At 59.4% G+C, this 54405-nt stretch carries 64 protein-coding genes and 1 pseudogene (2 of these 65 running past the window's edge); 22 read left to right on the forward strand and 43 right to left on the reverse strand.

The window, feature by feature from the left end; all coding sequences use genetic code 11:
• The 30 genes and pseudogenes from DYL61_RS00280 to DYL61_RS00420 form a co-directional block, all read right to left on the reverse strand.
• Positions 1–125, reverse strand: the beginning of a protein-coding gene (locus DYL61_RS00280; protein WP_135306726.1) for a phage tail protein. It extends 721 nt beyond the left edge of the window; 125 of the gene's 846 nt are visible here — the first part of the coding sequence; it begins with the start codon at positions 123–125; its stop codon lies off the left edge, out of view.
• Positions 126–134: 9 nt separating this feature from the next.
• The gene (locus DYL61_RS00285) at positions 135–2651 is read right to left on the reverse strand and encodes a phage tail tape measure protein (RefSeq protein ID WP_135306727.1); all 2517 of its coding nucleotides are present in this window, start codon (positions 2649–2651) and stop codon (positions 135–137) included.
• A 140-nt stretch (positions 2652–2791) separates the two neighbouring features.
• A complete protein-coding gene (locus DYL61_RS31790; RefSeq protein WP_238704511.1) occupies positions 2792–3097 on the reverse strand; it encodes a phage tail assembly protein in 306 nt (101 codons plus the stop codon).
• Positions 3098–3121: 24 nt separating this feature from the next.
• Positions 3122–3397, reverse strand: a pseudogene (locus DYL61_RS31795) (phage tail assembly protein); the annotation flags it as partial.
• Positions 3398–3411: 14 nt separating this feature from the next.
• The gene (locus DYL61_RS00295; protein ID WP_099587378.1) at positions 3412–3915 is read right to left on the reverse strand and encodes a phage major tail tube protein; all 504 of its coding nucleotides are present in this window, start codon (positions 3913–3915) and stop codon (positions 3412–3414) included.
• Between the two features lie 12 nt (positions 3916–3927).
• Positions 3928–5103, reverse strand: a complete 1176-nt coding sequence (locus DYL61_RS00300) for a phage tail sheath subtilisin-like domain-containing protein (RefSeq protein WP_135306729.1) — start codon at positions 5101–5103, stop codon at positions 3928–3930.
• A gap of 98 nt (positions 5104–5201) precedes the next feature.
• Complete coding sequence (locus DYL61_RS31480; RefSeq protein ID WP_238704507.1) at positions 5202–5897, reverse strand: tail fiber assembly protein; 696 nt, start codon at positions 5895–5897, stop codon at positions 5202–5204.
• 3 nt (positions 5898–5900) lie between these two features.
• Complete coding sequence (locus tag DYL61_RS00310; RefSeq protein WP_135306730.1) at positions 5901–7886, reverse strand: phage tail protein; 1986 nt, start codon at positions 7884–7886, stop codon at positions 5901–5903.
• Positions 7883–8488, reverse strand: coding sequence for a phage tail protein I (locus tag DYL61_RS00315; RefSeq protein ID WP_099587381.1), 606 nt, complete (start codon positions 8486–8488; stop codon positions 7883–7885). The genes DYL61_RS00310 and DYL61_RS00315 overlap by 4 nt, the downstream gene beginning before the upstream one ends.
• On the reverse strand, positions 8485–9372 hold the full coding sequence (locus DYL61_RS00320; protein ID WP_135306731.1) for a baseplate assembly protein: 888 nt from the start codon (positions 9370–9372) through the stop codon (positions 8485–8487). Before DYL61_RS00320 ends, DYL61_RS00315 begins: the two co-directional genes overlap by 4 nt.
• Positions 9369–9695 (reverse strand): GPW/gp25 family protein, encoded by a 327-nt coding sequence (locus tag DYL61_RS00325; protein WP_135306732.1) that lies wholly within the window; start codon positions 9693–9695, stop codon positions 9369–9371. The genes DYL61_RS00320 and DYL61_RS00325 overlap by 4 nt, the downstream gene beginning before the upstream one ends.
• Positions 9696–9700: 5 nt before the next feature.
• A complete protein-coding gene (locus tag DYL61_RS00330; protein ID WP_135306733.1) occupies positions 9701–9898 on the reverse strand; it encodes a hypothetical protein in 198 nt (65 codons plus the stop codon).
• Between the two features lie 46 nt (positions 9899–9944).
• Entirely contained in the window at positions 9945–10520 is a 576-nt protein-coding gene (locus DYL61_RS00335) for a phage baseplate assembly protein V (protein ID WP_135306734.1), read from the reverse strand.
• Positions 10520–11035, reverse strand: coding sequence for a hypothetical protein (locus tag DYL61_RS00340; RefSeq protein WP_135306735.1), 516 nt, complete (start codon positions 11033–11035; stop codon positions 10520–10522). The genes DYL61_RS00335 and DYL61_RS00340 overlap by 1 nt, the downstream gene beginning before the upstream one ends.
• Positions 11028–11684: a hypothetical protein gene (locus tag DYL61_RS00345; protein WP_135306736.1), complete on the reverse strand. Its 657-nt coding sequence runs from the start codon at positions 11682–11684 to the stop codon at positions 11028–11030. The genes DYL61_RS00340 and DYL61_RS00345 overlap by 8 nt, the downstream gene beginning before the upstream one ends.
• On the reverse strand, positions 11681–12001 hold the full coding sequence (locus DYL61_RS00350; protein ID WP_135306737.1) for a head-tail joining protein: 321 nt from the start codon (positions 11999–12001) through the stop codon (positions 11681–11683). The genes DYL61_RS00345 and DYL61_RS00350 overlap by 4 nt, the downstream gene beginning before the upstream one ends.
• A 2-nt stretch (positions 12002–12003) precedes the next feature.
• Positions 12004–12999: a major capsid protein gene (locus DYL61_RS00355; RefSeq protein ID WP_135306738.1), complete on the reverse strand. Its 996-nt coding sequence runs from the start codon at positions 12997–12999 to the stop codon at positions 12004–12006.
• Between the two features lie 64 nt (positions 13000–13063).
• The gene (locus tag DYL61_RS00360; protein WP_135306739.1) at positions 13064–13402 is read right to left on the reverse strand and encodes a head decoration protein; all 339 of its coding nucleotides are present in this window, start codon (positions 13400–13402) and stop codon (positions 13064–13066) included.
• Positions 13399–14529, reverse strand: coding sequence for a head maturation protease, ClpP-related (locus DYL61_RS00365; protein ID WP_135306740.1), 1131 nt, complete (start codon positions 14527–14529; stop codon positions 13399–13401). The genes DYL61_RS00360 and DYL61_RS00365 overlap by 4 nt, the downstream gene beginning before the upstream one ends.
• Positions 14526–16007, reverse strand: a complete 1482-nt coding sequence (locus tag DYL61_RS00370) for a phage portal protein (protein WP_135306741.1) — start codon at positions 16005–16007, stop codon at positions 14526–14528. Before DYL61_RS00370 ends, DYL61_RS00365 begins: the two co-directional genes overlap by 4 nt.
• Positions 16007–16213, reverse strand: a complete 207-nt coding sequence (locus DYL61_RS00375; protein ID WP_034106735.1) for a phage head-tail joining protein — start codon at positions 16211–16213, stop codon at positions 16007–16009. The genes DYL61_RS00370 and DYL61_RS00375 overlap by 1 nt, the downstream gene beginning before the upstream one ends.
• A gap of 1 nt (position 16214) precedes the next feature.
• Positions 16215–18239, reverse strand: coding sequence for a phage terminase large subunit family protein (locus DYL61_RS00380; protein ID WP_099587393.1), 2025 nt, complete (start codon positions 18237–18239; stop codon positions 16215–16217).
• Between the two features lie 3 nt (positions 18240–18242).
• Positions 18243–18836: a terminase small subunit gene (locus DYL61_RS00385; RefSeq protein WP_135306742.1), complete on the reverse strand. Its 594-nt coding sequence runs from the start codon at positions 18834–18836 to the stop codon at positions 18243–18245.
• Positions 18837–18908: 72 nt separating this feature from the next.
• On the reverse strand, positions 18909–19373 hold the full coding sequence (locus DYL61_RS00390) for a hypothetical protein (RefSeq protein ID WP_135306743.1): 465 nt from the start codon (positions 19371–19373) through the stop codon (positions 18909–18911).
• A 128-nt stretch (positions 19374–19501) separates the two neighbouring features.
• Positions 19502–19846 carry a phage holin family protein gene (locus DYL61_RS00395; protein WP_069673282.1) on the reverse strand — a complete coding sequence of 115 codons (345 nt, stop codon included), beginning with the start codon at positions 19844–19846 and terminating at the stop codon, positions 19502–19504.
• Between the two features lie 526 nt (positions 19847–20372).
• Positions 20373–20738: a PA0613 family protein gene (locus tag DYL61_RS00400; RefSeq protein ID WP_065929216.1), complete on the reverse strand. Its 366-nt coding sequence runs from the start codon at positions 20736–20738 to the stop codon at positions 20373–20375.
• Entirely contained in the window at positions 20731–22947 is a 2217-nt protein-coding gene (locus tag DYL61_RS00405; protein ID WP_135306744.1) for a VapE domain-containing protein, read from the reverse strand. The genes DYL61_RS00400 and DYL61_RS00405 overlap by 8 nt, the downstream gene beginning before the upstream one ends.
• On the reverse strand, positions 22937–23164 hold the full coding sequence (locus DYL61_RS00410; protein WP_034106748.1) for a TraR/DksA family transcriptional regulator: 228 nt from the start codon (positions 23162–23164) through the stop codon (positions 22937–22939). Before DYL61_RS00410 ends, DYL61_RS00405 begins: the two co-directional genes overlap by 11 nt.
• Entirely contained in the window at positions 23157–23675 is a 519-nt protein-coding gene (locus DYL61_RS00415) for a phage regulatory CII family protein (protein ID WP_167497920.1), read from the reverse strand. Before DYL61_RS00415 ends, DYL61_RS00410 begins: the two co-directional genes overlap by 8 nt.
• 329 nt (positions 23676–24004) lie before the next feature.
• The gene (locus DYL61_RS00420; protein ID WP_135306746.1) at positions 24005–24265 is read right to left on the reverse strand and encodes a hypothetical protein; all 261 of its coding nucleotides are present in this window, start codon (positions 24263–24265) and stop codon (positions 24005–24007) included.
• A 78-nt stretch (positions 24266–24343) separates the two neighbouring features.
• Here DYL61_RS00420 and DYL61_RS00425 point away from each other — a divergent pair, with 78 nt between their 5' ends.
• Positions 24344–25069, forward strand: coding sequence for a LexA family protein (locus DYL61_RS00425; RefSeq protein ID WP_135306747.1), 726 nt, complete (start codon positions 24344–24346; stop codon positions 25067–25069).
• A gap of 11 nt (positions 25070–25080) precedes the next feature.
• Here DYL61_RS00425 and DYL61_RS00430 read toward each other — a convergent pair whose 3' ends face one another.
• Positions 25081–26088 carry a hypothetical protein gene (locus DYL61_RS00430; protein ID WP_135306748.1) on the reverse strand — a complete coding sequence of 336 codons (1008 nt, stop codon included), beginning with the start codon at positions 26086–26088 and terminating at the stop codon, positions 25081–25083.
• A 345-nt stretch (positions 26089–26433) separates the two neighbouring features.
• Between DYL61_RS00430 and DYL61_RS00435 the strand changes: the two genes are divergently transcribed.
• From DYL61_RS00435 to DYL61_RS00485, 11 genes are all read left to right on the forward strand, one after another.
• Positions 26434–27015, forward strand: coding sequence for a hypothetical protein (locus DYL61_RS00435; RefSeq protein WP_135306749.1), 582 nt, complete (start codon positions 26434–26436; stop codon positions 27013–27015).
• Positions 27016–27024: 9 nt separating this feature from the next.
• Entirely contained in the window at positions 27025–27309 is a 285-nt protein-coding gene (locus DYL61_RS00440) for a phage antirepressor KilAC domain-containing protein (RefSeq protein ID WP_135306750.1), read from the forward strand.
• A 140-nt stretch (positions 27310–27449) separates the two neighbouring features.
• On the forward strand, positions 27450–27821 hold the full coding sequence (locus tag DYL61_RS00445) for a hypothetical protein (RefSeq protein ID WP_135306751.1): 372 nt from the start codon (positions 27450–27452) through the stop codon (positions 27819–27821).
• Positions 27818–28144 carry a pyocin activator PrtN family protein gene (locus DYL61_RS00450; protein ID WP_135306752.1) on the forward strand — a complete coding sequence of 109 codons (327 nt, stop codon included), beginning with the start codon at positions 27818–27820 and terminating at the stop codon, positions 28142–28144. The genes DYL61_RS00445 and DYL61_RS00450 overlap by 4 nt, the downstream gene beginning before the upstream one ends.
• Before the next feature lie 47 nt (positions 28145–28191).
• Positions 28192–28593 carry a hypothetical protein gene (locus DYL61_RS00455; RefSeq protein WP_135306753.1) on the forward strand — a complete coding sequence of 134 codons (402 nt, stop codon included), beginning with the start codon at positions 28192–28194 and terminating at the stop codon, positions 28591–28593.
• Positions 28590–28811: a hypothetical protein gene (locus DYL61_RS00460; RefSeq protein ID WP_135306754.1), complete on the forward strand. Its 222-nt coding sequence runs from the start codon at positions 28590–28592 to the stop codon at positions 28809–28811. The genes DYL61_RS00455 and DYL61_RS00460 overlap by 4 nt, the downstream gene beginning before the upstream one ends.
• Positions 28808–29350 (forward strand): phosphohydrolase, encoded by a 543-nt coding sequence (locus DYL61_RS00465; protein WP_135306755.1) that lies wholly within the window; start codon positions 28808–28810, stop codon positions 29348–29350. Before DYL61_RS00460 ends, DYL61_RS00465 begins: the two co-directional genes overlap by 4 nt.
• Complete coding sequence (locus tag DYL61_RS31485) at positions 29347–30066, forward strand: hypothetical protein (protein ID WP_238704508.1); 720 nt, start codon at positions 29347–29349, stop codon at positions 30064–30066. The genes DYL61_RS00465 and DYL61_RS31485 overlap by 4 nt, the downstream gene beginning before the upstream one ends.
• A complete protein-coding gene (locus DYL61_RS00475) occupies positions 30063–32054 on the forward strand; it encodes a DNA cytosine methyltransferase (protein WP_135306756.1) in 1992 nt (663 codons plus the stop codon). The genes DYL61_RS31485 and DYL61_RS00475 overlap by 4 nt, the downstream gene beginning before the upstream one ends.
• Positions 32051–32533 carry a class I SAM-dependent methyltransferase gene (locus DYL61_RS00480; RefSeq protein ID WP_135306757.1) on the forward strand — a complete coding sequence of 161 codons (483 nt, stop codon included), beginning with the start codon at positions 32051–32053 and terminating at the stop codon, positions 32531–32533. The genes DYL61_RS00475 and DYL61_RS00480 overlap by 4 nt, the downstream gene beginning before the upstream one ends.
• 52 nt (positions 32534–32585) lie before the next feature.
• Positions 32586–32855, forward strand: coding sequence for a pyocin activator PrtN family protein (locus DYL61_RS00485; RefSeq protein ID WP_135306758.1), 270 nt, complete (start codon positions 32586–32588; stop codon positions 32853–32855).
• A 46-nt stretch (positions 32856–32901) separates the two neighbouring features.
• Here the strand turns inward: DYL61_RS00485 and DYL61_RS31800 are convergent, their stop codons facing one another.
• Positions 32902–33213, reverse strand: coding sequence for a DUF3892 domain-containing protein (locus DYL61_RS31800; RefSeq protein WP_135306759.1), 312 nt, complete (start codon positions 33211–33213; stop codon positions 32902–32904).
• Positions 33214–33254: 41 nt separating this feature from the next.
• Complete coding sequence (locus DYL61_RS00495; RefSeq protein ID WP_135306760.1) at positions 33255–34397, reverse strand: site-specific integrase; 1143 nt, start codon at positions 34395–34397, stop codon at positions 33255–33257.
• Positions 34398–34499: 102 nt separating this feature from the next.
• On the opposite strand from DYL61_RS00495, the gene dusA reads away from it, so the two are divergent.
• Positions 34500–35519, forward strand: a complete 1020-nt coding sequence (dusA, locus tag DYL61_RS00500) for a tRNA dihydrouridine(20/20a) synthase DusA (protein WP_135306761.1) — start codon at positions 34500–34502, stop codon at positions 35517–35519.
• A gap of 255 nt (positions 35520–35774) precedes the next feature.
• A complete protein-coding gene (tal, locus tag DYL61_RS00505) occupies positions 35775–36701 on the forward strand; it encodes a transaldolase (RefSeq protein WP_135306762.1) in 927 nt (308 codons plus the stop codon).
• A 135-nt stretch (positions 36702–36836) separates the two neighbouring features.
• On the opposite strand, the gene rssC is transcribed toward tal, so the two are convergent.
• The 3 genes from rssC to DYL61_RS00525 all read right to left on the reverse strand — a co-directional run bounded on the left by rssC (position 36837) and on the right by DYL61_RS00525 (position 39478).
• On the reverse strand, positions 36837–37319 hold the full coding sequence (rssC, locus tag DYL61_RS00510; protein WP_003172602.1) for an anti-sigma factor antagonist RssC: 483 nt from the start codon (positions 37317–37319) through the stop codon (positions 36837–36839).
• Positions 37319–38500 carry a two-component system response regulator RssB gene (gene rssB, locus DYL61_RS00515; protein ID WP_105696701.1) on the reverse strand — a complete coding sequence of 394 codons (1182 nt, stop codon included), beginning with the start codon at positions 38498–38500 and terminating at the stop codon, positions 37319–37321. Before rssB ends, rssC begins: the two co-directional genes overlap by 1 nt.
• A gap of 339 nt (positions 38501–38839) precedes the next feature.
• Positions 38840–39478 (reverse strand): MlaA family lipoprotein, encoded by a 639-nt coding sequence (locus DYL61_RS00525; protein WP_374956532.1) that lies wholly within the window; start codon positions 39476–39478, stop codon positions 38840–38842.
• A 224-nt stretch (positions 39479–39702) separates the two neighbouring features.
• Here DYL61_RS00525 and DYL61_RS00530 point away from each other — a divergent pair, with 224 nt between their 5' ends.
• Positions 39703–40311, forward strand: coding sequence for an HAD superfamily inactivated hydrolase PcrP (locus DYL61_RS00530; RefSeq protein WP_135306763.1), 609 nt, complete (start codon positions 39703–39705; stop codon positions 40309–40311).
• A gap of 110 nt (positions 40312–40421) precedes the next feature.
• Complete coding sequence (locus DYL61_RS00535; protein ID WP_135306764.1) at positions 40422–40688, forward strand: DUF4404 family protein; 267 nt, start codon at positions 40422–40424, stop codon at positions 40686–40688.
• A 139-nt stretch (positions 40689–40827) separates the two neighbouring features.
• On the opposite strand, the gene queF is transcribed toward DYL61_RS00535, so the two are convergent.
• Complete coding sequence (queF, locus tag DYL61_RS00540; RefSeq protein ID WP_135306765.1) at positions 40828–41658, reverse strand: NADPH-dependent 7-cyano-7-deazaguanine reductase QueF; 831 nt, start codon at positions 41656–41658, stop codon at positions 40828–40830.
• A gap of 61 nt (positions 41659–41719) precedes the next feature.
• Complete coding sequence (copI, locus tag DYL61_RS00545) at positions 41720–42232, reverse strand: copper-resistant cuproprotein CopI (RefSeq protein WP_135306766.1); 513 nt, start codon at positions 42230–42232, stop codon at positions 41720–41722.
• Positions 42233–42388: 156 nt separating this feature from the next.
• Between copI and DYL61_RS00550 the strand changes: the two genes are divergently transcribed.
• Complete coding sequence (locus DYL61_RS00550) at positions 42389–43069, forward strand: heavy metal response regulator transcription factor (RefSeq protein WP_135306767.1); 681 nt, start codon at positions 42389–42391, stop codon at positions 43067–43069.
• Positions 43066–44412: a heavy metal sensor histidine kinase gene (locus DYL61_RS00555; protein WP_135306768.1), complete on the forward strand. Its 1347-nt coding sequence runs from the start codon at positions 43066–43068 to the stop codon at positions 44410–44412. The genes DYL61_RS00550 and DYL61_RS00555 overlap by 4 nt, the downstream gene beginning before the upstream one ends.
• 106 nt (positions 44413–44518) lie before the next feature.
• On the opposite strand, the gene DYL61_RS00560 is transcribed toward DYL61_RS00555, so the two are convergent.
• The 3 genes from DYL61_RS00560 to DYL61_RS00570 are packed head-to-tail and all read right to left on the reverse strand — an operon-like array spanning position 44519 to position 47763.
• Positions 44519–45763 carry a lipoprotein-releasing ABC transporter permease subunit gene (locus DYL61_RS00560; protein ID WP_105696710.1) on the reverse strand — a complete coding sequence of 415 codons (1245 nt, stop codon included), beginning with the start codon at positions 45761–45763 and terminating at the stop codon, positions 44519–44521.
• A 58-nt stretch (positions 45764–45821) separates the two neighbouring features.
• Positions 45822–46505, reverse strand: coding sequence for a lipoprotein-releasing ABC transporter ATP-binding protein LolD (gene lolD, locus DYL61_RS00565; protein ID WP_003218941.1), 684 nt, complete (start codon positions 46503–46505; stop codon positions 45822–45824).
• Between the two features lie 7 nt (positions 46506–46512).
• Complete coding sequence (locus DYL61_RS00570) at positions 46513–47763, reverse strand: lipoprotein-releasing ABC transporter permease subunit (RefSeq protein ID WP_105696711.1); 1251 nt, start codon at positions 47761–47763, stop codon at positions 46513–46515.
• Between the two features lie 94 nt (positions 47764–47857).
• Here DYL61_RS00570 and DYL61_RS00575 point away from each other — a divergent pair, with 94 nt between their 5' ends.
• Both DYL61_RS00575 and DYL61_RS00580 read left to right on the forward strand, forming a co-directional pair.
• Entirely contained in the window at positions 47858–48442 is a 585-nt protein-coding gene (locus DYL61_RS00575; protein ID WP_135306769.1) for a PilZ domain-containing protein, read from the forward strand.
• Between the two features lie 47 nt (positions 48443–48489).
• On the forward strand, positions 48490–49212 hold the full coding sequence (locus DYL61_RS00580) for a glycerophosphodiester phosphodiesterase (RefSeq protein WP_105696713.1): 723 nt from the start codon (positions 48490–48492) through the stop codon (positions 49210–49212).
• A 42-nt stretch (positions 49213–49254) separates the two neighbouring features.
• Here DYL61_RS00580 and sthA read toward each other — a convergent pair whose 3' ends face one another.
• Positions 49255–50649, reverse strand: a complete 1395-nt coding sequence (sthA, locus tag DYL61_RS00585; protein ID WP_135306770.1) for a Si-specific NAD(P)(+) transhydrogenase — start codon at positions 50647–50649, stop codon at positions 49255–49257.
• Between the two features lie 234 nt (positions 50650–50883).
• On the opposite strand from sthA, the gene DYL61_RS00590 reads away from it, so the two are divergent.
• Positions 50884–51405 carry a chalcone isomerase family protein gene (locus DYL61_RS00590; RefSeq protein ID WP_135306771.1) on the forward strand — a complete coding sequence of 174 codons (522 nt, stop codon included), beginning with the start codon at positions 50884–50886 and terminating at the stop codon, positions 51403–51405.
• Positions 51406–51596: 191 nt separating this feature from the next.
• On the opposite strand, the gene DYL61_RS00595 is transcribed toward DYL61_RS00590, so the two are convergent.
• Entirely contained in the window at positions 51597–53060 is a 1464-nt protein-coding gene (locus DYL61_RS00595; protein WP_105696716.1) for a glyceraldehyde-3-phosphate dehydrogenase, read from the reverse strand.
• Between the two features lie 340 nt (positions 53061–53400).
• Between DYL61_RS00595 and mfd the strand changes: the two genes are divergently transcribed.
• A protein-coding gene (mfd, locus tag DYL61_RS00600; protein WP_135306772.1) for a transcription-repair coupling factor crosses the window boundary here: on the forward strand, positions 53401–54405 show its 5' portion. 2445 nt of this gene lie beyond the right edge of the window; 1005 of the gene's 3450 nt are visible here — the first part of the coding sequence; it begins with the start codon at positions 53401–53403; its stop codon lies beyond the right edge, outside the window.

Below are 54405 nucleotides of genomic sequence, written 5' to 3' on the forward strand. Positions count from 1 at the left end.
GCCCCGCTGATTTCCCCAATAGCGCCGTTCACCGGGCCGATCATATCGTCGATGCTGTGGCGGCCCGCCTCCCCGGCCTGGACCAGGGATTTGAAGCCCGATTGCAGTTGCTCCATGTAAGCCATGACAACTCCTTAAACGTGGGGGGCATCGAACAGGTTGCGCCGCCCCTGCTCCCGGCTGAACTCCTCGAACATCTGACGCAGGTGCGGCATCATCTCCTGCGCGAGCTGCCGTGGATCCTTGACGTCGCCGTGCACGGTCACCGGCATGGTTGGAGAAAACGTCCACTGTTGATCAATCCGAGGGGGTTCCGGTTTCGCGGCGAGTCCAGCAGCCAGCACGGCCGGAGCCGTAGTTGCTGTGGGAGCCGCCGCCAACGAACGCGAGACATCCCCCAAGGCGGGCCCCGGTGCTGCCGGCGCTTTAAGCATCAACGGGCCGGACGATAGCGACGGCGCCATCTGCGCCAGACGTGGCATAACTGCCGCACCTGGCGCTGGCAACCGCAACGGCGAAGGCTGAGCCAGACGCTCTACAGGTGTGTCCGGCCCGCCAAAAGCGGCTTTACCCACCGCCCCGCCCAACTCGCCGCCGCCCCAACTGCCGAGGAAGCCGCCGATCAATCCGCCAACGACGGTGCCGATCACCGGCACCACCGAACCAATCGCGGCGCCCGCTGCAGCACCGGCCAATGTTCCGGCCAAGGTGCCAGCGGCATTACCGTAGCCCTCGGCCTTTTCATCGCGGGTCTCGGCGTTTTGATAGGTATCAGCAGCGATCAAACCCGCCTCGATCAGTGCCATAGGCGCGCCAACCTTGGCGAACCCGAGCCCCTTACCCATCATGGCCTTGGGCGCGAACCGGCTGGCCGTTGCGCCAATCGGCGCCGAAGGTGCAGCGGTACTGACGGGAGCGCCTCGGCCACCGCGACCACGTTTGCCCTTGCCGCGACGCCGCTTTCCATCACCTACATCGACCCCGCCACCGCTGCTGGAAGGGTTCGTGACAAACACTCGTTGGATCACGTTTGGATTGCCCATCAGCGAGCCGCGAGCAACATTCATCAAGCCTTTGCCGATCTTGATCGCATTGATCGCAGCGCCCAGGCCAACAACACCAGCAGCCAGCACGGCCGCCCCGCTGACCACTGTCGGAAACCGACCTGCCAACTCGCCAAGCCCATAGGCCACTTTCGCCAGCCCGTCTGCCGCCACATCCGTCAGCGGCCGTAATGCATCACCGATGCGGGTCATCGAGGATTCAATGCCGGCTGTCGCCGTTGCCCACTTCCGGTTGGACGTCTCCCGCGCCTTCGCCGCGTCCGATTCGATCTTGGCCTTGCCGTCCGTTTTCTTGATGGTCGACATGTCCGTCTTGATCTTTTCGCCGTATTTGATCTGCGCGAGCAGGCCCGCACTGGCGCTCTGATCGCTGACAATGGTTGCCAGACCAGCCGCTTCGGTGAGCGCGATCATGGCCTGCGCTTCCTCTTGGCTGCCATCGACTGAGCTTTTGATTTTCTCCTTGAGGGCCTCGATTTTCTTGGCCTTGGCCGGATCCTGCTTTTTGATCAACTGCTCACTGAGCATGATGAACGCGTCGACAGGATTCGCCGCCTTGCCACTTTTCGTCGCCGCGTTGATCGAGCCGGCCAAGTCATAACCTTCTTTGGCAAACCGTTCCTGGCTGGTGCTGCTGATCACTGCGTTGAGCAGGTTGTTCATGTTAGTGGCTGCAGCCGCCGCGTCCTGGGTTTGCGAATACTGCGACTGCAGACTGGCACCCAGAAAGCGCACAGCCTCCGGGCCTTCCATACCCAAGCGCCTGATGTTGCCAAGCATGGCGGGCAAGTACTTTGCCATTTCCTTGGGGCCGAACGCGCCGATGTCTCCGGCCGCTGCTACCTGGCCCAGCATCGCCGCCATGTCGCCCTGCTTGACCCCGGCTTCCTTGAAGGAGTTGATCAGGGTCGCGATGGTTTCGGGCTCCACGCCCTGGCCGTCGATCAGGTCCGCGATCTGCCCGGCATAGGAGGTGGCCACGTCCCAGTCCACGCCCTTTTCGATCAAGGCACCAACCGACTTCGCGAGCAGTTGCTGGCTCATACCTTTCTCTGCCGCGACCTTGCTGATGCTCGCCGCCAGCTTGGCCTCATCGCCGGTACCGGCGGTGTGCGCCCACAAGGACATCTGGCGAATCTGCGCCTGATAATCGCCAGAAATCTTGGTCGGGATCGCCAACGACCCTGTCAGCACAGCGGCCTGGCCCAGAGAATTCTTCATCCCCTCCTTGCCCTGCTGGATCTGCGTATGGCCCAGCGCCTTGAGTTCGGCGCCCCGCGCTACTTTGCCGAGGGCCTGGTATTCCCTACGCAACTTGCCGACCTCAATGCCCTGTTCCTTCAGGGTTTTGAGATTGCCCTCCAGCTTTTTCAGCAGGTCACCGGCGGAGGCTGAGCCGGTGTCGTGGGCTTTTTTCCATTCGTCCCGCAGGCGGATCGTGTCGCCGATGGTGCTCTGCAGCACACGGGCCTTGGTGCCGGTTTCGCCGAGTTTCTTGATGCGGCCTTCAACGTCCTTGAAGGCGGCGCCGACCGTGGAGCTGACGACGCCGCCGATGACAAGGCCGAGCGCCAGGTTGTTTGCCATGAGAACACTCCAGGCAGGGATGCGGGGCTCAGTCCATGAGCCACCAGATCATCGTGGAAAAGGGCATGGTCTCGATTTCATTGGCGGCAAAGGAATATTGCGTCGCCAAGCGTTTCGCGACCTGCTTCTGCAGTTCGGCGTTAAACCCCGTCGTCCTGCACCAGGCGAAAGTAGGCGGCTTGCAGCCGCTGGTAGTCCGTCAGCTTGAGCCCCTCCAGATCCTTGGTGTCGGACTCAGACAGGTTGGCCAGGAGGAGTGTCTCGCGCTGATCGTCGTCACCATTGGACGCCGAGGTCGCAGCACGCACGTCACGTACAGTCGGTGCGCGCAACATCAGTCGGTCGTGCTTGATGTCTTTGATGTCATAGGGTCTGGACAGCGTGACGATGGCGCCGTCCGGGCCGACGACCAACCAAGTCGGGATCTGGTCGTTTTTCTCGGGCATCCCGGCATCCAGCAGCAATTGCGAATATGCCGTCTGCACCCGTGCGTAGTCCGTCATTTTGAGCCCATCGATGTCCTTGGTACCGACGTCGGTAAGCGAGGCGAACAAGGTCACCTCACGCAACACGACGTCAGCGCCACCGATTGCGTCAGAGGCACGCACCTCGCGCAACGTCGGAGCGCGCAGGGTCAACTGGTCGACCGTGACGCCATTAACGTCACTTGGACGAGTCAGGTTGATCGTCGCGCAGTCAGTGGCAATGGCGAGCCAGGAAGGCAGCTCTTTGAGTTTTCTTTTCATGCGAAATATTTCCCTTACATGCCCAGGTCGCGGCGGACGCTGGCGAGTTGATCCACACCATTGATGACCCGCACGCAGTTGATAGGATCGATTTCGTACATCAGGCGGCCAGCGACTTCGAGCTTGTAATAGCTGACAGCAACGGAGTACTTGAACTCCCCGGCCTCACCTGCTTTCCAGTCGCCCGGATCAATCTCTTTGAGCATGCCGCGCAGGGTGGCGACCACTGCCGTGGTCGCGCCTTTCTGGCCTTTGAAGGAACCCCGGAACACCGCGTTGAACGCAGTCTGATCGGCCAAGCCGTAAAACTTCATGATCTCGGGGCGCGCACCTTTGCCGGCAAAACTGGACTCCAGTTTTTCCATTCCCTGATCCATCTCCACCGGGGCATCCATACCGCCAGCTCGATGTTCCTCGGTTTTCAAGGTGAGCTTGGGGAGCGTCAGACTGGTGATCTCCCCGTTGAAGCTGAGGCCATCGATATGGGCGTTCATGTTGTAGAGCGTTTGCGGAACCATCTGGGGTTCTCCTTATGCGTTGGTGTCGAGGACTTCGGTCAGCCACTGGTTGGTGACCTCGACCCGGAAGTTGGGGTTTTCTGCCGGCGGCACGTCGGTGAAGCGGATGTTCCAATACACCTTGCCCTGTTCCAGCTGGCTGGCTGTGTTCAGCTCCGGGTCCGCGAACACCTCGAAGTTGATCACTGCGCCCTGATTTTTCAGGTCGCGCATAAAGGCCTGCAGACCGTTCGTGACGTCGCTGACGTAGGTCTTGGTAATCGAGCGGTCCACCGCCCATTTATGGCCGTAAAGGATCGCGTCCATAACGATGTCCATGGTCCGCACGCGAGTGACAAACGCCCACTTCGGATCGCTGGAGCAGGTGCGGTTGCCCCAAAGGCGGAACCCGTCATCACGGATGATGGTGGTGATCTGCGCGTTGTTGAGCAGGTTGGCCCGGCAGGTTTCGTCGCCGTCCAGGAACTCGATAGGACGGCCGGTGCCGGTGAGGCCGACAAACTCTTTGTTCGACGGCGACGCCCAGAAGCCGTATTCCGAATCGGTCCAGGCGAAGAGCCCGGCGACCCAGGCTGAACCTGGTGCATCGACGGTGGCACTGAATGCGGTGTCCCAGTACTGCACGCCGGGGTCGACCAGGAACACACGCTTGCTGCCGAAGTTTTCGCGGTACTCCATGACGGCTTCGTCGGTGGTGTTGGGACCGTCGATGATTGCCATGGCGCGCAGCTTTTCGCTCAGCGCCACCAGCGCCGTGGCGACGGGCAAGGTCGCGGTGTGCTTGGGTGCGGCCAGCAAGCGGGGCTGCGCGTTGAAACGGCTCTTGCCGTCGAGCAGCGCCTTCATGCCGGTGCGAGTACCGTTCGCCAGGACGCCACCGATGATGGCCGAGGTCTGCGCGGCCGCGTCTGCCAGTTTCTCCACACCACAGGCGACAATCACCGCCTTGGAACGAACGTAAATAGCCTGCACCGCCTTGGTGATTGCCGCGTCTGCGCCCCAGGCGGCGATGGCTTCGCTTTCGCGGGTGATCAGCATCAGCTGATTGGGCAACGCACTGGCACCAGGGCCAGGGGTGAATGTGTCGCAAAGGCCAATGATCGACGACGACGGCACGGCGATAGGCCGCGTGCCGGTATCGACGTTGGTCACGGTGACGCCGTGAAAAAAACCACCTGCAGTACTCATGGTTGAACTCCAGAAACGAGAAAGCCCCGCATAAGCGAGGCCGTGGGTTGGCAGTGATGCGCGTAACGGAAAAGAAAAGGCCCCGTCAGTGCGGGACGTTATTGGATCAACTGAGCCAGCCATGCAGGCTGTTCAGGCCTGTACTCAATTGCCGGGAAGTACTCCGACTCAGGCCAGTCGCGCAGATCCTGCCGGTAGCCCTGCAACTGCTTGTACTGCTCTGCCGTGAGGGCCGTAGGCCGCTCGGCCTCCACCTCATCACGGTGCCGCGAGATCAACGGATCTGTGAGCAGCAACACGCGGTCGCGGATTGCACGCTCGCGGTTTTTCTGTTCTTCCAGCGTAGGGCCAGGCGCTGGAACAGTGCTTGGCCGTCCGTTTTCGCCAGGCGCAAGCACTGAGCCACCCAGCGAAAGCACTCGGTAAATCTCGTCGTGCTCATCCTGCGTTACGTCGATAAGCTCGGACGCTGGTGGAAGCAAGCACGTAGGGTTAGGCACGGTAATGAGCGGAGGTGAAGCTCCCTCATCTGGAACCATAATCATTGGATGCGCTGCCTCAGGATCAGGAATCAAAATGGTTTTATATTCCGCTTGAGCAACCGTTTCCTCACCCTCTCCCTCAAGCTCAACCCAGGCCGGGTTGGGCACTGAAATACTTGGGCGAATCCACTCCGGGTCAGGAACAGCCACGGTAGGCCGCACCCACTCGGGGTCAGCCACCTGAATAGCCCGAGTATTGTGGAATACCTCATTGAAGAACGTATTATCTTTTGCGCTATAGAAAATTTTCATTTATTAGAATCCCCTGGCCTCTACCATTAAAACTAGTCCTGTTTGCACTACAGAGGCCCACTCCTCAACTCTCACAGTACACCCAGTTGCTGTAATCGCAGACACCGAAACACCCAGCGCCGACGCAGTACTAGCCGCTAGCTTTAGACTTGGCCTTACATTTAAACACTGGCCAGGAAACTGAAACGGCCATGTAACTGGAACTAAAGTAGTTCCAGGGGTATCGCCAACAACAACCTCAGCCCATTGAATAATCTCGCCGGTATCGGCGTTCTTACTCCAGCCGTTAGCAGCGAGCAGGGCCGTATCCTTGGGCTTTAACGGCTGGAGCATTACAAGCTCACCGGTTGTATCTTTTCGCATGTAAGGCAGGTTTTTATCACCACTCGCCAACCCCAATGCTGTTATCGAGTCGCGGAGCGGGTACTGCGATGTCCAAGCTTTCACGAATTCTGTATTAGCAATTCGCTTGCTATTATCGCCCGCGTCCTGAGTTGGAACAGTAGCCACCCCTGATACAGCCAACGAAGGAACAGTTAACAGGCCCTCATAGGAGTAAGTCATTGTAGGGCCGGTGGCGCTGTTGTCGGCGTTAACAGTTCTCCAGGTAAAACCGCCAGTTCCTGAGCTTCGGTTGCACACAGAATTGAAAGCGTTAGTGAACTGCCCGTCAGCTCCGTATGAAACGTATGCGCCTGGATTGTTAATAGGCAAGGAGTTAGTAGTAATGCGCAGGCTGAAAAAACTAGGCGAGTAAGCCCCACCACTAACAGGCATTTTAGTTGCAGGGTCGAAGTTTCCGTCGTGATAAACAGTTCGATGTACAAATGACCCATCGGCAAGCACACGCCGGAAGCCAAAAATATCACCGCCACCCCCTACATGCCCGAAAATATCGAACGCGGCGAGAGATTCGCCGGGGTACTTCATATGCAAAAACAAGCCACCACTTGAGCTAGGCGGGCTATCGGTGGTCCCACTCGCATATACGCCAATCTGGTGCCTGGCAATGTCCGCGATTTTCCCAACAACACCAGTTTGAGGCGTTGAAAGGATAGCGTCAGTAATACCGGCACCCGCAAGCGTCGTGGGGTTCGTGCCTGCAATAACGCGACCGAGCTTATCCACGGTCAAGCTGCGGTAGGTGCCAGCGACAACCCCCGTGCGCCCGGCAACCACTTCAAAAGTCAGTGCAGTGGTGCCAAGTACAATCGGCGCATCTGTCACGAGCTGCCAAACGCTATCACCGTTGGTAGTACCTTTCTCAACGGTGACGAACAGGCCCGGTGTGACCTCGGCACCGGCGTCAGCATCTTGAGCGCGCTTCCAGGCACCGGCTGCCGGCACAACGTAGATACCGTTGTTTTTTGCCTGAGTCTGGTCTTTCACCAGTACGCGGTCATCTGCGGCAAGCGCGACGCCGTCGACAGTCTGTAGGCCACTCAAGACGATGTTCGCCGTGGTGGCCACGAGCACCGAATGCTTGAAGTCCTGCTTGTTGAGCGCCTCAGCAATCGACAGGTCAACATATTCGCGGGTCGCCAGCACAATCGAAGGATCAATCTTCAGAACAATGTTACTGATGCTGGAAACAATGAAGTTCATCCGCACGATTTGCGTACGACCTGAGCCCTGGTCCAAAGCTGATTTATAGCTTGGCGCACAGTTGGCAACAGCAACCAAGTCACCGTCCGAATCGTACAACCCGATCTCCCGGACCCACCAACCACCCACGTCCGCCGGGATCACCTGCTCAGCAATGATCACCGCCGCGTTAACCGGATCAACGCGCAGTTGATTCAGCGGTGCACGTCGCTGCTCGTTGATCAGCTTGGTCTGTGTTGCGCTGGGCATAGGATCAGTGCCATTGGCATCCCCTACCCCGAGCTGGGTCAGGTTCCAGGGAATCCCCAAGGCATTGGCATTTGCCAACTTTGCGGCCCCCACGTTGGTGAGGATCGCCATAAATTGCGAGTTGCGATCAATCATGGGTAAACGTCCAGAGTGTCTATGCTGTGTTCGCGCCCGACCACGCCGATGTAGCCGGTGACATCGATGTCACGCTGCACGGGTGGGTAGACGTCGATTACGTCGCCTTCGTAGAGGGCGACACCGATGTGTATGGCGCCTTGGGTTTCGAGGCTGATCGCCAGTCCGGTCAAGGGGCGGCTGACGGGCTTGGCGTCGTCGATCAGGCGCTCCAGCTCCAGGTACATCTCTTCGGTGATTCCGGTTTCCAGAACACCAACCTTCAAGGCGAAGGTGCCGGGAATACCTTTGGGCGTGGTCTGCCACCACTCCATCACCTCGATCAGGTAACCGAGCGGCTCGACCACCCGACGCAGGGCGCCAATGGTTCCTTTGTGCGCGTGCACGTAAAACGCAGAACGGATGGCCGAGCGCTTGACGGCTTCGGACCATTTGTTGTCCCAGCGGTCGACCGACCAAGTCCAGGCCAGCCATGGCAGCAGAGGCGCCGGGCAGGTGTCCGGGTTGTACAGGGTGCGCAGTGGGATGGCGGTTTTCTCGGCCAACGCGGCCTCGATAGCGCGCTCCAACTGCGTACTGTTCAGCGGCAACAAACTGGTCATGATGTGCCACCAAGAACGACGCTGTAGCCTGTGCAATACGCCGCCTGGGATTTGCTGGGCTTGAGGTCTTTCCAGTTCTTCAGTTCTACCCGACCGACGCCGCTGATGTGCAACTGGGCGTTGACGCCAGATTGAGCAACTTCCAATGCCAGGCGTTTGCGCGGGTTTATCCAGGCAGCAAGCCGCCGGGTCGCCTCGGCCAGGATGGCGTCGTTTTCCGGTCCAGCGCCCTGCATGTGCAGCACGGCATCCACTCGGTAATTCAGGATCTCGGCGCTCTGCACAATGAGGCGGTCACCCACCGGCCGGACGTCATCGTCGCTGAGCTTGGTATGCACCGCGTCAAGCAATAGCTGATCAGCCATACCGCTACCGCTAAGGCTTAGCACGGTCACTACCACGACAGCGGGTGATGGGCTTTCTGCCGTGGCATCGGCGACCAGCGCCGAAGCGTTGCGTGCATGGAAGATGTAGCTGTTACGGGGGCCTGCTGTAGTCAGTCCTTCGTAAACCAGTTGGATACGCTCGCGCAGAGCATCGTCAGACTCTTTAACTTCTTCGACCGGCGGAACCGCCAACAGGTTGGCCGGCTGTATCACCAGCCGTTGAAGTTTCACGTTGGCCGCGAGCTGATCCAGATCTTCCTTTTCGGCGTACGCCAGCATCAGCGCCTTGGCCGCGTCGTTGACCCGTGCGCGATTTTGCATCTTGCCGTAGGCGCCCAGTTCGACGAGCTTGACCACCGGGTCGCTTTCCAGCGCGGCGGACCAGTTATCGCCCATGTACTCGCGAAAAGCAGCGAGGCCTTCTTCGTACAGCGCTTCGTAGTCCAGCGACTCCAGCACCTGCGGCGCCGGCAACGCTGATAAATCCACCGTGCTCATGCCGACACCTCCAGCAGTAGGCTTTCGCCCAAGTACTCGCCCGTTAACTTGAAGTCGATGCGGCCGCTGACGACGGCAACGACCTGCACCTGTTCCAGCTTGAGCCGCGGCTCCCAGCGTCCCAGCGAGCGAGCCACTTCGGCCTGCACCGCACTCTTCCAACCGGCGTTAACCGGCAGGTCGACAAAGCGCCGGATCTGGCTGCCGTACTCAGGTCGCATCCGCCGACTGCCCACGGGCGTGCTGAGAATGTCCCCTACGGACTGCCGGAGATGGTCGAGACCGGACAGCGGTTTGCCGGTGTGGCGATCCATTCCGATCATCGGAGTTACTCCTGCAGCAGTTCCAGATCCGGGCGCGCCTGCAGCTGGGCGAATTGCTCATCGCTGCTCGCTGTCACTCGCCCCTTGGCAACCGCTGCCGTACTGCCATCGGCGAAGACCAAGGTGCGCGAGGTGTAGAGCGTGTCGCGGAAAACTCGGCCAGGCCGTGCATCGTCCTGGCTGTCGGGTTTGTTCTTACTCATCAACGGATGCTCCTAAAACGAAAAACCCGCACAGGGCGGGTTGAAATCAGTGTTTGTGGTTCGGCGTGTTGCCGCCAACGTCGATGACCTGGCCGTCGCTATTGATGTTGCCGGTCGCGTGCAACGGCCCCTTGATCTGGGTTGCACCGTCGATAGTGACAGCGCCCACCAGGTTGATCGCGCCTGACACCAACCGCGTGCTGTCTGGCGTCATCTCCCACACAGACCCGCCGACCTTGACCGTCACGGTGCCGGCTGGCAGGTCGATGGTGTAGCTGTGGGCCTGCCAGTCGTAGACCAGGGAACCGCCATCGTCGAAACGCCACACCTCGACGTGGTCGCGGTTGTCCGGCTGGGCACCTGCATTGCCGTACAAGCCGGGGATGAACGTACCCATCGCCGGCTCACCGCTTGGGCTGATCAACACGCCCTGCTCTTTCAGGCTCGGCACCCGCCAGTGGCGCGCCTTGCCTGCCGCCTGGCTGTGCCAGCGCACCCAGGCGCTGGTCCAGTCGCCCGACTGCACGCGCACCATGGCGGTGGTCAGATCGACCGCCACCACCACGCAGGGCATCACCGTCGAGGCGATCATCCGGTCATGCTGGGCACTGGCGTAGCTCATTACAGATCCTCCGGTTTGATCTGCCCAACGCCCGGCCCAAGGTCGATGACCAAGGTGCCCGGCGGCTCATCCGGCCACGGCCATTCCTCGGCGCCCAGGTAAACCGTCTGGTCCCACTCCACCAGCCAAACGAAATAGCCGTCCAGCTCGGGCTTGGTCCAGTCCTGGGTGGAGCGCACGAACTCGGCGCAGTCGACTTCCAACCCCCAGCTCTGCCCCCTTAGAAGCACCGCCAGTTGAGAGGCCAATTGCACCGCCTGCCGTTGAGGATCCGCACTGATCGAATCGACGATGATCCGCGCCTCGAACTTGCAGGTGAGCGCGGTTTCACCCGTGCCGAGATCCTGCGCGGGCTCCATCTCGGCCATCTCCAGCAGCACCACGGGTGTGGGGAGGCTGGTGTCTGCCGACAAGTCCGGCCAGAACGAAACGCCCTGAAGGCCCGGCAACTGATCCTGCAGGTGCTGCTCGATGGCCTCATACAAACGGTCAAGGCTGAAAGGTCGATCAGACACGGGCGGTCCCCTTGAGGTACTTCTGCAGTTCAAAGTTGAGTTCTTGCTTGAGGATTTCCAGCAAGCGCTCATCGGCCTGTTTCACCCAGTTGTCGAAGTGCGGCCGCACCTGGTCCAGCGAGACCTTGGCTTTCGCCAGCGGGAAGCGGTTGTCGCTCTCCGCGATAAAGCCCGAGCTGCGCCGGCCCTGAGTGCTGTCGGGATAGTCCGAGGCGTTGAAGTGCTTGCTCGACGTGCGGATCCAGATGTCAGGACTGCTGCCATACACTTGCTTGAAGAACGCGCCCTGGTAACGCCGCCCCGCCACCGAGACGCCAGCGCGAGTTTGCCGAGCCTTACCGATCCGGCTGGCCTCGATGGCGTTGACCCCGAACCACAACTTGCCGCGCATCGCCCCGCCACTGACCGGGTAGGCCCGCAGACGTTGCCGAACGGCGCCGATGGCGATGCGTTCCTGCTTGCCCACGGCGCGAGCGATGTGGGTACGCAGCCAGCCCAGCGTCTTGTTGATCGCACGACGCTGTGCCGCTGCAGCAGCCTTGGGCACCAACTGGCCGAACTCGCGCAAGGCCTGGGAATGCACTGCTGACGGCTGAATGTTGAGCATCCCGCTGTCGCGAGTCTGATGCACGTAGCTGCCGACACTCATGGGCGCTTCCTCAAAATCAGGGCCACCAGGCCATCGCCACCGGGCTCCAGCTGCAGCAGATCGTAGTCGCCCCCACCGTCTAGCGTGGGCAGATCAATGGTGACCCGCAGACCCTTGCTCAGACCGTCCGAGTCTTTCACGCGAACCTCAAAACGAGGCTCGCGCAATCCGGTGTGGACCTTGCCGAACTGCGGCGCTTTCCAGGGTGCCGCGAACATACCCAGCACCGGCTCAGCGCGGCCTTCGATCTGGGCACTGTCGCCCAGGGTGTCGAACACCACATCGTCGATGTCGTCGATCAGATCGCGGAAGGCCACGGTCAGAGTTCCAGCAGGATCTGCGCCCGAGGCCGCGTGCACAGGTGCAGCGGGTTGGACTGGGCTTCACCGGCCACGCCCTTGCCGAACTGCAGTGGCTCGATCTTGCTGTAGTACGGGATGCCCTGGGTGTTGACCGTTTCCATGTAGTCGGCCGGCGCGAAGCACGAGATGTACAGATCCGGCACGCCCTCGGGGATCAGCAGGGCCTTGTCGTCGTGGACGAACGCCACACCCGCCACTTTGCCGCGATAACGCTCCCAAACGATCCCGCCGTACTCGAAGCTTTCACGGGCATCGCCTCGCAGGGACGCGGCCTGCATGGTGTTGAGGTAGGTCTCTTTGACCGACTTATGCACGATGAGCTTGTTCCAGAAGTTCTTGCCGCACATCGCACGCGAGCCGCTGCTGGTGACACTGCCGAGGGCTTCCTCTTGCATGTCCAAGGCTTCGCCGCATTTGACCCGCAGCTCGGTGTCGGGGCTGTTCAAGCCCATCTGAAGCTTCAGGCGATTCACACCGAAGGATTTATAAATGTCCAACAGGACCGTCTTGCCATCGGCGTCCAGGACCTGGCCATTCAACGCGCCCATGCGCTGGAACTCGTGGGTCGCGTCCAACTGCCGGCGCGCTTTCGCCAGACGCTTGTTGACCACATCCTGAACGGCCTGCAACTCGGTGCGCGTGCCGAAGGCGCGAATGCCTTGGATTTCGTCGGCCTTGATGGTGAAGCGTTCCGGCAAGTGGACGGTGTTGAACGGAATCAACTGACGCTTGGTCGCGCCGACCACCAGGCCCGAGGTGCCACGCTCACCCGCCGGCACCAGAGCCAGGGTGTCACCGTCCTTCTCGATCTGCACGGTCAGGGTGCTGATGCCCTCTTCGCGAAACAGGCCCAGGCTACTGATGCGGCCCGGCAGATATTCCTGGTCATTGATTGCAGCGGTCAACGACGAGACGCTGAATGCATCGTCTTCAAAAATGGCGATATCGGCCATGGGGGTACTCTCCAGAAACGAAAAATCCCGCACATGGCGGGATGAATAAAACAGGGTGAACGTCTTAGCGGACGATCACGAAGTGGGTGCCCAGCGCTTTTTCAGCAGCGGGATCGAGGCCGGTAAGATGCGCTTCGCTGACCTCAGCCAAGCGCACGATGGCACGACCGCGACGCGGCACATCCGACTCGCCCAGCGGCCCGTAGAGGATCGCGATGGCGTTTTCGGTGCCGTCTTCGGCAGTTGGCTGGTACGGCGCAAACTCTCCGGTGAGCGTGACCAAGCCCAAGATCTGGCCCGGTTCCAGCGCGACACCGGCAGCGACGTTGATCGCTTCGCGGGAAATATTGCCAGCGCCCTCAGACAGCAGGAACTCACCTGCGTGCATCGATTCAGTTTTCATGCTCTTGCTCCTTTCGAGTTACCGTTTTGTGCCGCCTGACGGGTGGCCCAGATTGATTGGCTGTCGACCTGCTTGGCCTTGACCGTGAGTGCCGGGTCGTTATCCAGCGGCAAGGCGTTGTTGATTTCAAAGCCACCACCGCTGCTGACCAGCTTGTCAAAAAGACGCGCACGGACTGCGGCTTCGTCAAGGCCGGCAGCGATGAACTCGCCGGTCAGCTCAGGCAGGCGCGCCGCGACACACAGGCCGTGCAAGGCTTTGGCCTTGGTCAGCGCAGCCTGGACCACGGTTTCGCTTTCAAGCTTGGTCGCGGCGAGTATCGGATCCACCAGGTTGCTGATACCCGCCGCTGCACATCCTTGTGTGACCATCAGCGCCAGCTTGGCCGCGTCCAGCACTGGGGCCGTATCAGGCTCAGGCGGTTCTACTTCCGGCTCTTCGTCCAATTGAGCGAGCAGCTCAGGCGGGGCATGCTGGAAACGCTGTAGCACGCTGCCCTGGCCGAGACAGGCGCTGACCTTGAGGCCGTCGCCCACTTCATCGGCCAGGCCCAGCGCCACCGCTTCATTGGCCGTGAGCCAGGTTTCAGCGTTGACCATGCGCCGCAGCTCGGCGTCGTCAATGTCCGGTGCCTTGGCTTTGTAGGCCGCGATAATCGCTTCCAGAGTCTGGTCCAGCACGTCGGCCACACGGCGGAAGTCTTCAGCATCACCACTGGTGAAGGTGTAGGGGTTGTGGATCATCAGCATGGCGTTTGCCGCGATCACCACACGGTGAGCGCCGCACACCGCGACACTGGCCGCGCTCGCCGCTAGGGCGTCAATGCGGCCGGTGCAGCGCTCGCCCAAGCGCGACAGCGCGTTGTGGATCGCCAGACCGTCGAACAGGTCACCGCCGATGCTGTTGAACGCAACGATCACCGGCGACACGCCGTCATCCATGGCACGCAGATCCTGCACGAACTGATTGGCGGTGACGCCCCAGGCGCCGATCTCGCCGTAGACGAAGATCTCGATGTTGCGCTGCTCGGCTTCGCCGCTGGCCTGGAGCGTGTACCAGCTTTTGTCGGCGACCTTGACCTGCTTGCCCGCCTTGTCATAAACGCGGGGCTTGGTTTTTTTGCTCATGGTTGTTCCTTTTCATCAAACGTCTCGATGGCATCAAGCGTCGTGTAGTTGAGGCCGAGGTCCGTGGACCTGGCGAGGTCGGCAGCGTTTTCCGCGTCGATGGTTTCGGCGTCGTAGCCGTTGCGCAGACACATTTCACTGCGCGAACCAAAGCCCGCCTGCACTTCCATACGCCGCGCCTGCACGTCCTGTACCGGCTGGATGTAGGCCCAGCCTTGCGGCACCCAGCGTGTGCGCAGGTATTCGCGGCGCCGTTGCGCGTAATCCGCCAGCACCAGCGCGCCGGACAACACCGCCATGTCCATCCACGCGGCGCGCACCGGGCGACACAGCTGATGCACGTACACGCCGAATTGCAGTTGCTCCAAGCGGCGACGGAACTCGTTGAGCACCACCCGCAGCGCCCGGTCGTTGACCTCGCGCATGTCGCCAGTGAGGATCTCGTAAGGCGTGCCCGAACCTGCCGCCGCAGCCATCAGTTGCTGCCGCATGAAGTCCGGGTAGTTGTTGCCGGCGTCGGGTGGTTTGGAGAACTCCACCTCTTCACCTGGCGCCAGCTCCTGCATGGTGCCGGGTTCCAGGGCGACCATCGGCGTGAAGCCGTCGCGGTCGGTGGTCAGCAACTGCCCGGTGACAGGATCGCGTGGTTGCTGACCACTGTCAGGGGCTGGCCGCTTAATGAAGCCGGCGAACAGGTTCGCCACCTCCTGGCGGAACAGCACCGCGTCGTCGTAGTTGTCCAGGCTGCGCAGGCGTTTCAGCACAGGTGCCAGACGCGGTACACCGCGCAACTGGCCTGGCTCCATTGGTTCGAAGATGTGCAGCACCTGCGCCGCTGGCACCCGCACCAACTGGTTGTAACCAGCGTTCAAGGACGACGAGTCGCGTGGGTGCGACAAGTACATCCAATACGCCACACGCTTGCCGGCCGGGTTGAACTCGATCCCGGCGCGGATCACGTTGCCGTTTTTGGCCGTTTCGAATTTGTCGTGAGGGACAAACTCAGGGGCCAGCGCCTGCAGCTGCAGCGGTACCGCCAAACCTTCACTGGGGCTGCGCGGTCGCAACCGCACAAAGCACTCTCCGGCCGTTTCCACGGTGCGCGCCACCAGGGCCTGCATGCCGTAGAAGTCGGTCAGCTCATCGGCGTCCGCTTCATCCACCCAGTCATCCCAAAGCTGCTGCTGGAGTTTGCGCAGATCTGCGTCTTCCGTGGTCGGCCTGGGCGTGATGCCCGTGCCGATCAGGTTGCTGACGCGCTTGTCGATGACGTTGAACGCATACGGGTCATTGCGCACCGCCGCCCGCGAACGTGCGCGCAGGTTGCGCAGCGCCGGGGTGTTGATGCTGTTGATGCCGTTTTCGCTAGCCTCCCAACTGGCCGAACGTCGGCCCTCACCGGCGCCTTCGTAACTGGCCTTGATGTTCGACGGCAGCAAGAATCCATTACGGGTGAGCGTCGGATAATGTCGAGCCATTAGATGCCCTTGCCTCCGTGGGTAAGCCGGATCACGCGAGAGCGCGGGCCGGCGGCTTGGCTCAGCGACGTGCGGATCTCGTCACGGGCCTTGAGCAGTTCGTCGATAGAGCGGTACTCCACCGTGCGGTCGCTGTAGCGCACGGTCTTTTCACCGCGTGCAATGGCGCGCTCGATGACTTCGAGGTGCTTCGGGGTAAACGACATATCAGCGTCTCTTCAGGTAACCGCTGGTGGAGCTGCGGCGTTGTGGGGGTGCAGCGGGGCGCGGTTGGGCGACAGGTGCAACTGGTGGCGGTGCAGGTAGCGCCTGACGCGCTGCAACCGGTGCCGGTGTTTCTTCAGCGTCGACGCGCTCGCCTTGCACGGGTTTGACGCCCAACACATCGTCGAACAAACCAGACTGCGCCAGGGCCTGTCGCACCCGCTCCCAGTCGTGTTCCTGGTAGCGGTTGATGCCGAGGTAATGCGCCATCGCCAGGCAGTACACCAGCAGGTCGAGCGCCTCGTTGCGCTCGGCCTTGCCCTTGACCCACTCGATACGCTTGTAGCCTTTGACGTACCGAGCGACCTTGCGCTCGGCCACGCACTGGTCGAAGAACTCGTCCGGCAGGTCGTTGGCAAAGTGCAGCGAGCCAGGGCCGTCCTCGAAGGCGTAGCGGTTGTAGATCCAGTCCTTCGCGGTGTCGGTACCGACAAACCACAGCTCGGCGCCGCCGCGTTCGGTCTGGCCCTTCCAGGTCACGTCAACCATGGACGGCCGCTGAGCAATCACTGGCTTGCCAGGCTTGCTCGCGCCCTTGATGGCGAAGATGTTGCGCCAGCGCCGTACCCGGCAGAACTGATAAACCTCATCGGTGTGATGACCGCCGGAGTCGACCCCCGTCGCCAGGATCGCCAAGCCGACTCCGCAAGGATGCCGGTAGCGAGCCTTGAGCTTCTCGTCCAACACCGCCCAGGTGCGCTCGTCGGCAGGATCGCCCCAGATCACCTGGTGGTCGACCACCCAGCGTTCCATGCCGACGCCGAAGCCCATCACCATCAGCTCCAGGCGGTTGGCCTGGACATCGACGGCGCCGGTCAGCATCAGCACGCCCACCGGCATGCTGCCGAGGGTGTAGGTCTCCAACCGTGCCCTGTCGACCAGCACCTTGGCCTTCGTCTGCTCTTGCGCGCTGTCCCAGACCTTGGCGAGACGGGTGTTGTAGAACACCTGCATCAGGCCCATGTCGCCCTTGGCCTGGGCCGTCTTGGCGTCTTCGAACTCCTCGGCCAGCGAGGGCCAGTCCTTCCAGCCAATCGGCGAGTACAGCGCGTTGAGGTGGAAGCCCACCGTCTTGCCATCGCCGCTGCCATGGGCACGCCATTCGCCACGGGCGAGCATGTCGGTCTTGTGGTGCTCCTCGATCAGGACGTCACAATCTGGCGCGGCGCACTGGTAGTGAACCGTTTTGTAGTCCTTGCTGTAGAGCAGCCCCTCCCATTCCAGCACCTGCATGTGCCCGCATGAAGGGCACGGCACATAGTAGTAACGTTGGTCGCTGGATTCGAACAGGTCCGCGATTCGCGAGGCGCCCTTGATCGTCGGCGAGCTGGAGAAGTAGATCTTGGCGTTGCGGCCGAAGTTGGTCGCCCGCGTTTCCGCCAGCACGATGGGGTCACCTTCCTGGCCGACATCGTTTTCCCAACGGTCGACCTCATCGCCGTAGATGTAACGCGCCGACAGCTCCGACAAGTTGGCCGCAGAGCCCGCCGTGGTGACGTACAGGGCGCCACCCTCGAACTCCTTGGTGTCCATGGTGTTGCGGGCATCCCGTGAGCGGCTGGCCGCTACGCGCTTCGCCAGTTCCGGGGTGGCCTTGATCGTCTTGCTGATCCGCCCGGAGACCCGCTTGGACAGACTCAGACTGGGCAACAGCGCCAGGATGTTGGACGGCGCCATGTGGATCAGGCCGCCCATCCAGTTCAAGGCGATCTGCGTTTTCATCAGCTGCGAAGCCACCATGGTGACTACGCGCCGGCACGGGTGTGCGGGTGACAGGCAGCGCATCGGCTCGCGGGCATATGGCGTACGCTCGGTGCGGTACTGGCCCGGTTCCGGCGCGCCAGTGTCTCGCGGGATGCGCATGTACTCATCGGCCCACTCGTCGATCCAGAGGTCTGGGTCAGGACGCAGCCCACGGAAATACGCCTCACGGTACGCACGGTCACCGTCAGGAATTTCAGTGGTCATAGGTCAGCTCGTCGTCATCGCTCGTTCAAGGTCGGAGGAGGACATGCGCTCAGCCTCTTCCAGTGATTTACGGAGTGTCGCCGTCAGGTGTTTTTCGATGTCCCAAGGGTCGGTCATCGCGGCCAGCTTGTGGGACAGCTGGGGCAGCAGGCCGAACAACTGGTCACGCAGATGGCGCCCGGCGTTGTAGGCCCCAAGCTCAACGGCATCCCTGGCAACCAGCGAGCCCTGCGCCTTGTGTAGTTCGATCTCGGCCAGTTGCGCCAGGTTGTGTTCGCGCATGGCGCGAGCCTTTTGGAAGTCGTGGCCCTTGGCGGTAAGAGGCTGCTGCGGCGCAGCCGTGTTAGTCGGCTCGACCAGGGGGGACAGTTGGCTGTAAACGTCACGCTGAATCCGGTCCTGCTGGTGTCGAGCAGCGACGGCGGCCTTGCTGGGGTCGGCGGTTTCGAGGATCAGCGCTTCGGTTGCCAGCACGTCGACCTTTTTGCCGTCCGGCGACAGCACCAGGCGATTGTTGCCTTTGAGCCAGGTGATGTAACTCGGCGTCCTGCCGATGCGAACCGCGAAAGCGCTTTTAGACAGATAGAGGGGCAGCATATCTAGATTTCCCTGGCTGAACGGAGGAGTACTGCCAGACACTCCTCCTCCTATTCGATTTGGGAGTCGGAACTACATGGTGAAATGGGCTTCCATGTACGTCAGCAATGTCGAGGTGGTCAGTTGGCTTTCGGGAAGCACCTCGTGCTTGACGTCATCATTCCCATCTTTCTTGTTTGCCACTGCGATGGCGAACTCACCGGGCTTACTATCCGCAGTCATTACGATGATCCGATTGTTCGTATGCGCGCAGTCGAGCACGGCAGAATAGCCGCCTTGGATATTCAAAGGCCCGCCGGATACACGGGCACCGTCATAAAGCTCTGTAAAAACGCTAACAGACTCAGCTACAGCCATCATCATTTGTTGACCAATTGCCATGTGCTCTCCGAGTGTTTGATGAAAAACACATAGAAGCACATTCCTAGCGACAATGAATAGCGAAAAGCCACCACCGAAATTCAATGGAAAAGGACGGTTTTTCAATCCGGTTATTTCAATTTCAGTGGATTGAATTTCAGTAAGCTGGCAGCCCATTCGCTAACGCTTTCCCGCGGGTTTCATGCCCCGTGCCCCTAGAATGCCGCCAGGGTCCCCGGCGACTTTTCGGCTCGCCATTTTGATGCACGTCGCTACAGGCCACGTATTTCGTGGCCTCTAGAGCATCAAGCCTGCCCGCTGCCCGAGGGCGGCACATCGCACACGCCCAACCGTTTGGCAGCCCAGCGTTCGTACAACCCGATGGCGACATCCGCGCCGGCCATCGCGGTGAGGCAGCCAATGCTCCCCGCCGCCAGTACCGACATGCCCGATGCGTGCAGCAACATCATGGTGGAAAGTCCGCAGACCACGCAGGCCCCGGATCGAAGGAGCAAGCGGCGAACCAATGACCAGCCGCTTACCCCCGCCTTGTCAGCCCGCCATGCCTCGCCGGAAATCCCGCCGACCAGGGACAGCAGGATCACCATCCAGACCGGCATCTCAATAAGCGCTTGCTGCTCGTTCGTCATCGCCCTACTCCATAAACGCAAAAACCCGGCGCAATGGCCGGGTTCAGTGTGGTGGTGAGTCCCGCTGCTTGCGGTCGCACCTATCGAAGATGGGTACTTTTTACAGGTGGATTCCGGTGGCAGCAAGCGAGTTTTAATGCCATGGCGCAATACGGGTGCAATACAGGTATGACGCGGGTACAACGCAGGGACAACGCATTCAATCGGCTATCGCTTCTTGTGCCCTGTCTTACCTGTCCCACTATTCTGGATCGAAGTGGGACAGCTACAGGCGCCTAAATACGGGGCTCTGCCCTACTGTCCTACCTTTTTACTTTTCTCTTGTGTATAGAGAGAAAGCTAAAAGCACGCGTGCGCGCCACGGGCGCGACTACGTGCCCGCTATGCTCATGTGTGCGTGGGGCGGGTGAAGGTTGGACAGTAGGACAGGTCAACAACGGCGCAGCCTGCACCTGTCCAACTGCACTAAACGGCAGTCGGACAAGGCCGGACAGTAGGACAAGGGCACACGGAGTGACGCCGAGGGTCATGCAGCCTTCCCCATCAGCATGCCGGCAATGTGCAGGTGTGCTTCATGCAGTCGCTGGTAGTAGGTATCCCGACTGCACCCGCAGTGGGTGTACTTCTGCGACAGGAAGCTCTCGTGGTTGCAATAGTGCTCACGCACGACGACCGACAGCTGCGGCGGCAAGTGCTTGTTGACGATCAGCTCAATGTCGGCCGACTCGTCCAGCAGCACCCGACTCCCCCGCGTGCCGCGTATCAACTCCCCTTTGCACTCCATCAGCATGGCGATCATGTTGCCGCCACTCGGTCCACCCGCGCCGTCCGGCACAGGCGAATGCAGATCCTGCGCCCAGAGCTTGAGCATTTCGTCGATTCGCTTAATCAAAGCAAGGCTCCTCGATCACCGACTGCTGCAACGCAGATGCACGCCCCCAACCCGCAGGCTTTTCGTAGGCCCAGGGCCGCACCCCGCTTTTTGCCAAAGCCGGCATGCGTCGCTTACGCCAACCCAGCCGGTGCATGATCGCCCCGACTCGCATCTGCTCGGGCTTGCCCCAGTGACCGAAGTCCAGCTTTAGCGCCTGCGTCAGGATCTCGTTGCCGGTGGCGGTTTCGCCGATCTGCGACTCTTCCATCCAGGTGAGGATTGGCCCTTCCCATTCATCCACCACAAAGCGCTCGTCTTGCGCTTCGGCGAACATCCAGGATTCATCCTTGGTCACCCACCAGATGTCGCCAGCCTCAAAGCAGAACAATGCCTCTGCCCACAGCTGGTCGCGGATCTCCCGCAGTTGCTCCAGATCGACCTTGTTGCAGAACACCGGCCAGTAGCGGCGGTTGCCCGTGGCGTCTTTGAGGTATTCCTCTTGGTTGGTGGTGCCCACGAAAACACACTGGCGTGGCACGTCGTTTGTTCTGCGGCCGTAGCTCTCGCGGTAGGTGTCGGTGGACGCGGAGAAAAACTGCTTGGCCTTGGTGCTCTCGGCCTTGTTGAAGCTGTCCAGCTCCCCCAGCTCGACGATCCACTTGCCGCGAATCGCCTGGAAGCTGTCCTTGTCGCCGAGGGCAAAAGGCGTGTCCATGAACCACTCGCCACCGAGGACGCCCATGGCCGTGGACTTACCGGCGCCCTGCCCGCCTTCGAGGATCATCACCGAGTCGGCCTTGCAGCCTGGGCGCATCACCCGCGCAACAGCCGAGATTAGCCAGCGCTTGCCGACCTTGGCCGAGTACTCGCTGGCCTGTACGCCCAGCACGTCGGTGAGCCAGGTTTCAATGCGGGGCACACGGTCCCATTCCAGCTTCTCCAAGTACTCGCGCACCGGGTGGAAGGCATGGTCGTGGGCAACCACGCTGACCGCCTCGATCACATGGGAGGCCTTGACCCGCAGGTTGTATTGCTGCGCGAGCCACTTCATCACGCGCATGTCGTCGATGTCTGCCCAGTCGCCAGCACCGCCGCCGAACGGCGCAGACCGTAGCTTGACGATCTTGGAGCTGAACACGCTGTATCCGACAACACCGGCCCAGCGCTCGTCATTGCCCAGGATCAGCTCGACGTTTTGCATGTGCGCGATCAGGGAGCCGTTTTCGGTGCGGGCCAGTTGGTCTTTCCAGCCGCCCGCTGCAGGAGGCTTGACCACCGCCAGCACCTGGCGGCGGACGGCCTCTAATCCCTCTGCGACGTGCAGGTCGTTGAAGTCGGTCCACTTGATCTCGCGCTCGCCGGAGAACACCGGGGCAACCACCTGGCCGCCGACGATCAACGCGGCGTTGGCGGCTTTCTCTTCACCGGGGTTCCAGGGTTCGCCGTTGGGGCGCTTGGTTTTCCAGTCGTCGTCGCGGCAGATAATCAGCGGGCAACCGGGAAAGCGCTCGCGCATGGCCTTGGAGACCGGCAGCAGGTTGCCCGCGTCGAAGGCGATGGCGACGGTAAGCGATGTCGCCATGTGCAGGCTTGCACCCGTGGCGTAACCCTCACACACCAGTACCGGCTCGCCGGGTTCAGGGTGTGGGCCGATCAGGTGGAAGGCACCTTCCTTGGACATGCCGTAGGGCCAGTAAGCCTTGTCGCGCCCGGTGTCCTCTTGCTTGGTCGGGAAAATCACCTGCAAGCCGACGATCTGGTCGCGCACGTTGCACATAGGCACTAAAAATGCGCCGGTACGGGGCGCATAGCGGACTTTGAAGCCGACGATCTGCTTTCGATCCAGGTAGGCGCTCTTGCCCTTTTCGGGCATGCGCTTGAACAGACCAGCAGCACGGTTGGCCGCTCGGCGAGCAGCGTTGGCCGCAACCTCAGCGGCCTTGCGCTTGGCGTCCTCCTGCCGAGCGCGCATGACTTCGCGTTCTTCGGGGCTCATGCGCCCGGCCTTGACCTTGATCTTTTGGGTGTCACCAGAGCGCCAGTCACCGAAGCTGCCGAAGATCAGCGTCTCGTTTTTCTCGGTGCGGTGTTCGTGGACGACGTACCAGCCGTTTTTTTCTTTGCCTTTGTCCTGAGTGGTTTTGCAGCGAGTTAGCTTGCCGAACAACAAGGGCTGATCGGGCTCAAGGCCGTAATCGGCGAACTGATTCAGTACCTCATCGAGCATGGCGGGCCTTCCTGGCTTCGTCGATGGATTGGCAAATCACACATTGGGTGCAGCCAGGAATGGCAAGGCGGCGCTCCAATGGGATTGGCGTCTCGCACCCTTCGCAGAACATGAATGAGTGCGGAGCAATGGCAGGTTTATTGGCATTACGTGCAGCAAGTGCCTGATCCAGGCGCTCTTGCACCAGGTCGTTGGCAAAGTCAGCAATATCAGCCACGTTCCACCCCGCGAGTCGTCTGGTTGACGTAACGGGCGCGGTTGTACATACCCAACAATCCCTGAATGCCGCGAAACACCAACTGGCGGATCTCGGCCAACTCGCCGTCGTCGACCTTGCCGTCGCCAATGTGCTTGGCCCAGGTCTCAGATAAATCCGCGACTTGCCGGAAGAACTGCGCGATACCCGTGGTGAGGGTTTCGGGCATGTCATTGGTGTACGCCTCGGCCAACTCCTGCCAGATCGTGTCGCCGACAAGGCCGTGTACCGCATCGAGAATGCGGCGGTCCTTGGTCAGTTCGAGGATCTCGCCAAACTCTTGGATGTTGACGGTGTGCGACGGGTGCGTGGGGGACAACTTGTGCTGCAGCGTAGTGGCATTTCTACCAGTGGTGGCTGCGATTGCAGCGGCACCGCCGGGATAGTCCCGTGCAGCGTGGTACAGGGCTAATTCGAGCGTCAGTACTTCCCTTTGCGCTCGATCAACACAGCTTAAAACTACTCGGCTCATGGCATTAATCCTACTAAGTTGCCAGTGCCCCGCGACATGCAGTGGTGTTACATTTGCCGCGTGGCTTGAAAGGGCCCAAACGCCGGCCAGATCTTAGGGATCGAAACCGGCACCGTGCCGAGGCGAACAATCCGTTGCTCACCTCTGGCGCAACAGCTGCCTAATCTGTGGTGGAAAAGGCAGCAACCCAAGACATCCGTGTCTTGGCAGCGCGATCAAGGGAGGTGGTTTGCATGTGGTGTGCCCTCCTACCTTTGTCGCGACCCGACAGCACTGTGGTGGTGTGTGCCGGGAGGAACTGGGCGGCCCTTGGGTCGCCTTTTTTCTATCTATATTGCAGCTTTCTGCGGGGCCGATGCATGGAGCAACCAGGCAGCGTCAAACGCGTTGCCCTTCTGCTCTGCAGCGGTCGCCAAAAGTTTTGCGTAGTGGGTTTCACCGGTGTAATCGGTGCGGGGAAGGCTGGCAGCCAAGCGCCATTTATTGAGCGCCTGATAACTCCTTTCACACACCTTGGCGGCGGCACCAATGCCGCCTACTGCTTCAAATGCGAACGCGATGGCGTTCGGAAAATCTGCGGGGTCCAACATGGCAACCTCCATTTATCAACTCGCGGTTGATATTAACATCAACTGACTATTGCGCAACCCCTGTGAGAGTATCAACTCATGGTTGATAAGAACGAGCTACGGGCAGCTTTCACGGCGCGCCTTCACGAAGCACTCGACGATGCCGGTGTACGCACCCGGGGACGTGGGGTGGATATTCATAAGCATTTGAAGAGCGTTGGGGTGGTCAAGAGTCCGCAAGCTGTCAGCAAGTGGCTTAATGGAGATGCCATCGCCGAAGCTGACAGTATGGTTGCCATTTGCGTGTGGCTCAAAGTCAGGCGCGAATGGTTAGAATATGGTGTCCCGCCTAAAGAGGTGCTTGGAGACAGCAACGTTCGTCAACTTACTAACGGAGGCGACAACAATGTTCTGGAAATTACAAAACGATTTGGCAAAGTCCCACTAATCTCGTGGGTACAGGCAGGAGCATGGTGCGAGGCAAATTGTGAGCAACAGGATGGTGAGTCATGGCTATCTTGCCCGGTCCCCATCAGTGACAGTGGCTATGCTCTTCGAGTTCTTGGAGACTCGATGACGAATCCAGGCCCAGGTCGCAGCTATCCCACCGGATGTATTATTTTTGTCGATCCGGAGGCGGAAGCAAATACTGGAGACAGAGTAATTGCAAGAGTGCCGAGAACTAACGAGGCGACATTCAAAGTCTTGGTAGAAGATGCAGGGAGGCAATTTTTGAAGCCTATCAATCCGCAATATCCAATCATTGACATTACGGAGGAGACTCATATATGCGGAAAAGTTGTTGGATCATTTATCCCAGAATAGGCTCAATCCAATTACTCAGCCTTAGACTCAAGAAATGCGGCAGTGAAAACCGAAACATCATCAGCACTCATGCTACTTAGTTCTCTTGTCTGCCTTTCGGTTAAAGAAACACCCTCTTCAAGAATTAACACAAAATGAATAACTGCTTCTTTATTCGTAATCTCTTTATACAATGCCCGAATACGATCCAACTGGGATGAAACTAGCTTCACCCAAGAAATGAAATTTCTCGGAGATCTCAAATATTTGATTTCGAATATTGTGTGCCGAATCATGCGGGTAGAAATTAGCCCATCGAGTTCTACTTGCAATCCGCTTTTTGATACAAGTCGGACACCGCGCTCAATTGCGGATCTATATGACACTTCCAATCTGTCGAACGCTTTGTTTTCCAGATCAAATACTCGCCTCAGCCGCTCTGTAGTGCTTGAAGCTCCTGAATATCTATCACTCTCCCCGAAGGCACGTCGATGGTCACTACTTTTTAATGCAATCACCCCATCAGGCTTCTCAACTTCGACCGCGATATCTTCATGAATTGACTCGACTTCAACCTTCTCAGAATGGGTTGCTCCAGCATCATTTTTAGCACTTTTTGCTTCTGGCCCTGTAAATTCTTCAGGGACCGAATTAGTGTCTTTCTCTCCCGCGCTATCCAACCCACTAGAGGAGACAACGTCAGCCTGCGCGACATCCGCCGCCAAATTCCCAAATTTACTTTCTCTAGACAGAGCCTCTTTCTTGTAATTAAAGTAACCATCATTCCCTCTAATTATTGCGGCAAGATTCTGTAAAAAATCCAGCTCAGTAACTGCAGTCGCAATAACAAAAATCGCAACAAAATATGTTGTAACATTATTAGAAAATAAAGCTAGCGCACAAATAAAGGCTATGGATAACAACTTTAGCAGGTGAACTCTCAAATTAAACTTTAATGACCCCAGTCCTGCAAAGATTGCGACAATAGCTAAAACTCCTCCTAGGAGCTCCAAAAAATTAGCAGGTATTAATCTTTCCATAATATCCGTTCTCTATCCTATGAGGAAAATCTCCAGGATGGACGCTACTAAAATGCCATCAACATGTCCAATAACAGTTTAGCCACGCCAAATATCAACCACCAGTGGTTGACATTTATAAACCACTGGTTGATATTTGCCTCACTCTTCCACCACAGAGCGAGGCTACACCATGCACACCACAGCCACCCTGCACGTCCACCCGGCCGCTGCAAACCCCACCCGCATCTTTGAAATCCGCCGCCTGGCACAAGACTCCGGCTGCGCCTTCATCGCGTCCAAACCCAAACCGCGACAGGGCTTCACGCCCGCCCCATTCGATCCAAACGGCGGAGGGCAAGCGGCATGAGCAAGTACAAACTCGACAACCGCACCCTGGCTTTGCTCAAGGCTCAGGTAAACCTGACCCAAACCTTCAACCACCTTCTGCGCGCCGAAACTCAGCGCGAGTCGCTAGCCTTTCGCCTGAACGTTGAGCGCAACAAAGTCGACACGCACTTCACCATTGAACTGGGCAGCGAGCGCCACACGCTGACCCTAACCAACACTAAGAAGATGCACCTCAAGCTTGCGGACTTCATTGAGGAGATCGTCAACGGGCCAACCAACCCAACCGATCCATCCTCTCTGCCACACGCAGACCGCCGCTACGGCGCATTCAAGACCGAACACAAGCAGCAGGTATTCGACTTGGTGCAAACCGGCGGCGCTCTCAGTCTCGATATGGGCTTCGAGCAACCGATCAACCTGGCAATCCACCGCAACAAATCCCGCGCCGGCATCACCACCATCATGAGCATTGGTGTCAGGAAGCCACGCACCAAGTGCTTCACGGTGTACGGCAGTGACGTGGAGATCTACTCCATGGTGGCCGAGTCCATCACCCACCTGGCTGCCGTGGCGACTCCCGCCGCGCATGCAGCCTAGGAGGTCGCGATGGAACGTAGCCTGGAAAAAGCCGCAAAGTACTTCGGTCTCACCCGCCCCAAGCTGATCGCGATCATGCGTGAAAAGGGCTTGCTCAACGACAGCAACTTACCGGCCTTCCCCGTCCGTGATCGCGAGTACCTGCGGGTCAAGGACAGCAACTGGTACCACGAGAAAGCCGGCATGCAGTACAGCCAGTCAACCAAGGTCCGACAAGCCGGCATGCCCTGGCTGGCGAATCAGCTCGGCCTCGAACTGCCAGCCGTCCCGGCAGATAACCGTGACGTGGCCTAGGGAGTACGCCCGCCAGATCGTCGCCATGGGCACACGCGAGGAGCGCAACGCTGCGCTCCTCGAAGTGCCGGAGCATCTGCGGGAGCTGACAAAACGCCATTGCCTGAATGCCTGGAACCATCCACAGCGGAGGAAAAAACATGAACAACGAACTGATTGATCAACAGATCCTCGACCTTTTACGCATCCCAGCATATCAGCGAACCGCGGATGACATCGCTGAAGCGATCAATGGAATTACAGCAGCATCCCAATTGGAAACAGCACCGTTGTGCCCGATACAACACGAGCAGCTCAAGCTCCGGGCAATCGTGCAGCTCCTTGCTGAGGACATGCAGGCGGAAGAATACGGCGTCACGCTCGAACTATCGCCCATGGCTGACAATTGGAGAGCGCCTCTCTCCATGCTTATCAAGCTGGGCCCCGGCTCGCATTTGATTGGGTTTGGCAAGACGGCGGAAGAAGTCCTCAGAGACTTGCGTAAACCGAGCTGGGACAAGGTATCCGCATGAAAGACCCCGGCCAAGCTCCACTCCGCCTGCAGTTGCCCCCAGACGCATCCACCGTCGAGATGCTGCACCAGCTCTTTGGCGACGTGCTGATCCCCCTGGATAAGTTGCGGGCGCACTACTTCAAGAACCTCAATGAAAAGACGTTCACCGAGGCGATCAACAGCGGCCGGATTCAGTTGCCAGTGACCACTCTGGATCACAGCGTGAAGGCGTTGCGGTACGCCCATATCAAACACGTCGCAGCACTGATCGACATCCGCGCTTACCGAGCAGACGAAGACATGCCGCGACCACAAAACGATTTACCCGAGCAAGACCAGTAATCCAACGGCTGCCACCACCAGCCATGCAACCACCAGGAGCACACCACATGACTGCAATTCAAATCTGCGCACTGATCAGCATCATTATCGCCGCCGCGATCCTCTACTGGGTCGGCTACCGGGGCGGCCTCACTGACGGTAAAAATGAAGGCTACGACGAAGGCCATTCTGACGGGTACACCATGGGGCACGACGGAGCCTCAGCCGCGTATGCAGCCTCTCTCAACAAAATGTCAGATCAATGCATGCGCACCGAACTCCTGTTGAGCCGGGAACCGCAAGACCGTTACACCCTTCTCGCCATTGCCGAAAAGCTGAAGCTCGCCGCCGACACCTTCCGCGCTGTTAGATCCGAAAGCCAAGCAACGCAGGCACTTGTCCTACGTGATAAGGCACTGGATATGGCTGCGGTGATGGACCGTTTCGAGCTGAAGGGGGACGCAGCATGAGCCGCGCCGTCCCCATGCTGCGCCTAACACCCCAAGCCGCCGGCACACTGCAACAGCAACACGCCAAGGCCACCAAGGAACTACGCGCCCTGACCCGCTACAGCAAGGAGCTTGACCGGCAGCTGAAGGGGCTGATCGGGCATGACGCGTTGCGCCAATTGCACAAAGCAACCGAAAACGCCCTGCTGCTGGCCGATCTCGTGAAGGAGGCCGCATGAACTGCATCCTCACCCATACCGGCAAGCACTTCGATTTTTACGAGCCAGACGCCAACATGATCGACCCACGGGACATCTCGCACGCGCTAGCCCAGCTGTGCCGCTTCAACGGCCACACCCGAGAGTTCTACAGCGTGGCCCAACACAGCTGTATCGTCGCCGAACTGGTGCCGGAGGAGCACAAGCTCGCGGCCTTGCTTCACGACGCAGCCGAGGCGTACCTGGGCGACATCACCCGGCCACTCAAGCAGTGGATGCCCGACTACCGAGGCTTCGAGGACGTGATCTGGATGCGTGTTTGTGAGCGCTTCGACCTGGCCCTCGATCTCCCTGCCAGCGTGCACCACGCCGACTTGGTTGCGCTGGCAACAGAACGCCGCGACCTCATGCCAACCGATCCGGCTATCTGGGATTGCTTGGTCGGCATCGAACCCATGGTTGAAATCATCCGCCCATGGACCGCCGCAGAAGCCCGACTCAACTACCACCAGCGCCTGATGGACCAACTCGCTATCGAGCACCGGAGGAAAGCGGCATGAAGAACCACCTGGACAACACCAATGCCCCGCCCGCTTTGCTCCGCGCTACTGAAGGCGTCGACACGCTGGTAACAAACAGTCTCTGCTGCGCAGCAGCAGGCATTATTGCTTCTTCCAGCGTCACTGCCGAGGCACTTATACCCCACGAAAAGCTGCGCGGGGCAGCGCTCGCTGATGCAACGCTAAACGCTCAGGAACGCCCGCCCGCGCAGCCTGTCTTGGGGTATACGCTCGCTTCAAATCCCCTGGACTACCCGCCAGAATCGAAACCAGGCCAACGTTACTGGCCTGTCGACCTAACCAACGTGCGCCCCGATGAGTGGGCTGTCATGTCTCCTAAGCACGTCGCAGAGTTTGCCGGTGTGACAGAGGTCTGGTTGCTACTGGAGGCCGCTCAAAAGCGAATTGCCGAGTTGGAGCAGGTCAATGTAAACCTGCGAGAGTGCGCCGTTGCCTTAAACATTGATTCTGATGTCCTCAACGACCAGTTGCTGGAGCTATTGCTTGAACGCGGAAAAACAACCACTCAGCTCGCCACTGATACCCAACTGATTGAGTGGCTTGATCAGAGAGGTGACCTTTGTTGCTCAATCGAAACCAGCTCGATCACCTTCTGGCACGAAGATAGCGATACCGAGGGATACGAACACGTCCGTGACGTGCTCATTGAGGCGTACCAACAAGACCAGGCCAAGCTCTCCGGGGGTGCTGCATGATTAAGCGCACCCTCACCCACTTCCATCTGTGCTGCGGCCTTGGTAGTGGCGCCGCCGGTTTCAGCGACTCTAAGCCCGTCCTTGGCCCGGTCCAGGCGGAATGGCGCTGCCTGGGCGGCGTCGACGTTGACCCGGCCGGGTTGCGCGACTTTCAAATGATGACTGGCGTACCTGGCACGTTGATGGACTTGTTCACCCGCGAGCAATACACCGCCTTTCACGGACAGCAGCCACCAGCAGGCTGGAAGGAAGCCACCGCTGAAGACCTGCGCCGTGCCGCCGGCAATGAAGACCCCAACGCGGTGTTCATCAGCAGCCCTTGCAAAGGGGCGTCGGGCCTACTGTCTGAAACAATGAGCCAGACGCCAAAATACCGGGCGCTCAACGAGCTGACGTTGCGCTGCGTGTGGCTGATGTGCGAAGCCTGGAAGCACAATCCGGTGTCGTTGATCGTGTTCGAAAACGTGCCACGCCTGGCCACCCGTGGCCGGTACCTGCTGGACCAGATCACCAAATTGCTCCGGCACTACGGATACGCTGTGGCTGAAACCACCCATGACTGCGGCGAAATCGGTGGATTGGCCCAAAGCCGCAAGCGCTTCTTGCTGGTGGCCAGACACATCGAGAAGGTACCGGCATTCCTGTACGAACCGGAAAAACGCAGTCTGCGTGCTGTCGGTGACGTGCTGAGCCGCATGCCGCTGGCCGGCGATATCGATCAGGCGGGGCCCATGCACCGGGTGCCAGCGTTACAGTGGAAAACGTGGGTGCGCCTGGCCCTGGTTGAGGCCGGGAAGGATTGGCGTAGCCTGAGCCGGTTTGCGATCGAGGACGGTCACCTGCGTGACTTTGTGATCGTGCCGGAATACCACAACGGCGTGCTCGGGGTTGTGGATTGGGACGATACAGCTGGTGTGGTTGCAGGCGCGAGCCGCCCCATGAACGGCAAGTTTTCTGTGGCTGATCCGCGTCCTGCCAGCAAATTCGAATACACCCAGTACGGCGTGCTGCCCTTCAACCGGCACTGCGGCGTTGTCACCGGGCAGCGCAGCCCAGGACAAGGCACGTTCAGCGTTGCTGACCCGCGCATGGGCGGCGAACGTCACAACAACGTATTCCGCGTGGTTCGCAGCGACCAAGCCGCCGGCACTGTCACAGCAGGGCATGGCCCCAGCTCCGGCGGGCAGGCGGTGGCCGACCCTAGGCAACCGTCCAAGGGCTTCGGCAAGTACCTGGTCACCGACTACAGCAAGCCGGCCGGCACCGTCATCGCCGGCAGCACCACCGGGCAGGGCGCTTTCGCTGTGGCAGATCCGGCCTACAAAAACTGGCACCCGAACGCCAGCACGCAAAAGCTGCGGATCACGCCTTGGTGCGAGAACGCCAAGACCGTGACCGGCTCGCAACAGGTTGCCAGTGGGGCTTTATCGATCGCAGATCCTCGTCCTGGCATGTCGCGCACCAAGGGCGACGCGTACCTGACTGGCGGGCATTACGGTGTAGTCGACTACAACACGCCGGCCGGTGCCGTGTCCGCGAGCGCCTGTCACGACAACGGCCGGTGGTCGGTTGCCGATCAGCGCATGCCGGCACCCAATGACCGGTTGACCTGCATGATCACCAGCCTCGACGGCACCTGGCACCGCCCGTTCACCACCCTGGAGCTGGCCGCGCTGCAATCGCTGTTTGATCCAGAGGATCACTGGTCAGCAGATCCGCAGACCGCCCATGAGATCGAGCGGATGCAGCGGGTTCGCAAGATCGAGCAGGCGGGGGTCTTCCGGCTGGACGGCATCAACGACGGCCACCACCGGGAGCGGATCGGTAACGCGGTGCCGCGCGCGGCGGCAAGGGCAATGGCGGATGTGTTCGGCATGACACTGCTGCTTTCGGAGGCTGGAGAGACGTTCATGCTTAGCAATGTGTCGATTTGGGTGCAGCCGGTGGCGATTGCGCTGAGCGTGGCTCAGTTGGAGCAGCAGCCATGATCAAGACAATCCTTGACCCATGCTGCGGTAGCCGGATGTTTTGGTTCGATAAGAAGCACCCGGCGGTCGTCTTCGGTGACATCAGGACCGAACAAAAAACCCTGTGTGATGGCCGGACATTGACCGTCTGCCCTGACGTCACGCTTGATTTCCGTGACCTTCCTTATGCAGACGGCGCCTTCAAGCTGGTTTCTTTTGACCCCCCGCACCTGGTGCGTGCTGGGGCTGAAAGTTGGATGAAGGCTAAATACGGGGTACTCAACCCGAATACATGGCAGGAAGACCTGCGGCGTGGCTTTGCAGAGTGTTTTCGAGTGTTGGCCACCGACGGCGTACTGGTTTTCAAGTGGAACGAAACTCAGATCCGCACCAGCCAGATTCTGTCGCTTACCGATCAGCGGCCCCTGTTCGGGCACCCAAGCGGCAAGAAAGGCGGCACGCACTGGATTGTATTCATGAAACGTGAGGTGCCTCAATGAGCACTAAAAATATTAATAGCCGCTGGGATATCGCACAGACTTTGGAGTCAGCATGAACACCCTATTTTTATTGATGGCCCAATACGACGGAAAAGCAGTCATCCCACTGGATCGAGTTTGTGCTGACTACATGCATTTAACCGTAGAGAAATTTAAACGAAAGCGCTTGGATGGGGAAATTGACATACCCGTCGTTCGTCTTGGAGCGGATAGCCAAAAAGCCGCGCTTGGCATTCACTTACATGATCTCGCTCTATACATTGACCGCCAGAGAGAGAAAGCCAGCAAGGAGCAAAATCAACTCATGGGCAGAGCAGCCTAGGATACTCAAAAACAAGCCCCGATTAATCGGGGCTTGAGAGGTGTAACTACCGGGGTTTGAACTCCGGTAGTTCACCCAAATTATCTTTAGTCTTATCGTTACGATTAGTAGAGATAAAGTCCTTTCCGACTGCGTGCACCACCTCCCCCCTCGCCCATTTAGTACCATCGGCATTTCGCGACGTTGTTATAAAAACAGCAGCATCAGCCTTAATCAGGTCTGCCACGAATTCGCGGCTGGTCTCCATATACGGCCCCACTAATTTTTCTTCTGCTAAGTTGTGCCGCCGAATTAATAGAGATTCTATCCGTGAATGGTCATCAGCATAGTGAACCTTAACTATCCAGTACTCTGGCATTTTTACTCCCTTTAGCTCAAATATCCGAACTCACAATATGCCTATGATGGCTTTTCGAAATCAACATCTTTCCTCTTGGCACCTTCATCCGTGCCCTCAAGTACCTTTACTAACCATCTCCACAAAAGAAATTTGTCTCCACGTCCTCGCAAATGGGTATAGCGCCTCAATGAGTTCCAGTCCCGGTGACCGGAAACGCTCGAAACCCTCGGAATATCCCAATCCATTTCAAACAACCGGCTCACCCCTTCGTGCCGCAAATCATGGAAGTGCAGGTCCTCGATCCCCAGCAGCGGGCACGCCCGCGTGAAAGACGCAGACACCGACTTGGCGTTGTATGGAAAGATCTCCCGCTCGATCTTGGGCATGCTCTGCAGGATCGCCCAGGCCTCATCCGGCAGATGACACCACACATCGTTACCGATCTTTTGCCCAGGGTTCTTCATGTCCCGCACCAAGACTGCCTGCCGAGTGCAGTCAAGATCATCCCATCGAATCCGAGTGATCTCCTCCTGCCGACGCGTCGAGAAAAGCGCAAAAGCAATCATCTTCGGCATGTGAATAGAGTCCGGCCGGCGCTTCTGCATCTCAAAAAAATGCCCCATGAGCTTATCCAGCTCATCGAGCGTGGGCCGCCGATTACGTTCCTTGCTCTTACTGACCATCCCCAGCTTGCGTAATACTTTGCGAGCATCAGGCATTGCATGAGGATCGACCTCATAGCCCCACGCTGGCCGTGCAACAGACAACACAGCGCCCAGGTGCGACAGATCGTTACCAACCGTCTGCGCCTGCACACCACCACCTTCCTCGCTCATCCGCCACTGCGCGTACTCCACCAGCTTCTGGCTGTTCAGCGCTGCATCATCCAACTCACCCAGCCAGGTTTCCTTGATCGCGCTCAACGTCGCGCTCTTGGTCTTCCCCAGCGGCCGGATCTTTTCGTACTCATCCAGGTACTGCTCGATCATCTTCTTGATCGTCACCCCTTTCCGATTCGCCCGCTCAATAGCACCTGGCTGGGCCAGCTCAGTCTCTCGTCGCTTGATCCAGGCCTGGGCGACCTGCTTACGGTCGAAGGTTTGGCTTTCCTGATAAACTGTCTTGCCATCCCGATTGATCCGTATCTGCGCCGTGTAGGCTGTCGAGTTGTCCTTGCGCTTACGTGCTGTGATCGTGCCCATTTCCAGTTGCTACATTGCCGAATTCGATCGCTACAATGTAGCAACCGACTTTAGAAAACAAGGAGAAATGGGTAAAAACCACTGTATAAAAGATCAGTATTCATGAATTCCGAAAAAGCCATACCCCCTGTAAACGCTAGCCCTTCACGTACAGAGCCATCTCGGCGGTTTAGCGTTGCCCCGATGATGGATTGGACCGACCGCCACTGCCGGTACTTCCTGCGCCTGCTCTCCAAACACACCCTCCTCTACACCGAGATGGTCACCACCGGCGCAATCCTCCACGGCGATCACGAGCGCTTCCTGCGTCACAACGCAGCCGAACACCCGCTCGCGCTGCAACTGGGCGGTAGCGTTCCTGCCGATCTGGCGGCGTGCGCGCGCATGGCCGAGGCGGCGGGGTATGACGAGGTGAACCTGAACGTCGGCTGTCCGAGCGACCGGGTGCAGAACAACATGATCGGCGCGATTTTGATGGCGCATCCTGCGCTGGTCGCCGATTGCGTGAAGGCGATGCGTGATGCGGTGTCGATTCCGGTGACGGTAAAGCACCGTATCGGGATTAACGGTCGGGACAGTTATGCCGAGCTGTGTGATTTTGTCGGCCAGGTGAAAGAGGCGGGTTGTACCAGTTTTACCGTGCATGCGCGGATCGCGATTCTGGAAGGGTTGTCGCCGAAGGAGAATCGGGACATTCCGCCGTTGCGGTATGACGTGGCGGCGCAGTTGAAGCGGGATTTTCCGGAGCTTGAGATCATTCTCAACGGGGGCATCAAGACGCTGGAGCAGTGCCAGGAACATTTGCAGACGTTTGATGGGGTGATGCTGGGCCGCGAGGCTTATCACAATCCATACCTGTTGGCGCAGGTGGATCAGCAGTTGTTTGGCAGTACGCAGCCGGTGATCAGTCGGGCGGAGGCGCTGGTGCAGTTGCGGCCTTATATTGCTGAGCATTTGGCCGGGGGCGGGACGATGCATCACATTACGCGGCACGTGTTGGGGTTGGGGACGGGGTTCCCGGGGGCACGTAAATTCAGGCAGTTGCTGTCGGTGGATATTCATAAAGCGAGTGACCCGTTGGCGTTGTTGGATCAGGCGGGGGCTTTGCTGGAGGGACGGTGAGTGTCCGTTCAGGTCTGGGGGGGACTGGTCTTCCGCTATCGGGGGCAAGCCCCCTCCCACATTTGAATTGTGGTGGTCATGCGGTAATTGAGTTGAACCTGCGGGCGGTTTTGGCCTCCTATTTAGCACCAAGACAAGGCATTCAAACGGCTGTTTTCAGGTTGTTACCCTCGCAAACGATCGAACGCATTTGCGCCCTTGAGCGCCTGCCGGCGCTCGGGTAATGTCATCAGACCCATAGGACAGAGCACGCCCATGACTTCCAAGCTGGAACAACTCAAGCAATTCACCACTGTCGTTGCCGATACCGGCGATTTCTCGGCACTGGCCAAGCTCAAGCCCCAAGACGCCACCACCAACCCTTCCCTGCTGCTCAAGGCCGCGTCGATCCCGGCCTATGCCAAGCTGCTGGTTGACGCCGTGCAGGACTGCAATGGCGATGTGGGCCTGGCCAGCGACCGTTTTGCGGTGGCAGTGGGTCAAGAGATCCTCAAAGTGGTGCCGGGCCGTATTTCCACTGAGGTGGACGCCCGCCTGTCGTTCGATGAAGCAGCCATTCTCAAGCGTGCGCATCGTCTGATCGACCTGTACGAAAAAGCCGGTGTTGGCCGTGACCGCGTGCTGATCAAGATCGCGTCGACCTGGGAAGGCATCCGCGCCGCTGAGAAGCTGGAAAAAGAAGGCATCCAGACCAACCTGACCCTGCTGTTCTCCTTCGCCCAGGCCGTGGCTTGCGCAGAAGCGGGCGTGTTCCTGATTTCGCCGTTCGTGGGCCGTATCTACGATTGGTACAAGAAGGCCAACGGCAACGACTACACCGGTGCTGATGATCCGGGCGTGCAGTCGGTGACGCGCATCTACAACTACTACAAGGCCAATGGCTACAAGACCGTGGTGATGGGTGCGAGCTTCCGCAACCTGAGCCAGATCGAAGAGTTGGCCGGTTGCGACCGCCTGACCATCAGCCCTGATCTGCTGGAGAAACTCGCGGCGGACAACGGCAAGCTGGAGCGCAAGCTGTCACCAGGCCATGCCGGTGAAGCGCGGGTGCATTTGACCGAAGCGCAGTTCCGTTGGGAGTCCAACGAGGATGCGATGGCGACGGAAAAGTTGGCGGAGGGGATTCGTCAGTTTGCTCGGGACCAGGAGAAGCTGGAGGCGTTGCTGACTGCCAAGCTGTAAAAGCGGCAGCGGCAAAAAGGGCGGCACCTGTTGGGGTGCCGCCCTTTTTTGTGCGTCCGGGAGTGTTGCGGCGACTGATCTTCCGCTATCAGGGGCAAGCCCCCTCCCACATTTTAGAGTGCTTTCGCAGGGAGATCAGTGGCGTTCCAGGGCGTTGACGAGGTCGTGGAAGGCTTCGCGGTTGGATTCGTTCAAGCCCATCAGGATCTTGTGCGCTTCCAGCACCTTGACCCTCACGACTTCCTCGGACTGGTCCTGGGACGGCAGGTCGGTCAGGCACTCCGGGCACGGGATCGGGCGGTCAACGATGTTGAATACCTGATCAAAGCCCATGGACTGCAACAGACGGGTGATGTCTTCGTGGGTGGTGACGACCGTCGGCAACAGCCCGACCTTCTGCCGAGACAGAATGGACAACTTGGCCAACAGCCCAAGGGTGGTGCTATCGATGCTGCGGGTTTCGGTCAGATCGATCACGATCGCCGAGAAATTCAACGCAGTGAAAATCCGCTCAATCGTCGCATCCAGCGCCGAACACAAGGTCAGGCGCACTTCACCGACAAACTTCAGGACAAAAGTCCCGTCTTGCTCGGCGAATTGGATTCTTCCGGTACTCATCAAAGATTCCTGCTCAACACCAATAGGGCGATATCATCCGGCATCTCCCCCAGCGTGGCCAATCCAAACACTTGCCGCAGGCCATCCAGGCTGCCGCCCGCTGCCTTGACCTTTTGGGGCAAGGCAGCTTCTTTCTCCTTGAGTGTAGGCTCTGGAAGCAGGTCCAGGATACCGTCGGACATCAGCGTCAGGCTGAATGTCGGCGGCAGCTCCAGGATATGGTCTTCGTAGGTGGCTTCATTGAACAAGCCTACGGGAAGACCACGACCTTCCAGGTAACGCACACTGTCAGGGGTGTACAACACAGGCATCGGCAGGTGACCGCCAATGCTGTAGGTCAAAAGACCGGTTTCTTCATCAATCACGCCGCCAACCATCGTCACGTGCTTGCCCAGCTTGCAGCTGATCAGGCCTCGGTTGATGTGGCCCAGCACCTCGGAGGGGGTGAACTCCGGCAAGGTGCCATTGCGTTTTGACTCGAACAACAGCCGTGTGGTCATGAACTTCAACAACACGGTGACAAAAGCCGAGGAGGCGCCATGGCCGGAGACATCGGCCAGGTAAAACGCCACACGTCGCTCATCCACGCGGAAATAGTCGACAAAGTCACCCGACAGGTACAACGACGGGATGATCTGGTGGGCAAACTGGAATTCGTCGATGGTCCATGGGCTGACCGGCAACATGTTCATCTGCACCTGGCGACCGGCATTCTGGTCTTCCTGGAGCAGGTTCAGGCTGGCTTCGAGTTCACGGTTGGCGGTTTCGAGCTTTTCGCGGTAGCGCTGGTTTTCCAGTAGCAGCCGTGCACGATCCAGGGCGCGCCGTACCGAATGCTCCAGCACCGCCAGATCTTCCAACGGCTTGATCAGGTAGTCGGCAGCCCCCAGGCGCAGGGCCTCGACGGCATCGTTCATCACGCCGGCGCCGGACACGACAATCACTGGCGTCTGCGGGGCACGCTCGGTCACCTGGCGAATCAGCTCAAGGCCGCCCATCTGGGGCATGCGCAGATCGCAGATCACGAGGTCGGGCTTGTCGCGCTCGAATACCTGGAGACCCTGTTGGCCATTGCTGGCCTGCAGGACGCTGAAGCCACTGTCTTCCAAATAGGCCGCGAGGCTCGCGCGCACTACTTCGTCGTCATCGATTATCAGCAGCGTGGCACTGGTTTTTTGCATGTGGGCAAACGGCGCCAGAATTAGGTTGGCGTAGGTGGCTCGGCAATGGCCGGGCTCACATACTGGATTCGCTTTCTAGCCTCTCTGTCCTACAAAACGCAGGCTTTTGGCCCACGCACAACGGTAAAGCAGAGGTGCCCTTCTAAGGCGCAGACGGTACTCCCATCCGTCAGGGGTTTCAAGCTCATGCCGATGGTCACCGGGCGTCTTTACATCGCAAATCACCGGGAGTTATAAGAACCCGCATGGCCACAACTTAATGTGAGGTTGAAGCCGCACAATTGCGCACAAAAAAGGCGACCCACCGGGGTCGCCTTTTTCGTTTCAAGACGTCACGACTTAAAAATCGTCGACAACCTTGCCGTCCTTGACCTTGAACTCGCGGTTCTGCAGGTAAGCGTTACGAATGAAGGTGTACTTGTCGCCGGTAATCAGCTTCTCGCTGTCGAGCAGGCTGGCACGGGTATCGACAATGTTCAGGCCGAACGTGCTGTTGCGCCAGCCGATATCGTTCATATAACGGTATGGCTGGGTGTAGCTGTCGACGTATTTGGAAGGCGCATCACGCAAAGTGCTTGGGCCAAGCAACGGCAGCATTACGTAAGGGCCGCTGCCCACGCCCCAATAACCGAGGGTCTGGCCGAAGTCTTCATCGCTACGCTGCAGCCCCATTTTGGTGCCGACGTCGATAAAGCCCAACACACCAAAGGTCGTGTTCATCAGCAAACGAGCGGTATCCACACCCGCTGCGTGCGGCTTGAGTTGCAGCACGTTGTTGGCCAGGTTGCCAACATCGCCGATATTGCGGAAGAAGTTGTGAACGCCATCCTGCACGAATTGCGGCGTCACGAATTGATAGCCTTGGGCCAACGGCTTGAGGGCGTAGGTGTCAACGGTGTCGTTGAACGTGAAGATCGGACGGTTCACGCTTTCCCATGGGTCATCTTCCGACGCTGCCTGGGCGACGAACGGGGCCATTAGGATAGTGGCACACACTGATAGCTGAGCGAGGTAGTGGCTCCAGCGCATAGCTTTTGCTCCTTGAATAGACTGACATGGGCGCTATGCCCTGAATAAGGCGGTGAGTATATGACGGAAGTCTGCATTTAGGCAGTAACCGGGAAAATTCCTACAATTAAAGCGTATGTCATCGGGTTGTCATCCTCTCTCGATAGTGTCTCTGCTATTTCAGGGACGTCGATATGCCCCACGCCGAGATTGCCATCGCCAACACGCCCGCCTTGACTGCCGTTCTGTTTGGCCTGAGTGGCTGCCTGGTGGATTTTGGTTCCCAGGCGCGCACCGACTCACCCAGCCCCGACTCCCAGGCGACACCGGGCGCACTGAAAATCCTGCGCAGCTTGAAAGAACAAGGCGTGCCCTGCGCCTGGCTGGATGAGCTTCCAGGTACTGTCACAACACCGCTGACTGCCGTATTGCCCGCCTGGCTCAAGGCATCATCGCCCTCCTCCATTCGCTGGCCCGCCCCCCATGCCTGCTGGCAAGCCTTGATGGAATTGAACATCGAACGCTTGGAAGGCTGCGTATTGGTCAGCGGTGAGCCGCGCTTGCTGCAATCCGGGCTCAATGCCGGGTTATGGACCATCGGGCTGGCCTCCTGCGGTTCACTGTGCGGCACCGCGCCCGATCAATGGCAAGCGCTGAGCGAGCAGGAACGCGAACACAAGCGCGGCAAGGCCACCGTGGCGCTGTACGGGTTGGGGGTGCATTCGGTGATCGACCACCTCGGCGAGCTTGGCACCTGCCTGGCAGACATCAGCCTGCGCCAGCTCAAAGGCGAGAAGCCCTGATCGAGATCATGCACAGTCGGCGCAGGTGGATTAGTCTACAGCTCAGCCCGTAGACCTTTCTCTGCATGCCGTGGTCTATGCCAGTGCCTATCGATAAAAGGAAGAACGTCATGCCTGACCGCAAAAAGCTGGAAGAACAGATCGAGATCCTGCGCGGGCAGTTGGTACAGGAACCGCCGCTGTCGGAAGAAAAACGTGAGGCGCTGGAAGCCTTGATTGCCAAGTTCGAATTACAGCTCGAACTGGAGCCCGCCACTCAAACACCCAGTATTTCCGACGATGTGAATCAAGCGGCCATCGAGTTCGACGCGGAACACCCGGTGATTTCCGGGACATTGCGCAACATCATGATTACGTTGGGCAATATCGGGATCTGATTTCACTCTCCCAGCCAAGCGCAGATCGAAAATGTGGGAGCGGGCTTGCTCGCGAATGCAGGGTGTCAGTCAGAAGTCTCTCAACTGATGCACCGCATTCGCGAGCAAGCCCGCTCCCACAATTGTTTTTGCGTGAAGTCTACTGACGCGCCAGACGCACGTTCTGGAATGCCACATCCTCAGTGCTGCGATACGGGTTGATATCCAACCCACCGCGCCGCACATACCGCGCATACACCGTCAATTTCTCCGGTTTAAGCAAACGCTGCAGGTCAAGGAAGATCCGCTCCACACACTGTTCATGGAAGTCCGAGTGCTGGCGGAAGCTCACGATGTATTCCAGCAGGCTCGCGTGATCCAGCGCCGAACCCCGGTACTCGACCACCACACTGCCCCAATCCGGCTGGCTGGTGACCGGGCAGTTGGACTTGAGCAGATGGCTGTGCACGCTCTCCTCGACAATGCGCGAATCATCGCAACGCAACAGCTCCGGGCGCGGATGCTCATAGCTGCTCACGTTGATATCCAATTCATCAATGCATACGCCCGGCAACGCCATCACGCCTTCGGCCTCGATTTCGGCCAAGCGGCGAATGCGCACGTCGACCGGCTTGCCGGCAGCGGCACTGAGGTCGGTGCGCAACACCGCCTCCAGGCTCGCGGTATCGGCAAACGCGGTCTGGTTCAGCGAGTTGAGGTACAGCTTGAAGGACTTGGACTCGATGATATTCGGTGAGTCGGCCGGAATGCTGAACTCACCGATGGCCACCACCGGCTTGCCCGATGGCAGCAGCCAGGACAGTTCAAAGCAGTTCCAGAAATCCACTCCCTTGTAAGGCAGGGTCTCGGCGCTCAGGCCCAGCTCGGCCCATTTGGCGGCGCGTGGAATCGGGAACAGCAACGAAGGCGTGTAGGTGGAGATGTATTCACTGGACTTGCCCAGCGGCGAATGTTCGGCTGCGGGATGCATGGCGGAAACCTGGCTAAATAAACCGCGCCAGTCTACCAGCCTTTGCCCCCGCCTTTGCTGCCTACTCGACGTTCAGCTTGCCGACCATGCCCGCCTGATAATGCCCGGGAAGGTTACAGGCGAACTCCAGCCCGGTTGTCCGGGTGAAGGTCCAGGTCAATTCAGCGGTCTTGCCGGGCTCGACCAACACACTGTTGGGATCATCATGTTTCATCGCACCATGCCCCATGGCGCTGTGATCCATCTTGCCCATGCCGGTGGCGGTGAGCATGCCGCTGGCCTGCATCTGCAACATTTCCTTCTGGTGTTCGGCATGCATCGCCGCATCACCCAGGTTGAATTCGTGGAGCAACTGGCCTTTATTGACGAGTACAAAGCGCACCGTCTCACCGGCTTTTACGTCCAAAGACTTGGGTGAAAAGGAAATGTCCTGCAATGTCACTTCCACCGTCCGCGTTGCCTCGGCCGCAGGCGCAGCATGACCGAATGCATAGGTATGGGCCGCATCCGCCACCGCATCGAAACTCAATGCCAACAAGCAACCCGCCAACAACAGGGGTGTACGCAAGGCCATCTCTCTTCTCCAAAAATGTGGGATCAGCATGAAGGGCACTCTAAGATGACGCCGCTGCCAGCCAGCTGACTGCTAGATTACAACTTTGTCAGGTTGCGCCCTCGCCCCGGAACCCACGGTATAAAGCCCATCGCGCAAGATTACCAAGAGCTGCCCATGAAATTGCTGATCGTCGAAGACCAACCGAAAACCGGCCACTACCTGCGCCAAGGCCTGGCCGAGGCTGGTTTTACCACCGAGTTGGTGGCCGATGGCACCACCGGCCAGCACCTGGCACTGACCGGCGACTATGACCTGCTGATCCTCGACGTGATGCTGCCGGGCCGTGATGGTTGGCAGATCCTGCAAGCCATACGCAATGCCGGCCTGGAAACGCCAGTACTGTTTCTGACCGCCCGCGATGCGGTGGAAGACCGTGTGCATGGCCTGGAACTGGGTGCCGACGACTACCTGGTCAAGCCCTTCGCCTTCTCCGAACTGCTGGCCCGGGTGCGCAGCCTGTTGCGTCGTGGCAGCAGCACGCCCCAGGAGACGGCCTTGCAATTGGCCGACCTGCGCCTGGACCTGATCCGACGCCGTGTTGAGCGGGATGGCCAACGCATCGACCTGACCGCCAAGGAGTTCTCCCTGTTGGAACTGCTGCTGCGCCGCCAGGGCGAAGTGCTGCCCAAATCCCTGATTGCCTCCCAGGTCTGGGACATGAATTTCGACAGCGACACCAACATCATCGAAGTGGCGATCCGCCGACTGCGGCTGAAAGTCGACGATAACTACGCCAACAAACTGATCCACACCGTACGCGGCATGGGCTACGTGCTGGAGGAACGCTTCAATTGATCAAGCGCCTTTCCCTGGCCAGCCGTTTGGCGCTGCTGTTTGCCGCCTGCACGGCCGTGGTGTCGTTGCTGGCCGGCGTGTTGTTCAACCGGGCCAGCGAGGCGCACTTTATCGAGCTGGACCAGCAATTGCTCGACAGCAAACTGATAGCCCTGCGCAGCACATTGCAGGGTGTCGACACGCCGCAGTTGTTCACTCAGCGCGAAGCGCAATTGCGCGCCGAACTCAATCGCCAACCTGATCTTGCCCTGCGCATCAGCGCTGCCGGCCAGCGTTGGTTTGACGGCGCGCCGGGCGTCACGCTGCCGGAACACCCCGGCCTGCATCGCCTGCAAAGCGCCGGCACGGATTACCGCGTCTACAACGCGCCGCTGATACCAGGCCAACCGAACTCACCGCAACTGAGCCTGATGCTCGACATCACCCACCACCAGCACTTCCTGCAACGCATGCAGCATCTGATCTGGCTCACCGTCGGCCTCTCGGCCCTGGCCACCGCATTGCTCGGCGCATGGGCCGCACGCAGTGGGTTGCGACCCTTGCGCCGCATGGGCGAAGTGGCCGCCGGCGTGTCGGCCCACTCCCTGACCCAGCGCCTGCCCCAGCAGCAAATGCCCGCAGAACTGGCAGAACTGGCCGAGGCGTTCAACGCCATGCTCGGTCGCCTGGACGACGCGTTCCAGCGCCTCTCGGCCTTCTCGGCCGATATCGCCCATGAACTGCGCACACCGCTGTCGAACCTGCTGACCCACACCCAGGTCATCCTCACCCAGCCACGCCCGCTGGAGGATTACCGCGAGGCGCTGCACAGCAACCTGGAAGAGTTGCAATGGATGGCGCAGTTGGTGAACGACATGTTGTATTTGGCCAAGGCCGACCATGGTTTGCTGGTGCCCACGCGTGAGCCGCTTGTGTTGGCGGATGAAGTGGATGCCTTACTGGAGTTTTTTGCGTTGCTGGCTGACGACGCCCAGGTCGGTCTAGTGCGCAAAGGCACGGCCAGCATCACCGGGGATCGCGGGATGTTGCGCCGGGCTTTGTCGAACTTGTTGGATAACGCGCTGCGCTTTACGCCGCCTGGCGGCGAAGTACGGGTGAGTATTGAGGACGGGGTGAGACTGTCGGTAGAGAACACCGGGGAAGGCATCCCGGCGGCGTTGCTACCGAAGCTGTTTGACCGTTTCTACCGGGCTGATCCGGCGCGGCATGAGGGCAGCAGCGAGCATGCCGGGCTGGGGTTGGCGATTACCCAATCGATTGTGCGGGCGCATGGGGGGAGGATTTATTGTGAGTCTGGGGTGGAGTGGACTCGGTTTGTGATTGAGTTACCCAAGGGACATTGATGCAAGCTGTACCGGCCCTATCGGGGGCAAGCCCCCTCCCACATTTTTGATTTGTGAACACATTCAAGTGTGGGAGGGGGCTTGCCCCCGATAGCGGTCTGAAGCCTTACGAATATCTCAGGGCATGCGCCGGTTCAATCTTCGCCGCCCGATACGCCGGATACAGCGTCGCCAAAAAGCTCAACACAAACCCCGCCGTGCAAATCAGCACCACGTCACCACCTTGCAGTTCCGAAGGCAGGTTGCTGACGAAATACACGTCCGAACTGAAAATGTGCTGCCCGGTGACCCGCTCCATCCAGCCCACCAGCTCACTCACGTTCAGCGCCGCGATCACCCCCAGCACGCCGCCGATCAGGGTGCCAACGATACCAATCACCGTACCCTGCACCATGAAGATCGCCATGATCTGCCGTGGCGTGGCGCCGATGGTGCGCAGGATCGCGATGTCGGCGCCCTTGTCGTTCACCACCATGATCAACGTGGCAATGATATTGAACGCGGCGACGGCGACGATCATCAGCAACAGCAGGCCGATCATGGTCTTTTCCATCTTCATCGCGCTGAACAGACTGCCTTGGGTGTGAGTCCAGTCATCCGCCTTATAGGCTGATCCAAGGCCTCCGGCAATATCGGCCGAGACCTTGGGCGCCGCGTACAGGTCTTTCACCGCGAGGCGCACGCTTTGTACCTGATTTGGCTGCCAGTGCTGGATCTCGGCGGCGTCGGCCATGTTGATCAGCGCCATGGAGCCGTCCAGCTCAGCGCCGACCTTGAAGATGCCGACCACGTTCAAACGCTGCATGCGCGGGGTGATGCCGCCCGGTGCGGTGCTGATTTCCGGCACGATCAGGGTCAGTTTGTCGCCCACGTTGAGGCGAAAGCGCCGTGCGGTGATTTCGCCGACCACCACGCCGAACTCGCCGGGTTTCAGGTCTTCCAGCTTACCCTGCACGATGTGCTGGGCCACGATCGACACCTTGCCTTCCTGGGCCGGGTCGACGCCGCTGATTTCGATTGGCTGCATCGCGCCCTTGTAGGAGAACATGCCGTCCATCTGCGTGAACGGTACGGCGGCGGTCACTTCCGGATTCTTCATCGCGGCCGCGGCCACCGGCTGCCAGTCATCAATCGGGTTGACACCGACGATGGTGGCGTGGGGCACCATGCCGAGGATGCGCGAGCTCATTTCACGCTGGAAGCCGTTCATCACCGACAGCACCACGATCATCGCCAGCACGCCCAGGGCGAGGCCGATCATCGAGGTCATCGAGATAAACGAAACAAAACGGTTGCGGCGCTTGGCGCGGGTATAGCGCGTGCCGATGAAAATCGATAACGGTCTGAACATTCGCGGGCACCGTTGGAAAAATAGAAAACCCGGTGTCAGGCACCGGGCTTGAAACAGGTCAGATGGCGACCAAATGACCTTCCTGCAGGTGCAACACACGGTCCATCTGGCGGGCCATGCTCATGTCATGGGTCACCACCAGGAACGCAGTGCGCATCTGGGTGCTCAGTTCCAGCATCAAGTCCTTGATGCCCTGGGCGGTGTGGGAGTCGAGGTTGCCGGTAGGCTCGTCGAGCATCACCAGGCCCGGGTTGTTGACCAGGGCACGGGCGATGGCCACACGTTGACGCTCGCCGCCGGACAGTTCAGCCGGTTTGTGCTCCAGGCGATGGCCCAGGCCGACACGCTCCAACAAGGCTTGGGCACGCTGACGCGCCTCGGGGATAGCGGTCTTGCCGATCAGCAGCGGCATGCACACGTTTTCCAGGGCGGTGAATTCCGGCAACAGATGGTGAAACTGGTACACAAAACCGAGGGAACGGTTGCGCAGTTGGCCACGGGCCTTTTCACCGAGGGCCGACAGTTCTTCCCCCGCCAGCCACACACTGCCCTGGGACGGCGTATCGAGGCCGCCCAGCAAGTTCAGCAAGGTACTTTTGCCGGAACCGGAACTGCCGACAATCGCCACGCGCTCGCCAGGGTGCAGTTCAAGTTGCAGGTTGGACAGCACCACCACCGATTCCGGGCCTTCCTCATAGGATTTGCCCAGGTTGCGGCAGCTCAAGATTGCTTTTTCACTCATGCCCGATTCACTCATAACGTAAGGCCTGTGCTGGCTGGGTACGTGCCGCGCGCCAGGCTGGATACAGGGTGGCAAGGAAACTCAGGACCAACGCGGCGCCGCCCACCATCAACACGTCCTGGGCCTGCACCTGGGACGGCAAGTAGTCGATGAAGTAGACGTCGGCGTTGAGGAATTTGTGGCCGATCAGGGTTTCGAGACCGGCGATGGCGGCGCTCACATTCAGCGCGGCCAGGATGCCGACGGCGGTGCCGATCAAGGTGCCGACCACGCCAATCACGGTGCCCTGCACCATGAAGATCGCCATGATCTGCCCCGGCGTGGCGCCAAGGGTGCGCAAGATCGCGATATCGCCCTTTTTGTCGTTCACCACCATGACCAGCGTGGAGATGATGTTGAACGCAGCCACCGCCACGATCAGCAGCAACAGCAGGCCGATCATGGCTTTTTCCATGCGGATGGCCTGGTACAGGTTGCCGTGGGTACGGGTCCAGTCGCGGGCGTAGTATTGGCTGTCACCCAGGTGCTGGGCGATTTCCCACGCGGCGCGCGGCGCATCGAAGAGGTCATTGAACTTGAGGCGCAGGCCCTGCACCTGGTCCGGCTGCCAGCGATGCAGGCGCGCCAGGTCGGTGAGGTTGGTCAGGCCCAGGTAGCCATCGATCTCGCCAGCGCCGACGTGGAAGGTGCCGACCACGGTGAAGCGCTTCATACGCGGGAACATGCCGGCCGGGGTCACGGTGACTTCCGGGGCGACAAAGGTCAGCTTGTCGCCCAGGTTCACGCCGAGCTTGGCGGCGGCCTTGTCGCCGATCACGATGCCGAACTCGCCAGGCGCCAGATCATCGAGTTTGCCCGAGAGCATGAACTTGTCGATGATCGAAACCTTGCGTTCCTGCGCCGGGTCGATGGCATTGAGCAGGATCTTCTGCACCTTGCCGTCGTTGGTCAGCAGCCCCTGCATCTGGGTAAACGGCGCGACGGCCACCACCTTGGGGTTCTGCGTGACCTTGTCGGCCAAGGCTTGCCAGTCACTGATCGGCGCATCGCCTTCAATGGTCGCGTGGGGCACCATGCCCAGCACACGGGTGCGCATCTCATGATCGAAGCCGTTCATCACCGACAGCACCACGATCATCACGACCACGCCCAAGGCGAGCCCGATCATCGAGGTGAGGGAAATAAACGACACAAAATGATTGCGACGCTTTGCACGGGTATAACGCGTGCCGATAAATACGAAGAGAGGTCTGAACATGTCGGGGCTTGTTCGGAGGAAAAGAAGACGTCCCGGTGGCGGGGTCTGGTAAGCAGCTTTACACTCAGACCATTAACGCTACTTGGGGTTCGCCATGTCGACATTAGATGAAGAAGAACGCCGCGAATACTACCGTATCGACGACATGATCGCACTCCAAATCAAAAGCCTGTCGGCCCCCGAAGCGGCGAGCAAGGAAGTGTTGCTGGATGATTCGCCGCTGTTCAATCTGCTCAGCGAGTTGCACCTGAGCGAATTCGAAGCCCAGCACCTGCTGCGTCAGCTCAGTGAGAAGGATCGCACCCTGGCGGCCTTCCTCCGTGTACAGAATAAACGCCTGGACCTGCTCAGCCAGATCATGGCACGCGGCCTGCTGGATGAGGTGGGTGCCCCCCAGCCGGTGATCATCTCCGAAGGTGGTATCGACTTCCAGCACCCTACCCCCTTGCCCGCCGGCGCGCACCTGGCGGTCAAGCTGGTGCTGATGCCTCAGGCCCTCGGTCTGCTGCTGCGTGCACGGGTCACCCATTGCGATCCCAAGGGCAATGGTTTTGACGTCGGTACGGAATTCGAATCCATGACCGACGCCCAGCGCCAACTGCTGGCGCGCTACATCCTGCAGAAACAAGCCCAGGAACGCCGCCTGGCGCGGGAACAAAGCGACGCCCAAGACACCTGACTACGTAGTATTGACCCCGCCAGATGAGCTGGCGCATAGGAGCAACTGTGACCCTGATCTACGGCCACCGCGGTGCCAAAGGCGAAGCACCGGAAAACACCCTGACCAGCTTTCAGGAATGCCTCAAGCATGGCGTACGCCGCTGCGAACTGGATTTGCACCTGTCGATGGACGGCGAACTGATGGTCATCCACGACCCAACCCTCAAGCGCACCGCCGACCGGCGCGGCAAGGTCGTCGAGTATTCAGCGGCAGACCTAGTCAAGATGGACGCGCGCAAAGGCGGCCCGGGTTGGGTCACGCCGTGCCCGATCCCGCGCCTGGAAGAGCTGTTCGAAAAATGCGACTTCGATCACTGGCAACTGGAAGTCAAAAGCGCTTCGCGCACGCGTGCGGCAACCACCGTACTGGCAATTCGTGAGATGGCCGTGCGCTTTGGCCTGATGGACAAAGTCACCGTCACCTCAAGTTCACGAGAAGTCTTGAAAGCCGCTGTTGAACTCACCCCCGACCTGTCACGCGGGTTGGTGGCCGAATACGCCTGGCTCGACCCACTGAAGGTGGCGCAGAACTACGGCTGTGAGATCCTGGCGTTGAACTGGACGTTGTGCACCCCTGAGCGTCTGGAAAAAGCCCAGCGCCAGGGCCTGCACGTGTCCGTGTGGACAGTCAACGAACCTGCGCTGATGCGCAGGCTCGCCGACTTCGGCGTAGATAGCCTGATTACAGACTTTCCCGGTTTGGCCACTGCCACCCTCGGGAATTACTGAAATCGGTCTCCCCGGCCGGCTCAGGCCACCGGCCGGAGCCGCTCAAAAAAGCCGGTTGAGGCCGTCGTAGGCCGCTACCCGATAGGCTTCGGCCATGGTCGGGTAGTTGAACGTGGTGTTGACGAAATACTTGAGAGTATTCAGCTCACCCGGCTGGTTCATGATGGCCTGGCCGATGTGCACGATCTCCGAAGCCTGGTAGCCGAAGCAATGCACGCCGAGGACTTCCAGGGTCTCGCGGTGGAACAGGATCTTCAGCATGCCTTGGGGCTCACCGGCGATCTGCGCACGCGCCATGCTCTTGAAGAACGCCTTGCCCACTTCGTAAGGCACCTTGGCCTTGGTCAGTTCGCTCTCGTTCTTGCCGATGGAGCTGATCTCGGGAATGGTGTAGATCCCGGTCGGCACGTCGTTTACATAACGCCAGCTGCCATTGTCGACGATGCTGCCAGCGGCCGAGCGGCCCTGGTCATGCGCCGCACTGGCCAGGCTTGGCCAGCCGATCACGTCGCCGGCGCCGTAGATGGTCGCCACGCAGGTGCGGTAGTTCTCGTCCACCTCGATCTGACCACGGCTGTTGACCTTCACGCCGATGTTTTCCATGCCCAGCTTGTCGGTGTTGCCGGTACGGCCGTTGCACCACAGCAAGGCGTCGGCCTTGATCTTCTTGCCGGACTTGAGGTGCAGGATCACCCCGTTGTCCAGGCCTTCGACCCGCTCGTACTCTTCGTTATGGCGCACGGTGATGTTGTTGTTGCTGAAGTGGTAGCTCAACGCCTGGGAAATTTCCGAGTCGAGGAAGCTCAGCAACTGGTCGCGGTTGTCTACCAGCTCTACCAGTACACCCAGGCCGCTGAAGATCGAGGCGTATTCACAGCCGATCACGCCGGCGCCGTAGATGATCAGTTTGCGCGGGGTGTGGCCCAGGCTCAGGATAGTGTCGCTATCGTAGATACGCGGGTGGTGGAAATCGATATCGGCCGGGCGATAAGGGCGCGAACCGGTGGCGATGATGATGTGCTTGGCCACCAGCTTCTCGACCACACCGTTGGGGCAGACCACTTCGATGGTTTGCTCATCGGCGAAGCTGCCGGTGCCGAAGAACAAATCCACACGGTTACGCGCGTAGTAACCGGTGCGTGAGGCGACTTGCTTGGAAATGACTTTCTCGGCGCTTTTCAGCACATCCGGAAACGAGAACCAGCGCGGCTCACCAATGGCCCGGAACATCGGGTTGGTGTTGAACTGCATGATCTGGCGCACCGAGTGACGCAGGGCCTTGGACGGGATGGTACCCAGGTGGGTGCAGTTACCGCCGACCTGGCGACGGCTATCGACCATCGCCACCTTGCGTCCTGCCTTTGCGGCGTTCATCGCCGCACCTTCTCCAGCTGGGCCGGAACCCAGTACCACCACGTCGTAGTTGTAGACAGCCATGCGTACTCCTCAGAACAGGCCAGGCGTACGGTTGGACGCCGGGCTAAATCATGCCGCGGCCAGCGGTCATGAAGGACATTTTGGCTCAAGTGTGTGAACCGGGGCACAGTCTATATAAGGCTCAACGCCGCGCACATTAACCCTTGGTCGCGTCGTAGGCCAGTCTTGCCGTTACTACAGCGTAAGGAAATTGGAATTACACTGCCAGCAAGCACCTTTGCAGGACGGGCCATTATGCGGCATGTCGCTTTCTGTTTATTGTTGATGTTGTCGATCACGGCTCAGGCCAACGAGGCCGACCGGCTCCGACAGGCTGGTTTTCCTGCTCAATCCCATGGATTAGCCCTGAAGAACCAGGTGGTGCTGACCTATCTCTGGGCAGATGTCTACGCGGCAGCGCTGTATGCCCCCACTGAAACGCCCGCCAAGCTCGCCTGGGAGCAACAAAAGGCACTGCGCCTTGAGCTGTATTACTTTCGCGATATCGACCGCAGCGATGTGATCAAGGCCGCCAATACCACATTGAAGCGCCAGCAAGTCAGCGCCCGGTTGAAGCCTGAGGTAGACCGGTTGCATGCGCGCTTTCGCGATATTCAAAAGGGTGATCGGTATGCGCTGGATTTTCGCCCTGGGCGTGGGTTAAATCTGGAGATCAATGGGGAAGTGGCGTTCAGTAGCCCGGATGATGAATTGGCGAAGGCTTATCTGGGGATTTGGCTGGCGCCTGAGGGGTTGTCGGAGGGGTTGCTGGATTAGCGGGGTGTCAGCTCTGGCCCCATCGGGGGCAAGCCCCCTCCCACACTGACTGTGTTCACAAGCCTGGATATGTGAATACATTCAAATGTGGGAGGGGGCTTGCCCCCGATGAGGCCCTGACAGGCAGTACAGAATTCACAGCCATAAAAAAACCCCGAACCAGTCGGGGCTTTTTCATTTACTGCTGACGCTTAGCGCGGAAACGCAGGCGGGTTAACCCCAGCCATGTCTTCCATCACGCGAACCACCTGGCAGCTGTAGCCGAACTCGTTGTCGTACCACACGTACAGCACAACGCGGTTGTCCTGGGTGATGGTCGCTTCAGCATCCACCACGCCGGCGTGGCGCGAGCCCACGAAGTCGGTGGACACCACTTCCTGGGAATTAACGAAGTCGATCTGCTTATGCAGGTCGGAGTGCAGCGCCATGAAGCGCAGGTACTCGTTCATCTCTTCACGGGTAGCGGCTTTCTCAAGGTTCAGATTGAGAATGGCCATCGACACGTTTGGCGTCGGAACGCGGATCGCGTTACCGGTCAGCTTGCCGGCCAGCTCAGGCAACGCCTTGGCAGCAGCGGTGGCAGCACCGGTCTCGGTGATCACCATGTTCAACGCGGCGCTACGGCCACGGCGATCGCCTTTGTGGAAGTTGTCGATCAGGTTCTGGTCGTTGGTGTACGAGTGAACGGTTTCAACGTGACCGTTAACGATACCGAACTTGTCATTTACAGCCTTCAGCACCGGCACGATGGCGTTGGTGGTGCAGGAAGCCGCGGACACGATCTTGTCGTCAGCGGTGATTTCGCCATGGTTGATACCGTGAACGATGTTCTTCAGCTTGCCCTTGCCCGGTGCGGTCAGGACAACGCGGTCGACACCCGGGCAGGCCAGGTGCTGGCCCAGGCCGTCGGCATCACGCCATACGCCGGTGTTGTCCACCAGCAGGGCGTCCTGGATGCCGTACTGGGTGTAGTCCACCTCAGTCGGGTTCTTCGCGTAGATCACCTGGATCAGGTTACCGTTGGCGGTGATGGTGTTGTTTTCTTCGTCGATGACGATGGTGCCGTTGAACGGACCGTGTACCGAGTCGCGACGCAGGAGGCTTGCGCGCTTGGTCAGATCGTTCTCGGCGCCTTTGCGCACCACGATGGCACGCAGGCGCAGGCCGTCGCCGCCACCGGTTTTTTCGATGAGGATGCGCGCCAGCAGGCGGCCGATACGACCGAAGCCGTACAGCACAACGTCGGTGCCTTTGCGGGCAGCGGCGTTTTGCTGGCCAACCACGTCAGCCATTTCTTCGCGTACGAATTGCTCGGCGCTGCGGCCGTTGCCTTCGTTGCGGAATTTGTAGGCCAGCTTGCCCAGGTCTACCGAAGCCGCGCCGAGCTTGAGCTCGCTCATGGCTTTAAGCAGTGGGAATGTTTCGTGGACGGAGAGTTCGCTGTCGTCGGCGGAGCGATGGCGCGCAAAGCGGTGAGCCTTGAGAATCGCGATGACAGACTGGTTGATCAGGCTGCGGCCATAGATCGAGCTCACCACATTGTTATTGCGGTACAGCTGGCCGATAAGCGGAATCATCGCTTCTGCGAGTGCTTCACGGTCGATCCATTCACCAAGACACTGGTCGGGCTTCTGAGTCACGGGAACCTTCCACATGTAGGGGCAGAAAAAAGGGGCTACATTATGCCGCCCGACTGCCCTCGGAGCAATGCGCCGCAGGCAACAAAAAGTCCTTGCCAAAAATTGACACCCCGCTACAGCCCAGTAAATACGCGGGTTCCAGAAGGCCATCAATGCAGCGCTCAGGGCGACTTATCCGTAACCCTCCGAAAAACGCGCACATTTTGGCACTACATATTGAGTCAAAACCCGCCATTGTTTGTCTTAGCCACTACATTTCCTACAAACCGCATTAGGCACAGTCAGCAACTGACAGACGGCGCCTAGGACCGTTACAATTACCGACTTTGTCGCAACGCTTGGAGCTCAACCTTCCGTGCCCGTCCTGCGTCTACCGCTTCTCCCTGCTGCGGCAGGCAAACAGCACTGGGGCAACCTGCCCGGTGCCGCCCTGAGCCTGGCCATTGCCGAGGCTGCCAGCGCAGCCAAACGCTTTACCCTGCTGCTGACCGCCGACAGCCAAAGCGCTGAACGGCTGGAGCAGGAGCTGAGCTTCTTCGCCCCCGATTTGCCGGTGCTGCATTTCCCCGACTGGGAAACCTTGCCCTACGACCTGTTCTCGCCGCACCAGGACATCATCTCCCAGCGCATCGCCAGCCTGTACCGTTTGCCGGAACTGGCCCACGGCGTGCTGGTGGTGCCGATCACCACGGCCCTGCATCGCCTGGCACCGACCAAGTTCCTGCTGGGCAGTAGCCTGGTGCTGGATATCGGCCAGAAACTCGATGTGGAACAGATGCGCACGCGTCTGGAAGCCAGCGGTTACCGCTGCGTCGACACGGTGTACGAGCACGGTGAATTCGCGGTGCGTGGCGCGCTGATCGACCTGTTCCCGATGGGCAGCAAACTGCCCTACCGCATCGATCTGTTCGATGACGAAATCGAGACCCTGCGTACCTTCGATCCGGAAAACCAGCGTTCCATCGACAAGGTGGACTCAGTCAAGCTGCTGCCCGCGCGGGAATTCCCGCTGCAAAAGGATGCGGTCACCCGCTTCAAGGCACGCTTCCGTGAGCGCTTCGATGTCGACTTCCGCCGCTGCCCGATCTTCCAGGACTTGAGCAGCGGGATTACACCGGCCGGTATCGAGTACTACCTGCCGCTGTTCTTCGACGAGACGTCCACCCTGTTCGATTACTTGCCCCAGGACACCCAGGTGTTCTCGCTGCCAGGCATCGAGCAAGCGGCGGAAAACTTCTGGAACGATGTGCGTAATCGGTATGAAGAACGCCGCGTTGATCCGTCCCGTCCTTTATTGCCGCCTGCCGAGCTGTTCCTGCCGGTAGAAGATTGCTTCGCCCGCCTGAAAAGTTGGCCGCGC

The organism is Pseudomonas nabeulensis (assembly GCF_004682045.1).
Lineage (GTDB): Bacteria > Pseudomonadota > Gammaproteobacteria > Pseudomonadales > Pseudomonadaceae > Aquipseudomonas > Aquipseudomonas nabeulensis.

Excerpts from the sequence above, each read along its gene's own strand:
- DYL61_RS00570 (WP_105696711.1), bottom strand. The coding sequence starts at position 47,763 with ATGTTCAGACCTCTCTTCGTATTTATCGGCACGCGTTATACCCGTGCA.
- DYL61_RS00375 (WP_034106735.1), bottom strand. The coding sequence starts at position 16,213 with ATGTCGTTTACCCCGAAGCACCTCGAAGTCATCGAGCGCGCCATTGCA.
- DYL61_RS00405 (WP_135306744.1), bottom strand. The coding sequence starts at position 22,947 with ATGCTCGATGAGGTACTGAATCAGTTCGCCGATTACGGCCTTGAGCCC.
- DYL61_RS00365 (WP_135306740.1), bottom strand. The coding sequence starts at position 14,529 with ATGAGCAAAAAAACCAAGCCCCGCGTTTATGACAAGGCGGGCAAGCAG.
- DYL61_RS00330 (WP_135306733.1), bottom strand. The coding sequence starts at position 9,898 with ATGAGTAAGAACAAACCCGACAGCCAGGACGATGCACGGCCTGGCCGA.
- DYL61_RS00355 (WP_135306738.1), bottom strand. The coding sequence starts at position 12,999 with ATGGCCGATATCGCCATTTTTGAAGACGATGCATTCAGCGTCTCGTCG.
- DYL61_RS00360 (WP_135306739.1), bottom strand. The coding sequence starts at position 13,402 with ATGAAAACTGAATCGATGCACGCAGGTGAGTTCCTGCTGTCTGAGGGC.
- DYL61_RS00550 (WP_135306767.1), top strand. The coding sequence starts at position 42,389 with ATGAAATTGCTGATCGTCGAAGACCAACCGAAAACCGGCCACTACCTG.
- DYL61_RS00440 (WP_135306750.1), top strand. The coding sequence starts at position 27,025 with ATGGAACGTAGCCTGGAAAAAGCCGCAAAGTACTTCGGTCTCACCCGC.
- sthA (WP_135306770.1), bottom strand. The coding sequence starts at position 50,649 with ATGGCTGTCTACAACTACGACGTGGTGGTACTGGGTTCCGGCCCAGCT.
- DYL61_RS00445 (WP_135306751.1), top strand. The coding sequence starts at position 27,450 with ATGAACAACGAACTGATTGATCAACAGATCCTCGACCTTTTACGCATC.
- DYL61_RS00595 (WP_105696716.1), bottom strand. The coding sequence starts at position 53,060 with ATGTGGAAGGTTCCCGTGACTCAGAAGCCCGACCAGTGTCTTGGTGAA.
- DYL61_RS00285 (WP_135306727.1), bottom strand. The coding sequence starts at position 2,651 with ATGGCAAACAACCTGGCGCTCGGCCTTGTCATCGGCGGCGTCGTCAGC.
- DYL61_RS00535 (WP_135306764.1), top strand. The coding sequence starts at position 40,422 with ATGCCTGACCGCAAAAAGCTGGAAGAACAGATCGAGATCCTGCGCGGG.
- DYL61_RS00485 (WP_135306758.1), top strand. The coding sequence starts at position 32,586 with ATGAACACCCTATTTTTATTGATGGCCCAATACGACGGAAAAGCAGTC.
- DYL61_RS00315 (WP_099587381.1), bottom strand. The coding sequence starts at position 8,488 with ATGACCAGTTTGTTGCCGCTGAACAGTACGCAGTTGGAGCGCGCTATC.
- DYL61_RS00325 (WP_135306732.1), bottom strand. The coding sequence starts at position 9,695 with ATGATCGGAATGGATCGCCACACCGGCAAACCGCTGTCCGGTCTCGAC.
- DYL61_RS00465 (WP_135306755.1), top strand. The coding sequence starts at position 28,808 with ATGAACTGCATCCTCACCCATACCGGCAAGCACTTCGATTTTTACGAG.
- DYL61_RS00590 (WP_135306771.1), top strand. The coding sequence starts at position 50,884 with ATGCGGCATGTCGCTTTCTGTTTATTGTTGATGTTGTCGATCACGGCT.
- DYL61_RS00525 (WP_374956532.1), bottom strand. The coding sequence starts at position 39,478 with ATGGCCCCGTTCGTCGCCCAGGCAGCGTCGGAAGATGACCCATGGGAA.
- DYL61_RS00430 (WP_135306748.1), bottom strand. The coding sequence starts at position 26,088 with ATGGAAAGATTAATACCTGCTAATTTTTTGGAGCTCCTAGGAGGAGTT.
- DYL61_RS00345 (WP_135306736.1), bottom strand. The coding sequence starts at position 11,684 with ATGAGTGTCGGCAGCTACGTGCATCAGACTCGCGACAGCGGGATGCTC.
- DYL61_RS00390 (WP_135306743.1), bottom strand. The coding sequence starts at position 19,373 with ATGGGCTGCCAGCTTACTGAAATTCAATCCACTGAAATTGAAATAACC.
- DYL61_RS00450 (WP_135306752.1), top strand. The coding sequence starts at position 27,818 with ATGAAAGACCCCGGCCAAGCTCCACTCCGCCTGCAGTTGCCCCCAGAC.
- DYL61_RS00460 (WP_135306754.1), top strand. The coding sequence starts at position 28,590 with ATGAGCCGCGCCGTCCCCATGCTGCGCCTAACACCCCAAGCCGCCGGC.
- DYL61_RS00530 (WP_135306763.1), top strand. The coding sequence starts at position 39,703 with ATGCCCCACGCCGAGATTGCCATCGCCAACACGCCCGCCTTGACTGCC.
- DYL61_RS00560 (WP_105696710.1), bottom strand. The coding sequence starts at position 45,763 with ATGTTCAGACCGTTATCGATTTTCATCGGCACGCGCTATACCCGCGCC.
- rssB (WP_105696701.1), bottom strand. The coding sequence starts at position 38,500 with ATGCAAAAAACCAGTGCCACGCTGCTGATAATCGATGACGACGAAGTA.
- DYL61_RS00455 (WP_135306753.1), top strand. The coding sequence starts at position 28,192 with ATGACTGCAATTCAAATCTGCGCACTGATCAGCATCATTATCGCCGCC.
- DYL61_RS00310 (WP_135306730.1), bottom strand. The coding sequence starts at position 7,886 with ATGATTGATCGCAACTCGCAATTTATGGCGATCCTCACCAACGTGGGG.
- DYL61_RS31480 (WP_238704507.1), bottom strand. The coding sequence starts at position 5,897 with ATGAAAATTTTCTATAGCGCAAAAGATAATACGTTCTTCAATGAGGTA.
- DYL61_RS31485 (WP_238704508.1), top strand. The coding sequence starts at position 29,347 with ATGAAGAACCACCTGGACAACACCAATGCCCCGCCCGCTTTGCTCCGC.
- DYL61_RS00425 (WP_135306747.1), top strand. The coding sequence starts at position 24,344 with ATGGTTGATAAGAACGAGCTACGGGCAGCTTTCACGGCGCGCCTTCAC.
- DYL61_RS00475 (WP_135306756.1), top strand. The coding sequence starts at position 30,063 with ATGATTAAGCGCACCCTCACCCACTTCCATCTGTGCTGCGGCCTTGGT.
- DYL61_RS00320 (WP_135306731.1), bottom strand. The coding sequence starts at position 9,372 with ATGAGCACGGTGGATTTATCAGCGTTGCCGGCGCCGCAGGTGCTGGAG.
- tal (WP_135306762.1), top strand. The coding sequence starts at position 35,775 with ATGACTTCCAAGCTGGAACAACTCAAGCAATTCACCACTGTCGTTGCC.
- queF (WP_135306765.1), bottom strand. The coding sequence starts at position 41,658 with ATGCATCCCGCAGCCGAACATTCGCCGCTGGGCAAGTCCAGTGAATAC.
- DYL61_RS00395 (WP_069673282.1), bottom strand. The coding sequence starts at position 19,846 with ATGACGAACGAGCAGCAAGCGCTTATTGAGATGCCGGTCTGGATGGTG.
- DYL61_RS00335 (WP_135306734.1), bottom strand. The coding sequence starts at position 10,520 with ATGAGCTACGCCAGTGCCCAGCATGACCGGATGATCGCCTCGACGGTG.
- DYL61_RS00480 (WP_135306757.1), top strand. The coding sequence starts at position 32,051 with ATGATCAAGACAATCCTTGACCCATGCTGCGGTAGCCGGATGTTTTGG.
- copI (WP_135306766.1), bottom strand. The coding sequence starts at position 42,232 with ATGGCCTTGCGTACACCCCTGTTGTTGGCGGGTTGCTTGTTGGCATTG.
- DYL61_RS31790 (WP_238704511.1), bottom strand. The coding sequence starts at position 3,097 with ATGCCCGAGAAAAACGACCAGATCCCGACTTGGTTGGTCGTCGGCCCG.
- DYL61_RS00575 (WP_135306769.1), top strand. The coding sequence starts at position 47,858 with ATGTCGACATTAGATGAAGAAGAACGCCGCGAATACTACCGTATCGAC.
- DYL61_RS00435 (WP_135306749.1), top strand. The coding sequence starts at position 26,434 with ATGAGCAAGTACAAACTCGACAACCGCACCCTGGCTTTGCTCAAGGCT.
- DYL61_RS00300 (WP_135306729.1), bottom strand. The coding sequence starts at position 5,103 with ATGAGTACTGCAGGTGGTTTTTTTCACGGCGTCACCGTGACCAACGTC.
- DYL61_RS00495 (WP_135306760.1), bottom strand. The coding sequence starts at position 34,397 with ATGGGCACGATCACAGCACGTAAGCGCAAGGACAACTCGACAGCCTAC.
- DYL61_RS00420 (WP_135306746.1), bottom strand. The coding sequence starts at position 24,265 with ATGTTGGACCCCGCAGATTTTCCGAACGCCATCGCGTTCGCATTTGAA.
- DYL61_RS00380 (WP_099587393.1), bottom strand. The coding sequence starts at position 18,239 with ATGACCACTGAAATTCCTGACGGTGACCGTGCGTACCGTGAGGCGTAT.
- DYL61_RS00370 (WP_135306741.1), bottom strand. The coding sequence starts at position 16,007 with ATGGCTCGACATTATCCGACGCTCACCCGTAATGGATTCTTGCTGCCG.
- lolD (WP_003218941.1), bottom strand. The coding sequence starts at position 46,505 with ATGAGTGAAAAAGCAATCTTGAGCTGCCGCAACCTGGGCAAATCCTAT.
- DYL61_RS00415 (WP_167497920.1), bottom strand. The coding sequence starts at position 23,675 with ATGAGCCGAGTAGTTTTAAGCTGTGTTGATCGAGCGCAAAGGGAAGTA.
- DYL61_RS00295 (WP_099587378.1), bottom strand. The coding sequence starts at position 3,915 with ATGGTTCCGCAAACGCTCTACAACATGAACGCCCATATCGATGGCCTC.
- DYL61_RS31800 (WP_135306759.1), bottom strand. The coding sequence starts at position 33,213 with ATGCCAGAGTACTGGATAGTTAAGGTTCACTATGCTGATGACCATTCA.
- dusA (WP_135306761.1), top strand. The coding sequence starts at position 34,500 with ATGAATTCCGAAAAAGCCATACCCCCTGTAAACGCTAGCCCTTCACGT.
- rssC (WP_003172602.1), bottom strand. The coding sequence starts at position 37,319 with ATGAGTACCGGAAGAATCCAATTCGCCGAGCAAGACGGGACTTTTGTC.
- DYL61_RS00385 (WP_135306742.1), bottom strand. The coding sequence starts at position 18,836 with ATGCTGCCCCTCTATCTGTCTAAAAGCGCTTTCGCGGTTCGCATCGGC.